General features: G+C 62.0%; 58 protein-coding genes and 1 tRNA gene (2 of these 59 only partly in view). 24 read left to right on the plus strand and 35 right to left on the minus strand.

Annotation, left to right across the window (positions count from 1 at the left end; genetic code table 11):
• The 7 genes in view from SJY10_RS08325 to cysE are tightly spaced (at most 12 nt apart) and all read left to right on the plus strand, a layout consistent with a single transcriptional unit that may run on beyond the window.
• Positions 1-518, plus strand: the 3' portion of a protein-coding gene (locus tag SJY10_RS08325; RefSeq protein WP_386681428.1) for a phage tail tape measure protein. Its footprint begins 142 nt before the window's first position; only the last 518 of its 660 coding nucleotides appear in the window; the start codon falls outside the window, past its left edge; its stop codon occupies positions 516-518.
• 12 nt (positions 519-530) lie between these two features.
• Entirely contained in the window at positions 531-1,163 is a 633-nt protein-coding gene (locus SJY10_RS08330) for a TIGR02217 family protein (protein ID WP_386681430.1), read from the plus strand.
• The gene (locus SJY10_RS08335; RefSeq protein WP_386681431.1) at positions 1,160-2,041 is read left to right on the plus strand and encodes a DUF2163 domain-containing protein; all 882 of its coding nucleotides are present in this window, start codon (positions 1,160-1,162) and stop codon (positions 2,039-2,041) included. The genes SJY10_RS08330 and SJY10_RS08335 overlap by 4 nt, the downstream gene beginning before the upstream one ends.
• Positions 2,038-2,466: an NlpC/P60 family protein gene (locus tag SJY10_RS08340; RefSeq protein WP_386681434.1), complete on the plus strand. Its 429-nt coding sequence runs from the start codon at positions 2,038-2,040 to the stop codon at positions 2,464-2,466. The genes SJY10_RS08335 and SJY10_RS08340 overlap by 4 nt, the downstream gene beginning before the upstream one ends.
• Before the next feature lie 3 nt (positions 2,467-2,469).
• Positions 2,470-6,381, plus strand: coding sequence for a glycoside hydrolase/phage tail family protein (locus SJY10_RS08345; protein ID WP_386681437.1), 3,912 nt, complete (start codon positions 2,470-2,472; stop codon positions 6,379-6,381).
• Positions 6,381-6,752 carry a hypothetical protein gene (locus SJY10_RS08350; protein WP_386681440.1) on the plus strand — a complete coding sequence of 124 codons (372 nt, stop codon included), beginning with the start codon at positions 6,381-6,383 and terminating at the stop codon, positions 6,750-6,752. The genes SJY10_RS08345 and SJY10_RS08350 overlap by 1 nt, the downstream gene beginning before the upstream one ends.
• On the plus strand, positions 6,724-7,545 hold the full coding sequence (gene cysE, locus SJY10_RS08355) for a serine O-acetyltransferase (protein WP_386681443.1): 822 nt from the start codon (positions 6,724-6,726) through the stop codon (positions 7,543-7,545). Before SJY10_RS08350 ends, cysE begins: the two co-directional genes overlap by 29 nt.
• On the opposite strand, the gene SJY10_RS08360 is transcribed toward cysE, so the two are convergent.
• From SJY10_RS08360 to SJY10_RS08390, 7 genes are all read right to left on the minus strand, one after another.
• Positions 7,530-7,865 (minus strand): carboxymuconolactone decarboxylase family protein, encoded by a 336-nt coding sequence (locus SJY10_RS08360; protein ID WP_386681446.1) that lies wholly within the window; start codon positions 7,863-7,865, stop codon positions 7,530-7,532. The genes cysE and SJY10_RS08360 overlap by 16 nt on opposite strands.
• A 96-nt stretch (positions 7,866-7,961) precedes the next feature.
• Complete coding sequence (locus SJY10_RS08365; RefSeq protein ID WP_386681448.1) at positions 7,962-9,317, minus strand: pyruvate dehydrogenase complex dihydrolipoamide acetyltransferase; 1,356 nt, start codon at positions 9,315-9,317, stop codon at positions 7,962-7,964.
• A gap of 12 nt (positions 9,318-9,329) precedes the next feature.
• Positions 9,330-10,709 (minus strand): pyruvate dehydrogenase complex E1 component subunit beta, encoded by a 1,380-nt coding sequence (locus SJY10_RS08370; RefSeq protein WP_386681451.1) that lies wholly within the window; start codon positions 10,707-10,709, stop codon positions 9,330-9,332.
• A gap of 3 nt (positions 10,710-10,712) precedes the next feature.
• Entirely contained in the window at positions 10,713-11,738 is a 1,026-nt protein-coding gene (gene pdhA / locus SJY10_RS08375) for a pyruvate dehydrogenase (acetyl-transferring) E1 component subunit alpha (RefSeq protein ID WP_386681453.1), read from the minus strand.
• Positions 11,739-11,867: 129 nt separating this feature from the next.
• Complete coding sequence (locus SJY10_RS08380) at positions 11,868-12,167, minus strand: septum formation initiator family protein (RefSeq protein WP_386681456.1); 300 nt, start codon at positions 12,165-12,167, stop codon at positions 11,868-11,870.
• Positions 12,168-12,285: 118 nt separating this feature from the next.
• On the minus strand, positions 12,286-13,164 hold the full coding sequence (locus SJY10_RS08385; RefSeq protein WP_386684586.1) for a fructose bisphosphate aldolase: 879 nt from the start codon (positions 13,162-13,164) through the stop codon (positions 12,286-12,288).
• A 134-nt stretch (positions 13,165-13,298) separates the two neighbouring features.
• Entirely contained in the window at positions 13,299-14,477 is a 1,179-nt protein-coding gene (locus SJY10_RS08390; RefSeq protein WP_386681459.1) for a phosphoglycerate kinase, read from the minus strand.
• A gap of 128 nt (positions 14,478-14,605) precedes the next feature.
• Between SJY10_RS08390 and SJY10_RS08395 the strand changes: the two genes are divergently transcribed.
• Together SJY10_RS08395 and SJY10_RS08400 are read left to right on the plus strand one after the other, a co-directional pair.
• The gene (locus SJY10_RS08395; RefSeq protein WP_386681462.1) at positions 14,606-15,112 is read left to right on the plus strand and encodes a peptidylprolyl isomerase; all 507 of its coding nucleotides are present in this window, start codon (positions 14,606-14,608) and stop codon (positions 15,110-15,112) included.
• On the plus strand, positions 15,105-15,653 hold the full coding sequence (locus SJY10_RS08400) for a peptidylprolyl isomerase (RefSeq protein ID WP_386681465.1): 549 nt from the start codon (positions 15,105-15,107) through the stop codon (positions 15,651-15,653). Before SJY10_RS08395 ends, SJY10_RS08400 begins: the two co-directional genes overlap by 8 nt.
• 139 nt (positions 15,654-15,792) lie before the next feature.
• Here SJY10_RS08400 and SJY10_RS08405 read toward each other — a convergent pair whose 3' ends face one another.
• Genes SJY10_RS08405 through SJY10_RS08415 form a run of 3 tightly spaced genes read right to left on the minus strand, consistent with a single transcriptional unit; the run spans position 15,793 to position 18,586 of the window.
• A complete protein-coding gene (locus tag SJY10_RS08405) occupies positions 15,793-17,205 on the minus strand; it encodes a YdiU family protein (RefSeq protein ID WP_386681467.1) in 1,413 nt (470 codons plus the stop codon).
• Entirely contained in the window at positions 17,202-17,654 is a 453-nt protein-coding gene (locus SJY10_RS08410; RefSeq protein WP_386681470.1) for a GNAT family N-acetyltransferase, read from the minus strand. The genes SJY10_RS08405 and SJY10_RS08410 overlap by 4 nt, the downstream gene beginning before the upstream one ends.
• Positions 17,651-18,586, minus strand: coding sequence for a nucleoside hydrolase (locus tag SJY10_RS08415; protein WP_386681473.1), 936 nt, complete (start codon positions 18,584-18,586; stop codon positions 17,651-17,653). The genes SJY10_RS08410 and SJY10_RS08415 overlap by 4 nt, the downstream gene beginning before the upstream one ends.
• Before the next feature lie 164 nt (positions 18,587-18,750).
• Between SJY10_RS08415 and SJY10_RS08420 the strand changes: the two genes are divergently transcribed.
• A complete protein-coding gene (locus SJY10_RS08420) occupies positions 18,751-19,035 on the plus strand; it encodes an EF-hand domain-containing protein (protein WP_386681476.1) in 285 nt (94 codons plus the stop codon).
• Between the two features lie 47 nt (positions 19,036-19,082).
• Here SJY10_RS08420 and ilvN read toward each other — a convergent pair whose 3' ends face one another.
• From ilvN to yghU, 4 genes are all read right to left on the minus strand, one after another.
• Complete coding sequence (gene ilvN / locus SJY10_RS08425; RefSeq protein ID WP_386681478.1) at positions 19,083-19,655, minus strand: acetolactate synthase small subunit; 573 nt, start codon at positions 19,653-19,655, stop codon at positions 19,083-19,085.
• An 86-nt stretch (positions 19,656-19,741) separates the two neighbouring features.
• Positions 19,742-21,493: an acetolactate synthase 3 large subunit gene (locus SJY10_RS08430; protein WP_386681481.1), complete on the minus strand. Its 1,752-nt coding sequence runs from the start codon at positions 21,491-21,493 to the stop codon at positions 19,742-19,744.
• A gap of 262 nt (positions 21,494-21,755) precedes the next feature.
• Positions 21,756-22,838, minus strand: coding sequence for a YihY/virulence factor BrkB family protein (locus SJY10_RS08435; protein WP_386681484.1), 1,083 nt, complete (start codon positions 22,836-22,838; stop codon positions 21,756-21,758).
• Positions 22,839-22,892: 54 nt separating this feature from the next.
• Positions 22,893-23,756: a glutathione-dependent disulfide-bond oxidoreductase gene (yghU, locus tag SJY10_RS08440; protein ID WP_386681487.1), complete on the minus strand. Its 864-nt coding sequence runs from the start codon at positions 23,754-23,756 to the stop codon at positions 22,893-22,895.
• 145 nt (positions 23,757-23,901) lie between these two features.
• Between yghU and SJY10_RS08445 the strand changes: the two genes are divergently transcribed.
• The gene (locus tag SJY10_RS08445) at positions 23,902-24,579 is read left to right on the plus strand and encodes a Type 1 glutamine amidotransferase-like domain-containing protein (RefSeq protein WP_386681490.1); all 678 of its coding nucleotides are present in this window, start codon (positions 23,902-23,904) and stop codon (positions 24,577-24,579) included.
• Here the strand turns inward: SJY10_RS08445 and SJY10_RS08450 are convergent.
• The 4 genes from SJY10_RS08450 to SJY10_RS08465 all read right to left on the minus strand — a co-directional run bounded on the left by SJY10_RS08450 (position 24,576) and on the right by SJY10_RS08465 (position 26,762).
• Positions 24,576-25,421 (minus strand): arginyltransferase, encoded by an 846-nt coding sequence (locus SJY10_RS08450; RefSeq protein WP_386681492.1) that lies wholly within the window; start codon positions 25,419-25,421, stop codon positions 24,576-24,578. The genes SJY10_RS08445 and SJY10_RS08450 overlap by 4 nt on opposite strands.
• Before the next feature lie 134 nt (positions 25,422-25,555).
• A complete protein-coding gene (locus tag SJY10_RS08455) occupies positions 25,556-26,008 on the minus strand; it encodes an RDD family protein (protein ID WP_386681494.1) in 453 nt (150 codons plus the stop codon).
• 66 nt (positions 26,009-26,074) lie between these two features.
• Complete coding sequence (locus SJY10_RS08460) at positions 26,075-26,515, minus strand: DUF2852 domain-containing protein (RefSeq protein WP_386681496.1); 441 nt, start codon at positions 26,513-26,515, stop codon at positions 26,075-26,077.
• Between the two features lie 94 nt (positions 26,516-26,609).
• Positions 26,610-26,762, minus strand: a complete 153-nt coding sequence (locus SJY10_RS08465; protein ID WP_386681498.1) for a hypothetical protein — start codon at positions 26,760-26,762, stop codon at positions 26,610-26,612.
• 74 nt (positions 26,763-26,836) lie between these two features.
• Here SJY10_RS08465 and SJY10_RS08470 point away from each other — a divergent pair, with 74 nt between their 5' ends.
• Entirely contained in the window at positions 26,837-29,608 is a 2,772-nt protein-coding gene (locus SJY10_RS08470; protein WP_386681501.1) for a glutamine-synthetase adenylyltransferase, read from the plus strand.
• On the plus strand, positions 29,605-29,877 hold the full coding sequence (locus tag SJY10_RS08475) for a hypothetical protein (protein ID WP_386681504.1): 273 nt from the start codon (positions 29,605-29,607) through the stop codon (positions 29,875-29,877). Before SJY10_RS08470 ends, SJY10_RS08475 begins: the two co-directional genes overlap by 4 nt.
• Before the next feature lie 88 nt (positions 29,878-29,965).
• On the opposite strand, the gene eda is transcribed toward SJY10_RS08475, so the two are convergent.
• Entirely contained in the window at positions 29,966-30,607 is a 642-nt protein-coding gene (gene eda, locus SJY10_RS08480; RefSeq protein ID WP_386681507.1) for a bifunctional 4-hydroxy-2-oxoglutarate aldolase/2-dehydro-3-deoxy-phosphogluconate aldolase, read from the minus strand.
• A 75-nt stretch (positions 30,608-30,682) separates the two neighbouring features.
• Positions 30,683-32,488: a phosphogluconate dehydratase gene (gene edd, locus SJY10_RS08485; protein WP_386681509.1), complete on the minus strand. Its 1,806-nt coding sequence runs from the start codon at positions 32,486-32,488 to the stop codon at positions 30,683-30,685.
• Between the two features lie 152 nt (positions 32,489-32,640).
• Between edd and SJY10_RS08490 the strand changes: the two genes are divergently transcribed.
• Positions 32,641-33,837 (plus strand): RSP_2647 family RNA methyltransferase, encoded by a 1,197-nt coding sequence (locus SJY10_RS08490; protein WP_386681512.1) that lies wholly within the window; start codon positions 32,641-32,643, stop codon positions 33,835-33,837.
• Between the two features lie 10 nt (positions 33,838-33,847).
• The gene (locus SJY10_RS08495; RefSeq protein ID WP_386681515.1) at positions 33,848-34,387 is read left to right on the plus strand and encodes an RSP_2648 family PIN domain-containing protein; all 540 of its coding nucleotides are present in this window, start codon (positions 33,848-33,850) and stop codon (positions 34,385-34,387) included.
• Positions 34,388-34,415: 28 nt separating this feature from the next.
• Here SJY10_RS08495 and SJY10_RS08500 read toward each other — a convergent pair whose 3' ends face one another.
• The 7 genes from SJY10_RS08500 to SJY10_RS08530 all read right to left on the minus strand — a co-directional run bounded on the left by SJY10_RS08500 (position 34,416) and on the right by SJY10_RS08530 (position 40,091).
• The gene (locus SJY10_RS08500; protein WP_386681517.1) at positions 34,416-35,099 is read right to left on the minus strand and encodes a M48 family metallopeptidase; all 684 of its coding nucleotides are present in this window, start codon (positions 35,097-35,099) and stop codon (positions 34,416-34,418) included.
• A 55-nt stretch (positions 35,100-35,154) separates the two neighbouring features.
• A complete protein-coding gene (locus tag SJY10_RS08505; RefSeq protein WP_386681520.1) occupies positions 35,155-35,760 on the minus strand; it encodes a DedA family protein in 606 nt (201 codons plus the stop codon).
• Positions 35,757-36,113, minus strand: coding sequence for a hypothetical protein (locus tag SJY10_RS08510; RefSeq protein ID WP_386681522.1), 357 nt, complete (start codon positions 36,111-36,113; stop codon positions 35,757-35,759). Before SJY10_RS08510 ends, SJY10_RS08505 begins: the two co-directional genes overlap by 4 nt.
• Before the next feature lie 70 nt (positions 36,114-36,183).
• A complete protein-coding gene (locus SJY10_RS08515; RefSeq protein ID WP_386681524.1) occupies positions 36,184-37,368 on the minus strand; it encodes a VWA domain-containing protein in 1,185 nt (394 codons plus the stop codon).
• Positions 37,369-37,542 (minus strand): hypothetical protein, encoded by a 174-nt coding sequence (locus SJY10_RS08520; RefSeq protein WP_386681526.1) that lies wholly within the window; start codon positions 37,540-37,542, stop codon positions 37,369-37,371.
• Between the two features lie 16 nt (positions 37,543-37,558).
• Positions 37,559-38,899, minus strand: coding sequence for a DUF2927 domain-containing protein (locus SJY10_RS08525; protein WP_386681527.1), 1,341 nt, complete (start codon positions 38,897-38,899; stop codon positions 37,559-37,561).
• Positions 38,900-39,245: 346 nt separating this feature from the next.
• Positions 39,246-40,091, minus strand: coding sequence for an AAA family ATPase (locus tag SJY10_RS08530; protein WP_386681529.1), 846 nt, complete (start codon positions 40,089-40,091; stop codon positions 39,246-39,248).
• A 225-nt stretch (positions 40,092-40,316) separates the two neighbouring features.
• On the opposite strand from SJY10_RS08530, the gene dksA reads away from it, so the two are divergent.
• A complete protein-coding gene (gene dksA, locus SJY10_RS08535) occupies positions 40,317-40,739 on the plus strand; it encodes an RNA polymerase-binding protein DksA (RefSeq protein WP_386681532.1) in 423 nt (140 codons plus the stop codon).
• A 4-nt stretch (positions 40,740-40,743) separates the two neighbouring features.
• Positions 40,744-41,844, plus strand: a complete 1,101-nt coding sequence (locus SJY10_RS08540; RefSeq protein WP_386681533.1) for an FAD-dependent oxidoreductase — start codon at positions 40,744-40,746, stop codon at positions 41,842-41,844.
• Here the strand turns inward: SJY10_RS08540 and SJY10_RS08545 are convergent.
• The 3 genes from SJY10_RS08545 to SJY10_RS08555 form a co-directional block, all read right to left on the minus strand.
• On the minus strand, positions 41,841-42,152 hold the full coding sequence (locus SJY10_RS08545; RefSeq protein ID WP_386681534.1) for a hypothetical protein: 312 nt from the start codon (positions 42,150-42,152) through the stop codon (positions 41,841-41,843). The genes SJY10_RS08540 and SJY10_RS08545 overlap by 4 nt on opposite strands.
• Positions 42,153-42,160: 8 nt before the next feature.
• On the minus strand, positions 42,161-42,940 hold the full coding sequence (gene xth / locus SJY10_RS08550; RefSeq protein ID WP_386681537.1) for an exodeoxyribonuclease III: 780 nt from the start codon (positions 42,938-42,940) through the stop codon (positions 42,161-42,163).
• Positions 42,941-43,178: 238 nt separating this feature from the next.
• Entirely contained in the window at positions 43,179-43,505 is a 327-nt protein-coding gene (locus tag SJY10_RS08555; protein ID WP_386681540.1) for a HesB/IscA family protein, read from the minus strand.
• A gap of 70 nt (positions 43,506-43,575) precedes the next feature.
• On the opposite strand from SJY10_RS08555, the gene SJY10_RS08560 reads away from it, so the two are divergent.
• The 7 genes from SJY10_RS08560 (at position 43,576) to scpB (ending at position 51,965) form a co-directional block, all read left to right on the plus strand.
• Positions 43,576-44,748, plus strand: coding sequence for a deoxyguanosinetriphosphate triphosphohydrolase (locus SJY10_RS08560; RefSeq protein ID WP_386681543.1), 1,173 nt, complete (start codon positions 43,576-43,578; stop codon positions 44,746-44,748).
• A complete protein-coding gene (locus SJY10_RS08565) occupies positions 44,738-46,585 on the plus strand; it encodes a cation:proton antiporter (protein WP_386681545.1) in 1,848 nt (615 codons plus the stop codon). Before SJY10_RS08560 ends, SJY10_RS08565 begins: the two co-directional genes overlap by 11 nt.
• Positions 46,586-46,655: 70 nt before the next feature.
• A complete protein-coding gene (gene argS, locus SJY10_RS08570) occupies positions 46,656-48,398 on the plus strand; it encodes an arginine--tRNA ligase (protein WP_386681548.1) in 1,743 nt (580 codons plus the stop codon).
• A 58-nt stretch (positions 48,399-48,456) separates the two neighbouring features.
• Positions 48,457-49,566, plus strand: coding sequence for an SPOR domain-containing protein (locus SJY10_RS08575; protein ID WP_386681551.1), 1,110 nt, complete (start codon positions 48,457-48,459; stop codon positions 49,564-49,566).
• Positions 49,556-50,545: a glycoside hydrolase family 3 N-terminal domain-containing protein gene (locus SJY10_RS08580; RefSeq protein ID WP_386681554.1), complete on the plus strand. Its 990-nt coding sequence runs from the start codon at positions 49,556-49,558 to the stop codon at positions 50,543-50,545. The genes SJY10_RS08575 and SJY10_RS08580 overlap by 11 nt, the downstream gene beginning before the upstream one ends.
• A 12-nt stretch (positions 50,546-50,557) precedes the next feature.
• Positions 50,558-51,352, plus strand: coding sequence for a segregation and condensation protein A (locus SJY10_RS08585; RefSeq protein WP_386681557.1), 795 nt, complete (start codon positions 50,558-50,560; stop codon positions 51,350-51,352).
• Positions 51,345-51,965 carry an SMC-Scp complex subunit ScpB gene (scpB, locus tag SJY10_RS08590; RefSeq protein ID WP_386681560.1) on the plus strand — a complete coding sequence of 207 codons (621 nt, stop codon included), beginning with the start codon at positions 51,345-51,347 and terminating at the stop codon, positions 51,963-51,965. The genes SJY10_RS08585 and scpB overlap by 8 nt, the downstream gene beginning before the upstream one ends.
• 83 nt (positions 51,966-52,048) lie before the next feature.
• Here the strand turns inward: scpB and SJY10_RS08595 are convergent, their stop codons facing one another.
• The 5 genes from SJY10_RS08595 to SJY10_RS08615 form a co-directional block, all read right to left on the minus strand.
• Entirely contained in the window at positions 52,049-53,146 is a 1,098-nt protein-coding gene (locus SJY10_RS08595) for a 2'-deoxycytidine 5'-triphosphate deaminase (protein ID WP_386681563.1), read from the minus strand.
• 64 nt (positions 53,147-53,210) lie between these two features.
• Positions 53,211-53,287: transfer RNA gene (locus SJY10_RS08600), tRNA-Pro, on the minus strand.
• 68 nt (positions 53,288-53,355) lie between these two features.
• Positions 53,356-54,072, minus strand: coding sequence for a MerR family transcriptional regulator (locus tag SJY10_RS08605; RefSeq protein ID WP_386681566.1), 717 nt, complete (start codon positions 54,070-54,072; stop codon positions 53,356-53,358).
• Positions 54,073-54,083: 11 nt separating this feature from the next.
• On the minus strand, positions 54,084-54,386 hold the full coding sequence (ihfA, locus tag SJY10_RS08610) for an integration host factor subunit alpha (RefSeq protein WP_386681569.1): 303 nt from the start codon (positions 54,384-54,386) through the stop codon (positions 54,084-54,086).
• Positions 54,387-54,479: 93 nt separating this feature from the next.
• A protein-coding gene (locus SJY10_RS08615) for a beta-ketoacyl-ACP synthase III (RefSeq protein WP_386681571.1) crosses the window boundary here: on the minus strand, positions 54,480-54,927 show its end. It continues 521 nt past the right edge of the window; the window shows 448 of its 969 coding nt (coding positions 522-969); its start codon lies off the right edge, out of view — the gene reads right to left on this strand; it ends in the stop codon at positions 54,480-54,482.

A 54,927-nucleotide genomic window follows, 5' to 3' on the forward strand; every position in this document is an offset into this window, starting at 1 on the left:
ATCTGGGCAATCTGGAACGCGGTTTTGCAGGCGGGCTCCGGCGGGCGTTTGACGGTTTGATCTTTGACGGCAAGTCCTTGTCGGACACGCTGAGCGGTGTAGCGAAATCCATGATCGACACGGCCTATGCGGCTGCGATCAATCCGGTGATGAAGCAGGCCGGCAGTTTGCTGTCAGACGGGATCAATGCCGCTGTGTCGGGTGTGATGCCTTTTGCCGCTGGCGCGCCCTTTGCCCAAGGGCGGGTGATGCCCTTTGCCAAGGGGGGCGTGGTCAGTAGCCCCGTGACATTCGGGATGCGCGGCGGCACCGGGCTGATGGGCGAAGCGGGGCCAGAGGCGATCATGCCGCTGGCGCGCGGCGCGGATGGCCGGCTTGGGGTGCGCGGCGGGGGCGGTTCCAGTGTGAACGTTACCATGCATGTCACCACACCGGATGCGCAAAGTTTTCAACGCAGCCAAGCCCAGATCGCCGCCCAGATGGGGCGTGTGCTGGGGCGCGGGCAGCGGAACCGGTAGGGGAACAGGATAATGGCATTTCACGACATACGCTTTCCGGCGAACCTGAGCTTTGGCGCGACCGGCGGGCCAGAGCGGCGCACCGAAATTGTGACGCTGGCCAACGGCTACGAGGAGCGCAACACGCCCTGGGCTCATTCGCGCCGCCGCTTTGATGCGGGGGTGGGGCTGCGGTCTCTGGACGATATCGCCCAGATGACCGCGTTCTTTGAGGCGCGCGAGGGGCAGTTGCACGGCTTTCGCTGGAAGGACTGGGGCGACTACAAATCCTGCGCCCCGTCTAGGTCGCCTGCCTTTGGTGATCAGCTGATTGCGGTGGGGGACGATGTCACACGCGTGATCCAGCTGGTAAAGCATTACGTAAGCGGAGAGCAGACCTATGCCCGCCCGATTGCCAAACCTGTCGCCGGTACGGTGCGGATCGCGGTCGGTGGGGACGAGGTGCAAGAGGGCATCGACTTTACCGTGGATACCGCAACGGGGCTGGTGACCTTTGCCGATGCGCCGGATGCGGGCGCAGAGGTGACGGCGGGCTTTGAGTTCGATGTGCCGGTGCGGTTCGACACCGACCGGATCGAAACATCTGTGTCCAGCTTTCAGGCGGGGCAAGCGCCTAGCGTGCCGGTGGTCGAGGTGCGGGTATGAGCGCGGCAGGGCTGTTTTCCCATTTGGGCACCGGCGCGACCCACGTTTGCCAGTGCTGGTCGATCACCCGCAATGACGGCGTGACCTTTGGCTTTACTGATCATGACCGGCCTTTGGCCTTTGACGGGATCACCTTTCTGGCGGACAGCGGGCTTAGCGCGCGGGCACTCGCGGCAAGCTCTGGCCTTGCGGTGGACAATTCCGAGGCGGTGGGGTTGCTGCAGGCGGACGTCATTACGGCAGAAGACATTCGCGCAGGCCGCTATGACGGGGCCGAGGTGCGCAACTGGCTGGTGCGCTGGGATGACGTGAACGCACGGCAATTGCGGTTTCGCGGGCAGGTGGGCGAGATTACCCATCACGCAGGGCAGTTTCAGGTGGAATTGCGCGGGCTGACCGATCTGCTGAACCAGCCCACGGGGCGCACATATTTGCGCACTTGCGACGTAGTGTTGGGGGATGCGGCTTGCGGGGTGAATACGCAGGACGCCGCCTTTGCCGTGACGCTGGGGGTGCAGTCGCTGACCGATCAGCGCAGCTTTGTGTTCGCAAGCGCAGGATATACCGACCGTTGGTTCGAGCAGGGGCATTTCGAGGTGCTGACCGGGGCTGCCAAGGGACTGAAGGCCGGCATCAAGGTGGACCGGATCAAGGGGAGCCAGCGCGAGATCGTCTTGTGGCAGGCGCTGCGGGCGGATGTCGCTGTGGGCGATACAGTGCGGCTGGTCGCCGGGTGTGACCGCCGGGCGGACACCTGCCGCGCAAAATTCGAAAATCTTGTGAACTTTCGCGGCTTTCCGGACATGCCGACCGACGACTGGCTGATGAGCGTGCCGCGTAGCGATGATACCGGCGACGGCGGGAGCCTTTGGCGATGAGCGCCGTTGTGGCCGAGGCCCGGCGCTGGATCGGCACGCCCTATGTGCACCAAGCCTCTAGCTTTCAGGCGGGGTGCGATTGTCTGGGGCTGATCCGCGGTGTCTGGCGGCACCTGTATGGGGCAGAGCCAGAGCGGCTGCCGCACTACACGCTGGATTGGGCAGAGCCGCAGGGCGAGGAAGTGCTGCTGCACGCCGCCCGGCGGCATTTGCGGCCCGCACAGGCCGATAAGCTGGCTCCGGGGCAGGTGCTGCTGTTTCGCATGCGGCAAGGCGCTGTGGCCAAGCATCTGGGCATCGTGTCCTCTGCGGGGGCCGCGCCTGCCTTTATCCACGCATACACCCGCCACGGCGTGGTGGAGAGCCCGCTGCCGGCCCCTTGGGTGCGGCGGATCGTGGCACGTTTCGAATTTCAGGAAGGATAACACATGGCAACGCTGGTTCTTTCGGCTGCAGGCATGGCGCTGGGCGGATCGCTTGGGGGCTCTGTCATGGGGCTGTCAATGGCGACGGTGGGTCGCGCGGCGGGGGCGGTGCTGGGCCGGGTGATCGACCAGCGGATCCTTGGTGCAGGCAGCGAAGCGGTCGAGGTCGGCCGCGTGGATCGCTTTCGTTTAACTGGCACCGGCGAGGGCGGCGCGATTGCGCGTCTGCACGGGCGGATGCGGCTGGGCGGCCATGTGATCTGGGCCAGCCGTTTTGCCGAAAGCGCCGAGACCACAGGGGGCGGCAAAGGCGCGGGGGCGCAGCCTGCGACGACGACCTATAGCTACACAGTCAGCCTTGCAGTGGCATTGTGCGAGGGAGAGATCGCGCGCGTCGGCCGTATCTGGGCGGATGGAGAGGAGGTGTCGCCGCTCGCGCTCAATATGCGGGTCTATACCGGGGCGCAGGACCAAGCGCCTGATCCCAAGATCGCGGCGGTCGAGGGGGCCGCCTATGCCCCCGCTTATCGCGGCACGGCCTATGTCGTGTTCGAAGACCTTGCGCTGGGCCAGTTCGGCAACCGCGTGCCGCAGTTCACCTTCGAAGTCATGCGTCCGGCAGAAGGCTCCGCGCCGCAGGATCAAGACGATATCGCCCGCGCCGTACGCGGCGTGGCATTGATCCCGGGGACTGGAGAGTATGCGCTTGCCACCACGCAAGTGAACCTGTCGGCAGCCTACGGCGAGCAGGTCGCGATCAACGTGAACTCGCCCAGCGGAGAGACGGATTTCGCCACGTCGATCACTGCGCTGTCAGAAGAGCTGCCGCGCTGCGGTTCTGTCAGTCTGGTTGTGTCGTGGTTTGGCAATGACCTGCGCTGCGCCGATTGCGACGTCAGGCCGCTGGTGGAGCAGCAAGAGGTGGACGGCGACACGATGCCGTGGTGCGTGGCGGATACATCGCGCGGGCAGGCGGGGCTGGTGCCGCGTCAGGGGGATCGGCCCGTTTATGGTGGTACGCCGTCGGATGCGTCGGTGATCGAGAGTATTCGCGCGCTGAAAGACAAAGGCTTCGCGCCGATGTTCTATCCGTTCATTTTGATGGAGCAGATGGCAGGTAATACACTGCCGAACCCCTGGACGGGGGATACTGGCCAGCCGGCGCTACCGTGGCGAGGCAGGGTGACGCTGTCGCTGGCACCGGGGCAGGCCGGATCGCCTGATCGCAGCGCAGCGGCGCAGGCGCAGGTCGATGCCTTTATGGGGACCGCGCAGCCCGGTGATTTCAGCATTGTAGACGGCGCGGTGCGCTATAGCGGCCCGCCCGAATGGCGCTATCGCCGTTTCATCCTGCACTACGCCAACCTGTGTAAGGCGGCGGGCGGTGTAGGGGCGTTCTGTATCGGGTCAGAGATGGTGGCCCTGACGCAAATCCGCGGGGCGGGCGACAGCTTTCCTGCGGTGACAGCGCTGCGGCAGTTGGCAGGCGAGGTGCGTGCCATTCTGGGGCCGGATTGCCAGATCAGCTATGCTGCGGATTGGTCGGAATATCACGGCTATCAGCCTAGCGGGACCGCGGATAAGTATTTTCATCTTGATCCGCTCTGGGCGGACGAAAATATCGATTTCATCGGCATTGATAATTACATGCCACTTTCCGACTGGCGCGATGGCACGGATCATGCCGATGCAGGCTTTGGCGCGATCTATAACCTTGATTATCTGAAGGGGAACGTGGCCGGGGGCGAAGGCTATGACTGGTTCTATCATTCGCCAGAGGCCCGCGATGCCCAAATCCGCACGCCGATTACGGACGGCGACGGTGAGCCGTGGGTCTGGCGTTACAAGGACTTGACGGGATGGTGGCAGAATGATCACCATAACCGCATCGGCGGCCAGCGCCTGGCGGCGAAAACCGCATGGGTGCCGGAAAGCAAGCCGTTCTGGTTCACCGAATTCGGCTGCGCCGCCATCGACAAGGGCACCAACCAGCCGAACAAGTTTCTGGACCCCAAGTCCTCGGAGAGTCTGCTGCCGTTCTATTCCAACGGCAGCCGGGATGACTTTATGCAGATGCAGTATCTGCGGGCGATCTATCGCCACTTTGCCGCGCCGGGGGCGAACCCGCGATCCCGCTCTGCCACCTATGACGGGCCGATGCTGGATATGGCGCGGGCGCATGTCTGGTGCTGGGACGCGCGGCCTTATCCGTTCTTTCCAGGCAATGCGGCGCTGTGGTCGGATGGCGACAATTACATGCGCGGGCATTGGCTGAACGGGCGGGCGGTCTCGCGCACCCTTGCCGGTGTCGTAGCCGAGATTTGCGCAAACGCCGGGGTGACGGCGGTTGATGTGTCGCGCCTATACGGCGTGGTGCGCGGTTATGTCGTCGACAACATCAGCACTGCCCGGGCGCAGTTGCAGCCTTTACTGCTGGCCTATGGCATTGAGGTCGCGGAACGCGGCGGCGCGCTGGTCTTTACCAATCGCGACGGTCTGCCCCTGCGCAGGCTAACGCGGGACGATCTGGCGCAGGACCCTGAACACGCCTCTGACGTGGTGATCACGCGCCAGCCGCAGGCCGAAGTCGAAGGCCGCGTGCAGATCGGTTATGTCGACCCAGAGGGCGACTACGAGGTCGCCGTGGCCGAGGCGATCCATCCAAACCATGCCACCAGCGGCGTGACCCGCAGCGAATTCGCGCTGGGCCTGACCCGGGGCGAGGGGGCGCGGATCGCGACCCGCTGGATCAACGAAGCCGCCGTCGCCCGCGATGGCCTGACGCTGGCGCTGCCACCGTCGCAGGGCGACCTTGGGGCGGGGGATGTGATCGATCTGGACGACGGCGCGGCCTCTGGCCTCTACCGGATTGACCGGATCGAGGAGGCAGGCTTGCGGCTGGTCGATGCCACGCGCGTTGATCCCGAGATCTACGCCCCTCAACAGCGGCTGGAGGAGGGCGCGCGTCTGTCGTCCTATACCGCGCCGACGCCGGTGGCGGGATTGTTTATGGACCTGCCCTTGATCCGCGGCGATGAAAGCGAGCACGCGCCTTATTTTGCGGCGACATCGAACCCTTGGGCGGGGGGAGTCACACTTTACGCGGCGGCGCAGGACAGTGATTACATTTTGCAGGACGTTTTGCGAAATCGCAGTGTGATCGGCACGCTGCAAGCGCCGCTGCCACGCGGGCGCACGGGGCTGTGGGATCGCCAGGTGCTGACCGTCAAACTGGTCAGCGGCGCGCTAAAGGCAGTCGATCCAGAGGCGGTTCTGGCGGGGGCAAACGTGCTGGCCATCGGGGACGGCGGCGCGGACAACTGGGAAATCGTGCAATTTGCGCAGGCCCAGCTGACGGGCAACCTGACCTATCAGCTGACGGAATTGCTGCGCGGCCAGCGCGGGACCAGCGCGATGATGCCCGACGTCTGGCCGGCAGGGTCGCGCGTCGTCATTCTGGATGGCCGCCCCGCACAGATTACGATTCCCACCGCTGCACGAGGGCGGGAGCGTCACTTTCGCTATGGCCCGCTAAAACGGCCTGTCACGGATCGCAGTTATCGCCACGTCGTCGAGACGATCAAAGGCAATGGCCTGCGCCCCTATCCGGTTGTGCATCTGCGCGCAGCGCGCAGCGGCGCAGATCTGCGCTTTATCTGGATCAGACAAACCCGGATCGACGGCGATGTGTGGGGGCGCGGCGACGTTCCATTGGGTGAAGAAACACAGACCTATATCCTACAGGTGCGTCAGGGCGATGCGGTCCGCCGAGAGGTCAGCGTCGACGTGCCCGTCTGGACCTATACCGATGCGATGCAGGCCGCGGACGGTGTGTCCGGCGGCTATGTCGTGGCGGTGGCGCAACTGTCCGTGCGCTATGGCACCGGCCCATTTACCAAGGTCACGGTCGCCTGATGCGCCCTGTGCATCTGACCGATCTGGATATCGCGGCCCGCGCCATACTGGCGCGGCCAGCTGCCGAATGGCCGGAACGGGCAGCCAGCCTTGTGAGCGGGGCGCGGCTGGCGGACCGGTATCGCAAGCGTCTGGCGCGGCGGCATCCGGTCTGGGGCGACGGCACCTTGGCCGCGGCCGCCCTTGGGGTGGCGGGACGCGACATTGCGTCCCCGCAGCGCTGTGACGCGGCCTATGTCAAAGCCTTGCAATGCATATTGACGGCATTGTCAGAAAACGGCCCCTTTGATTTCTGTCGCCCCGCGCTATATCCTACCCAACGAATGGCGAGGAAACAGCGTAATGGCCTATACCCAGGCGAAACTTCATAGCATTGATCCGGTCTGGGAAAAGATCGCGGAAGAGGCGCGCAGCGCCGTGGCCGCATCGCCCAGCATGGGATCAATGTTGCATGCCGGTTTGCTGCAACATGCAGGTTTTGCCGATGCGCTGGCCTATCGCATTGCCATGAAACTCGAATCCTCCGAAATGTCGGCCCAGAACATCCGCGATATCGCTGATGACGCCTTTGTTCAGACGCCCGCCCTGGTGCAGGATGCCCGCGCTGATCTGGTCGCAACACTGGACCGTGATCCTGCCTGCCACCGGCTGATGCAGCCACTGCTGTTTTTCAAAGGATATCAGGCGCTTCAGGCGTTCCGGCTTAGCAATTGGTTGTGGAAAGACGGTCAGTTCGATCTGGCCTATTTCGTGCAGATGCGCGTATCCGAAGTGTTCGGGGTCGATATCCACCCCGCCGCGACCATTGGCAAAGGCATCATGATCGACCACGCCCATTCCATCGTTGTCGGTGAAACTGCCGTCATTGGTGACAATGTTTCCATGCTGCATTCCGTCACACTGGGCGGCACCGGCAAAGGCGAAGAAAAGCGTCACCCCACCATCGGCAACGGCGTCCTGATCGGCGCGGGGGCCAAAGTGCTGGGCAATATCACGATCGGCCATTGCAGCCGGATCGCGGCAGGTTCTGTCGTGCTGCATGATGTGCCGCCGATGAAAACCGTCGCCGGTGTCCCGGCCAAGATCGTGGGCGAGGCAGGCTGCGCACAGCCCGCCCTGTCGATGAACCATATCCTGGCCGAGGAAGGTCAGACGCTCATCTGATCGAATGCCTCCAGCGCGCGGGCTCCGTACATAAACGACGGCCCGCCGCCCATATACATGGCCACTGAAATCGTCTCTGCAATCTCTTCGCGCGTCACGCCTGCGGCAATGGCTGCTTTGACGTGAAAACCGATGCAATCGTCGCATTGCTTTGCGATGCCGATCGCGATGCACATCAGTTCTTTGTGGCGCAGATCGACATGCCCCGGCGCAAGCGCGGCTTGTGACAGCGCACCAAACCCTTTTGCGGTTTCAGGGGAGGTCTTGCGGAATTTGCTTAGGTTGGCCGATGCCCCGGCCAGATGATCTTTCCAGTTCATATACAAAAACGGGCTCCTGTATCGCTACACAAGCCCGTTTCGCATGATGTGACGCACAGGGCGTTGATCCAAATCAACGCCCGGCAAACGCAGGCTTTAGGCTAGCATCGTCATCGGGTTTTCAAGGTTATCCTTGATCGCATTCAGCAAGTTCGCCCCCAGAGCACCGTCAATGACGCGGTGGTCAACGGACAGGGTGACGGACATCACGGTTCCGACGGCCAATTCACCATCCTTGCCGACAATCGGCTTTTTGACGCCAGCGCCAACTGCAAGAATTGCAGAGTGCGGCGGGTTGATGATGGCGTCAAAGTTGTCGATGCCGAACATGCCAAGGTTGGAAATCGCAAAGCTGCCACCCTGATATTCATGCGGCGCAAGCTTGCGGTCGCGGGCACGGGTGGCCAGGTCCTTCATCTCGGACGACAGGGCTGAAAGCGACTTCATCTCGGCGTCTTTCAGCACCGGGGTGAACAGCCCGCCCTCGATGGCGACAGCCACCGCGACATCGGATTTGGTGAACTTCAGTGTGCGATCACCGGCCCAGACGGCATTTGCCTCTGGCACCTGTTGCAGGGCCAGCGCGCAGGCCTTGATGATGAAATCGTTAACCGACAGCTTGACGCCGCGGCCTTCCAGCTGCGTGTTTAGCTGGGCGCGGAATTTCATCAGATCGTCCAGCACAATGTCGCGGCGCAGATAGAAGTGCGGCACGGATTGCTTGGCCTCGGTCAGGCGGGCTGCAATCGTTTTGCGCATCCCGTCCAGCTTGACCTCTTCATAGGGGCGGCCGTCATACATCTTGATGACTTGCTCGGTCGACGGGCCAGAGGCCATCGCCGCACCCTTGGCTGCCGCAGGCGCATCGGCCTTGGCCGCCGGTGCTGCAGAGGCTGCCGCCTTGGGCTGGGCTGTCGCGTTTTCGACGTCAGCCTTCACGATCCGGCCCTTGGGGCCGGAGCCTTGGATGCCGGACAGATCAAGCCCCTTGTCCGCCGCAATGCGCCGCGCCAAAGGCGACGCAAACACGCGCTCGCCGTCCTTGCGGGCGGGGGCCTTATCAGCCTGACCCTTTTCACCCTGGGCGGCATCGCCGTCGCGGCCATAGCCCTTGGCAGGCTCTTCCGCTTTTGGCGCGTCGGCGGGGGCGGCGTTGGACGACGCTTCTGCCTTTGGCGCTGACGGCGCACCGATGTCGTCAGCGCTTTCGCCGTCCATCAGCAGAACGGCGATCACGTCGTTGACCTTCACGCCTTCGGTGCCTTCGGCGACCATGATCTTGCCGATCACGCCTTCGTCCACAGCCTCGAATTCCATCGTGGCCTTGTCGGTTTCAATCTCGGCCAGCAGGTCGCCAGACGACACGGTGTCGCCCTCTTTGACCAGCCACTTTGCCAGCGTGCCTTCCTCCATGGTGGGGGACAGGGCGGGCATCAGAATTTCTGTCGGCATCGCTCTGGCTCCTTACCGGTAGGTGACTTTTTTGACCGCTTCGACCACTTCGTCCGTGGTCAGCAGCGCATGCTTTTCAAGATTGGCCGCATAGGGCATCGGCACATCCTTGCCGGTGCAGGTGATGACCGGCGCGTCCAGATAGTCGAACGCTTCTTGCATGATGACGCCGCTGATGTAGCCACCGACGCTGCCCTGCGGCCAGCCTTCTTCGACGGTCACGCAGCGGTTGGTCTTTTTCACCGAGGCAAGGATCGTTTCCGTGTCCATCGGGCGCAGCGTGCGCAGGTTGATGACTTCGGCGTTGATGCCTTCTTCTGCCAGCTTTTCCGCAGCTTGCAGCGCGTAGGTCATGCCGATGCCAAAGGATACGATGGTCACGTCATCGCCGGCGCGTTCAATCTTGGCCTTGCCGAATGGAATCGTGAAATCATCCATGACAGGCACATCAAAGCTGCGACCATACAGGATTTCATTTTCAAGGAAGATGACAGGGTTCGGGTCGCGGATCGCAGACTTCATCAGACCCTTCGCGTCCGCTGCCGAATAAGGCATGCAAACCTTCAGGCCGGGGATCTGCATGAACCAGGCTGCATAATCCTGGCTGTGCTGCGCACCCACGCGGGCCGCCGCACCGTTGGGGCCACGGAACACCATGGGCGCACCCATCTGGCCGCCGGACATATACAGCGTCTTGGCGGCAGAGTTGATGATCTGGTCCATCGCCTGCATGGCGAAGTTGAAGGTCATGAATTCCACGATGGGACGCAGACCGCCAAAGGATGCACCGACCGCGATACCGGCAAAGCCGTGTTCGGTGATCGGAGTGTCGATGACGCGCTTGGCACCGAATTCGTCCAGCAGACCCTGGCTAATCTTGTAGGCACCTTGGTATTCGCCGACTTCCTCGCCCATCAGGAACACGGTGTCGTCGCGGCGCATTTCCTCGGCCATGGCGTCGCGCAGGGCTTCGCGTACGGTCGTGGATTTCACTTCCGTGCCTTCGGGCCAGTCGGGGCTGGCATCGGGCTGCTTGGGGGCCGGGTGGGACATGGCGGCCGCAGGTGCGGTTTCCGACGACTGTTCCTTGTCGGCAGGGGCAGGGGCCGCAGCCTTGGGGGCATCGGTTTTTGCATCGTCCATCGACTCGCCGTCTTCCAGCAGCACAGCGATCACATCGTTGACCTTCACACCTTCGGTGCCTTCGGTCACGACAATCTTGCCGATCACGCCTTCGTCGACAGCCTCGAATTCCATCGTGGCCTTGTCGGTTTCGATTTCGGCCAAAATGTCACCAGAGGAGACCTTGTCACCCTCCTTGACCAGCCATTTCGCCAGCGTGCCTTCCTCCATCGTGGGGGACAGGGCGGGCATCAGAATTTCAGTTGCCATGGCTCAGGCCTCCTGCGGGACTTCGGTTGCGTAGATGTCGGTCCAAAGCTCTTCCAGCGCCGGCTCCGGGCTCTCTTTCGAGAATTCGGCAGCCTCGTTGACGATGGCTTTGATGTCCTTGTCGATGGCCTTCAGGTCATCTTCGGTGGCGTGCTTGCCGGTCAGCAGCAGATCGCGAACCTGTTCGATCGGGTCACGCTCGTCGCGCATCTTTTGCACTTCTTCGCGGGTCCGGTATTTTGCAGGGTCGGACATGGAATGGCCGCGGTAGCGGTATGTCTTGACCTCTAGGATATACGGACCCTTGCCAGCGCGGCAGTGCGCAACAGCCTTTTCGCCCGCAGCCTTGACCGCCAGAACGTCCATGCCGTCGACTTCTTCGCCGGGGATGCCGTAGGCCGCGCCGCGTTCCCACAGGGACGGCGACTTGGTGGACCGCTGGACAGAGGTGCCCATCGCATACTGGTTGTTTTCGATCACAAAGATCACCGGCAGATCCCAAAGCTCTGCCATGTTGTAGGTCTCATAGACCTGGCCTTGGTTCGCCGCACCGTCGCCGAAATAGGCAAAGGTCACGCGGTCGTTGCCAAGGTATTTGTCGGCGAATGCCAGACCGGCGCCCAGCGGCACCTGCGCTGCCACGATACCGTGGCCGCCATAGAAATGCTTTTCCTTCGAGAACATGTGCATGCTCCCGCCCTTACCCTTTGAAAAGCCGCCCTCGCGGCCCGTCAGTTCGGCCATGATCCCCTTGGGGTCCATGCCGCAGGCCAGCATGTGGCCGTGGTCGCGGTAGGATGTGACGCGCTTGTCGCCTTCCGAGGCTGCAGCCTCCAGGCCGACGACGACCGCTTCTTGTCCGATGTAAAGGTGGCAGAAACCGCCGATCAGGCCCATGCCATAAAGCTGGCCCGCCTTTTCTTCAAACCGGCGGATCATCAGCATTTCGCGGTAGTGGCCCAGCAACTCCTCGGCCGAGACATTGGCCCCGTGATCGGTCGTGCTGGTGTCCTGTTTCTTCGGCGGCATGGTCGCTCCCTCTGCGCTAGAACAGATAGTTTAGTGTTAAACTAATCGGGATGATAAAGCCTGAAGTGACGTAACGCAATCCGATCACGCGGATTAATGCAAGCGGCCTGTCGCAAGGCAAGGTTGCGCTTACTGGATGACCATTTCGTCGGTGCGGACCATGCCAAGCACATCGCGGGCCTGTTCATCCAGCAGATCCAGATCAAGGAAATCGTCCGACAAACGCTTGGTCAGGTTTTCCATACCGTCAAGCTCCACCTGCAAGGCCGCCAGTTCGATGCGCAGGGCCTGCGCCTCTGCGTCGACTTCTGCGCGCTTAAACAGACCGTAATCGCCCTGAATCGCAGCAAAGGTGAAATACAGCCCCAGCATCAGGGTTAGAAGAAAGTAAATCAGTGTGCCCAAACCGGGGCGGCTGCTCTCGTTCATAGGTGCCTCGCTCGCGCCTCTGGCGGGCGCATTGGCGATAATCTGGCACACCTTAAGGTGCGGTAAAACAGCGATTTCGTCACGGTTGCAAAAGAATTGCAACCGTGACCCGCAAGACTCAGCCTGCGATGGATGCGGCGTGAATGACGTCGATGGTTTTGGCGATTGCCGCGTTGAATTCATCGTCCGTCTGCTGCGCCGACAGATCCTGCGTCAGCGCGCGGCTGAAACTGGCGATGATGCCGGGGTTGATCGCCAGGCGGCGGGTCGCCTCGGTAAGATCATAGCCGCCAGACAGGGCAACGACGCGCATGACTTTGGGGTGGTCAACCAGCGGCTGATAGGTGCCAGCGACTTCCGGCAGGGTCAGCTTGATCATGATCTCTGTGCCATCGGGCAAGGTGTCCAGATGGCGCAGCACACTCTCCAGCAGCATCTGTTCCGCCTCGGCCTTGTCGGTAATGCTGATCGTCACTTCCGGTTCAAGGATCGGCATCATGTCGTGCGCCAGCACCTGATTGCCGACCTCGAATTGCTGCGCGACGATGGCATCAATACCAGCGGCATTGGCGGCATGAATGACCGACCGTTCCTTTGTGCCGAACACACCAAGCGCATGGGCGCGGTCCAGCAGCGCATCCAGACCCGGCATTGGCTTCATCATCTGAACGCCATTCGCTTCGTCTTCTAAGCCTTTGTCGATCTTCAGAAAAGGCACGACGCGCTGCACGTTCCACAGATGCTCTGCCGCAGGCTGGCCCGCGAACTGGCGGTCCATCGTATCCTCGAACAGGATTGCGCCCACGACCTGATCGCCATTGAACGCCGGTGCCGCAACAATCCGGGCGCGCATGGCGTGGATCATGTCGAACATTTCCGCGTCAGAGCTGAAGTCATCCGCGCTTACGCCATAAGCGGCCAGCGCCTTGGGGGTAGAGCCGCCGCTTTGGTCCAGTGCCGCGATAAATCCGTTACCCGCGCGGACCTGCGCTGCCATGTCCTTGTTCACACTATCACTCCCGTTAAAATTGCTTTGGGCAAAACGCCCCCGGCCTTTGCATAGGCAGGGGGCACGGGAGTGACAATTATGGTTGCGCTAACGTTAATCGGTGATAGCGCTAACGCTAAAGTTTAGTGCGAAAGCGCGGCAACACCCGGCAGGGTCTTGCCTTCCATCCATTCCAGAAACGCGCCGCCCGCGGTGCTGACGTAGCTGAAATCATCCGCCGCACCCGCCGCATTCAAGGCTGCGACCGTGTCGCCGCCGCCCGCCACGGAAATCAGCTTGCCGTCCCGCGTCAGATCAGCTGCCGCTTTGGCAGCGGCATTGGTTGCAGCGTTAAAGGGTTCAATTTCAAAGGCACCCAGCGGGCCGTTCCAAACCAGCGTTTTCGCCCGTTCCAGCGCCTGCACGATATGGGCGACAGAATCAGGGCCGGCATCCAGAATCATCGCGTCTGCCGGGCAATCCTCGGTCTTGACGGTTTCATTCGCGGCACCTGCCTTGAATTCGCGCGCCACGACCACGTCGCGGGGCAATAGAATCGCGCAGCCCTTTTCCGCGGCTTTGGCCGCGATATCGCGGGCGGTCTGCGCCAGATCGTGCTCGCACAGCGATTTGCCCACGTCGATGCCGCTGGCCGCAAGGAAGGTGTTCGCCATGCCGCCGCCGATCACCAGCACATCGACCTTTTCAACCAGATTGGACAAAAGATCGAGCTTGGTCGATACCTTCGCGCCGCCAACAACTGCCACAACAGGGCGGTCCGGATTGCCAAGCGCCTTGTCCAGCGCCGACAATTCTTCTGCCATCAGGCGTCCGGCGCAGGCGGGCAGCAGATGGGCCAGGGCTTCGGTGCTGGCGTGGGCGCGGTGGGCGGCGGAAAAGGCATCGTTGACATAGATGTCGCCAAGGGTCGCCAACCGCTTGGCAAAGCCGTCGTCATTGGCCTCTTCACCGGGGTTGAAACGCAGGTTTTCAAGCAGGGCCACATCGCCGGCTGCCAGTTTGCCCACCGCCTCGCCGTAGTTGCCATCGATAAATGTGACGTCCTGCCCGAGGGCCGCCGACAAGGCCGGCACGATCTGGCCCAGCGACATTTCAGGCACGACCTTACCCTTGGGCCGGTCGAAATGCGCCAGCAGGATCGGCGTGCCGCCTGCGGCCAGAATATCCTTTACCGTCGGCACGATACGGTCGATCCGTGTGGTATCCGTGACCTTGCCATCCGCGACAGGCACGTTGATATCCACCCGCACCAGCACGCGCTTGCCGTTCAGGTCCATGTCATCAAGGGTCTTCCAAGCCATATTGGCCTCCATCCGCTGTTTGACGGTATTCCTGTGGCAAGGTTGCGCCCGCGTCAACCGGGCGTGACTTGGCATCGGGGCGCATCCGCCATATGTCTGCCTCAAGTTTTCAACAAAGAGGTGCCCTCATGGCCGATATCAAAGACCCGGAAAACACGATCATCATGACCCTGAAGGACGGCGATGTCGTCATTCAGCTGCTGCCCGACGTGGCCCCCCAGCATGTTGCCCGCATGAAGGAACTGGCCCGCGCCGGCGCTTATGACAACGTGGCTTTCCACCGCGTGATCGACGGCTTCATGGCGCAGACCGGCGACGTGCAGCATGCGAACATGGAAAAAGACTACAACCCCGGCCGTGCTGGCACCGGGGGTTCCGACATGCCCGATCTGCCTGCGGAATTTTCCAAAGTGCCCCACGCCCGCGGCTCGCTTGGTGCGGCGCGTTCGGCCAACCCGAATTCGGCCAACAGCCAGTTCTTTATCAACTTCAAGGACAACGATTTCCTGAACGGTCAATACACCGTTTACGGTCAGGTCATCGAAGGCATGGCCCATGTCGACGCCATCGCCAAGGGCGAGCCGCCCCGTAACCCCGACCGCATGATTTCGGTCAAGGTGGCTGCAGATGTTTAAACTTGCAGCCGCACTGACCATTCTGGCCGCGCCTGTTATGGCGGATGGTCTGGATATTACCGTCGCAGGTCAGGCCAATGGCACGATCCACATCGATCTGTTCGAAGACACCGCACCGCTGCATGTGGCCCAGATCAAGACGATCGCGGCGGACGGCGGCTATGACGGCGTCGTTTTCCACCGCGTGATCGAAGGCTTCATGGCCCAAACCGGTGATGTGGAATTCGGCAAGGCCGATGGCGACACCGCCCGCGCCGGTATGGGCGGGTCCGAATTGCCCGACATCAAGGCCGAGTTCAGCAACGAGCTGAGCTTTGATCGCGGCGTCGTCGGCATGGCCCGCAGCCAGAGCCCGGATTCGGCCAACAGCCAGTTCTTTATCATGTTCGAACCCGGCCCGTTCCTGGATGGCCAATACACCATCGTCGGTCAGGTGACCGAAGGCATGGATGTGGTCGACCAGATCAAGCTGGGCGACGGCCCGAACGGCTCTGTCACCGGAACGCCCGATGTGATGACCAAGGTTGTCGTCACCGAATAAGCACTAGGTTGTTTTTAGCGACCGAAGCGGGCCCTGCGGGGCCCGTTTTGCTGTGGTTTGGGCCCGTGTCGCGCGGACTTTTGTGCCGGAGGCGAGAATTGAAGCTTCCGGCGGGAATATTTTTGAAACAGAGAGCCGCTTAGGTCCCGCAGAACGTAGCGGTGACAATCTGCTGCGCAGTGGGCGGTTTGGCAAAAGGCGCGCGGGTGCCTACTGGCGGGTCGTAGGGCCGTGTGACAACGGCCAACAGCGCGTGGAACGGGGCCATGTCGTCATTGGTTGCGGCGGCGATCACCGCCTCGATCTGATGGTTGCGCGGGATAATCTGCGGATTGGCGCGGGCCATAATCTCTGCGTGATCCGGCGCGCGGCGTTTTTGCCAGTCGGCAACCCAGGCGGCAAAGGCATCGCGGTCTGTAAACTGGTCCTGTGCCTGTGGCCCGGCCAAGTTGGCAAAGGTATTGGTGAAATCGGCACCGTCCTGCGCCATCAAGGTCAAAAGCTGCTGGATCAGCTCTGCATCGGCAATCTGCGGGTCCGCCAGCCCGATCTTGGCCCCGAAGACCTGCACCCAGGCCGCTTGATAGATATCGGAAAAGCGGTTGATTCGCGTTGTGAAATCCTCGATCGCGGCATCGGGATCGGGCATGAGCGGGATCAGCGCGGTGGCCAGCTGCGCAAGGTTCCACAGCGCGATCCCGGGCTGGTTGGCGTAAGAATACCGGCCGCCGCGGTCGATCGAGCTGAAGACCTGCGCCGGATTATAGGCATCCATGAAGGCGCAGGGGCCATAGTCGATCGTTTCGCCGCTGATGGCCATATTATCGGTATTCATCACGCCATGAATAAAGCCGAGGCCCATCCAGCGGGCAATCAGTTCGGCCTGCGCTGCAACAATGGCGCTAAGCAGGGCAGGAACACCGTCTGCGTCCGGATAGTGGCGGGCAATCACGTGATCTGTCAGCGCCTGAAGCGCGGGAATGTCCTGCCGCGATGCGTGCACCTGAAAGGTGCCGACGCGGATATGGCTGCGGGCCACGCGGGTCAGAATTGCGCCGGGCAGGGCGGTTTCGCGCAGCACGTCCTCTCCTGTTGCGACGGCCGCAAGCGCGCGGGTCGTGGGCACGCCCATGGCGGCCATCGCCTCTGACACCAGATATTCGCGCAGCACGGGCCCGAGCCATGCGCGGCCATCGCCGCCGCGGCTGTAGGGGGTGCGGCCAGAGCCTTTGAGCTGGATGTCGCGGCGGATGCCATCGGTGCAGATGACCTCGCCCAGTAGCACAGCGCGGCCATCGCCCAGCTGCGGGTTCCAGTTGCCAAACTGGTGGCCGGCGTAAAGCTGGGCTAGTGGGAACGCGCCTGCGGGTACGGCATTGCCCGACCAGACCTGCAGGGCGTCGTCACTGGCCAGCCAGTCCGTATCAATCCCCAGCTGCGCGGCCAGAGCAGTGTTCACCGCCAGCATCTGCGGCGCGCGTACCGGGATGGGGGCCTGCGGCGTAAACATCTGCGGCAGCAGGCGGGCAAAGCTGTTGTCGAAGGCGATCACAGCGGGTCCGTCATCATGCGCACATCGCGGAGGGGGCGAAAGCCGGCGCGGGCGCAGAACCGCGCGGCGGCGTCCGGGTCGGCAGCGGGCAGGATGGCGTGCATCGCCTGCATCCCCGCGCGGCCCAGATTGACGGCGACAGCGTGCAGGACTTCGGTGCCGATGCCGCGTCCGCGCACCGAGGGGCGGATGTAGCATTCCTCCAGCCAGCCAACCATGCCGCCATGGGCCATCGACCAGCCGAATGTCACCATGACATAGCCCAGCGGACTGCTTTTGGGGCCGATAAGCCAGACCGCGCCAAGGGGCGATCCGTCCAGCAACGGACGGGTGACCTGCGCGCGGTGCGTGTCATCATGGGGCAGACCGGCATCGGCATGATAGCGGGCCATCAGGTCCATGACCTTGTCCGCGTCGCCGGGGCCAGCAAGGGCGATGGCCGTGCTCATAGCCGGGCCAGACGGTCGGTCAGCAGGGTAAAGAAACCGTCGGTGTCCAGATCGCCCATGAACATCGCGTTGGGCGCGCGGTCCGTGACGCGCCACCAGTCGGCAACGGTCATGCCAAGCGTCAGGTCCGATCCGGTTTCCACCATCACATTGATATGGCGGCCTTTGAATAGATCCGGTTGCAGCAGATAGGCGATGACGCAGGGGTCATGCAGGGGCGCGCCTTCTGATCCGTATTTTTCCTTGTCGAAGCGTTCGAAAAAGTTGGTCCAGGCGGCAACCATGTCACCCACGCGGGTGCCCATCGCGCTGAACGCGTCAACGCGGGCCTGTGTTGTCAGCGCCTTATGCGTCACATCAAGTGGCATGACAACCAGCGGCACACCAGCGGCAAAGACTTCGGCGGCCGCCTCTGGATCGACATAGATGTTGAATTCGGCGGCAGGCGTGATGTTGCCGACTTCGAAATAGGCGCCGCCCATCAGAACGATTTCCTGAACCCGTGCGATGATATCGGGCGCTTTGCGAAAAGCCTGCGCGATATTGGTCAACGGTCCCAGCGGGCATAGCGTGATGGTGCCGCTTGGCGCGCTACGCAGGGTGTCGATGATGTAATCGACGCCATGCTGCGTCTGCAGCGGCATGACAGGATCGGTCATCTGCGGGCCGTCGAGCCCGGTTTTACCGTGGACATGCTCTGCCGTGACCAGTTTGCGCAGCAATGGCGCGTCGCAGCCGGCATAAACGGTGATATCGCTGCGCCCAGCCAGTTCGCACACGATACGGGCGTTCTTTTGTGTCAGGGCCAGGGGCACATTGCCGGCGACAGCAGTGATGCCCAGCACCTCCAGCTCTGGCGAGGCGAGGGCGAGCAGGATGGCGACGGCGTCGTCCTGTCCGGGGTCGGTGTCGATAATGATCTTGCGGGCCATGCGGTTTCCTTGCGATTTGCCGCAGTGTGGCGGTGCAATCGGGCAGGGGCAAGGGGGCCGTATGGTCACGGGCAATACCTTGCACCGCATTTCGCGGCCTAAGGGAACGAAACGGCGGCAGGCGGCGTTTGCAAGATATCAATTTTCAACAAAAGGTGACTAGCATGCCAAATCTGACAACTGCCTTGCCCGTTCTTGCCGCCCTTGCCCTAACCTCTGCTTGCGCCGGCACGGGTGCTGTCGGCGACGGGACCGGCCTGTCAAAAACGCTAGAGGAGATGCAGCTGCAGTATCCCGGCATGACGCCAGAGGTCTTTGCCCAGTTCGACGCCGACAGCAACGGTGTGTTGGACAGCGGCGAACAGCAGGCTGTCTTTCAAGAAGCGTCAAGCCCGGACGGCATTGGCGGCACAGCAGGCGAGCTGGACGAGGACGCGGTCCCGTCCTGATCGGCATCTGCGTCTGATCCGGCGCAGGCCGGATCAGACCGTTTTGATCAGACGTGGCTTTCCTTGCCCCGTGCAAGGGCGGCCACACCCGTGCGTGCGACCTCTTGCAGGCCAAGCGGCCGCATCAGGTCTGCAAAGGCGTCGATCTTTTCCGGGGTGCCGGTGATTTCGAACACGAAGGATTGCAGTGTGCTGTCCACGACGCTGGCACGGAAGATATCCGCAAGGCGCAGTGCCTCGACCCGCGAATCCCCCTGACCGGCAACCTTAAGCAAGGCAAGCTCGCGCTCGACCGAGGGGCCGTCGACGGTCAGGTCGTGCACTTCGTGAACGGGGACGATCCGGCCCAGCTGCGCCTTGATCTGCACGATGACCTGCGGCGTGCCGGTGGTCACAATGGTGATGCGCGACAAATGCCCGGTGTGGTCGATTTCCGCTACGGTCAGGCTTTCGATGTTATAACCGCGTCCGGCAAACAGGCCGATAACGCGGGCCAGAACGCCCGGTTCGTTTTCCACGATCACCGCCAGTGTATGACGTTCGACCGTATCCCCGAAGGTAGAGCGAAGGTCATAGGCGGAGTGGCTGCTAGCGCCTTTTTTGATGTTCAGAGCCGACATGTTCGTATCCTTGTGTCTTGCGATGGGGGCAAAGACCTTTTGATGACAAGGTCTTCAAATGGCATAAGTCTTTGCGGCAGAAGCCGTCAGACCAGCACCGCCCCTGTCGCTGTGATCGATCCTTGCACCTGCGCGTTGGCCAGCAGCATTTCGTTATGCGCCTTGCCCGACGGGATCATCGGAAAGCAGTTTTCGTGCTTTTCCACCAGACAGTCGAAAATGACCGGTCCGTCATAGGCGATCATTTCCTTGATCGCTTCATCCAGATCGTCGGGATTGTCGCAGCGAATACCTTTGGCACCAAAGGCTTCGGCCAGTTTCACGAAATCGGGCAGGGCTTCGGACCATGATTGGGAATACCGCTCGCCGTGCAGCAGCTGCTGCCACTGGCGGACCATGCCAAGGCGTTCGTTGTTCAAGATGAATTGCTTGACCGGCAGGCGGTATTGCATCGCCGTGCCCATTTCCTGCATGTTCATCAGCCAGGATGCTTCGCCCGCGATGTTAATGACAAGGCTGTCACGGTGCGCCATCTGCACGCCGATCGACGCAGGCGTGCCATAGCCCATGGTGCCAAGGCCGCCCGATGTCATCCAGCGGTTCGGATCCTCAAAACCAAGGTATTGCGCGGCCCACATCTGGTGCTGGCCGACTTCGGTCGTGATGTAACGGTCATGACCCTTGGTTAGCGCCTCGAGCCGGGACAGGGCGTATTGCGGGCGGATGATCGGGCCGTCCTGCGTAAAACCAAGGCAATCCTTGGCGCGCCATTCGTTGATCTGCTTCCACCATTTGGCGACGGCGTCCTTGTCGGTCTTGCGGCCCTGGGCCTTCCAGACTTTCAGCAAATCTTCTAGCACGTGGGCCACGTCGCCAAGGATCGGCATATCCACCTGAATGACCTTGTTGATCGACGATGCATCAATGTCGATATGGGCCTTTGTCGATTTGGGGCTAAAGGCATCAATGCGGCCGGTAATCCGGTCGTCAAAACGCGCGCCGATGTTGATCATCAGATCGCAACCGTGCATCGCAAGGTTGGCCTCGTAGGTGCCATGCATGCCCAGCATGCCCAGCCACGCAGGACCGGACGCCGGATAGCAGCCCAGACCCATCAGAGTGGACGTGATGGGAAAGCCTGTCGCCTCGACCAGTTCGCGCAGCAACTGGCTGGCTGCGGGGCCGGAGTTGATGACGCCCCCGCCGGTGTAGAAGACCGGGCGCTTGGCCTTGGCCATCGCTTCTGCCAGCTCGGTGATCATGGCGATGTCACCTTTCAGCTGCGGCGCGTAATGCGACTTGCGCTTGGCTTTCTCGCTATAGCTGCCGCTGGCGAACTGCACATCCTTGGGGATGTCGATCAGCACAGGACCGGGCCGGCCAGAGGTGGCGACGTGAAACGCCTCGTGAATGGTGTTGGCTAGCTTGTCCGTCTCCTTGACCAGCCAGTTATGCTTGGTGCAGGGGCGGGTGATGCCGACGGTGTCGGCTTCCTGAAAGCCGTCGGTGCCGATCATGAAGGTCGGGACCTGACCGGTCAGCACGACAAGCGGGATGCTGTCCAGCAGTGCGTCGGTTAGGCCGGTGACGGCATTGGTTGCGCCCGGACCGGATGTGACCAAAGCCACGCCGGGCTTGCCCGTGGACCGGGCATAACCTTCGGCGGCGTGAACGGCGCCCTGTTCGTGACGGACCAGCACGTGCTGAATTTTGTTTTGCTGAAAGATCTCGTCATAGATCGGCAGAACGGCACCGCCGGGATAGCCAAAGACCACCTCGACCCCTTGGTCGATCAGGGCCTGCACCACCATTTTCGCGCCAGTCATCGTCTTTGTCATCGTCTTGTCCTTGTCAGCGGCACATCGCCTTTGGCCGTATCGCACAAAAAAGCCCCCGTGTTTGGCGGGGGCGCATGGGGAACCTGAATGGTCAAACCGTCACCGGCCCATGCGCGTCTTTCCTAGAATGAGTACGACCGTTTTCATGCGGATTTCCTTTGCATGGATGTGTTCTAGGCGGGCATTGCGGCAGGGTCAACCGCCGCAATGGAGAAAATGTCGTCGATCACATAGTTTTCGCAACATTCGTAAAAGCGCAGGACTATTTTTCGCGTTTTGCGAAAAGCGCGGCTCCGGCCAGCAGAAATATTCCGCCAACCGACAGCTTTGACCCTTTGCGCACAACGGGATCGGGGCGCGCCAAGGCGGTCGCGGGGTGCGCTTTTGCGCCGACATCATTCTTTTGTGCCGGCCCGCCTTGGGCCTGACCGCTCTCCAAAAGGTCGGCATCGGCGGTGCCGGGATCGGCGCGGGCCGGTTTGGGATCCTGCTTGGCCTGCGCCTCGATCTCTGAATCGATTTCAGCGCCCAGCAGCACGATGTAGGCGGACAGCCACAGCCACATCAGCAAGATGATGACCCCGCCCAGCGCGCCAAAGGTTTCGTTGTAGCTGCCAAAGTTGCTGGCATAAAAGCCAAAGGCCAAAGAGCCGACAAGCCACAGGATGCAGGCCGCCGCCGCGCCGGGCGTGACCCAGCGCCACCGGCGGTCGGTGCGGGCCGGGCCATAGCGATACAGCACCGCAAGCCCGCCCGCCACGACCAGCAGCACAAGCGGCCAGCGCACCAGCATGACAAACCATTCCGTATCCGCCGGCAGGCGCAGCAGCCCCAGGATGACCGGAATGGCAACCAGCAGGATCACGATCCCGAAAAAGCCGGCAATCAGGCCCAGCGTCAGCGTGCCCTTTACCATTAGGGTGCGCAGAAAACTGCGCGGTTCCTTAACGTCAAAGGCGACGTTGAGCCCTTCGATCAGGGCAGCCATGCCTGCGGTGGCGGAATAAAAGGCTGTCAGCAAACCGATTACGGCGGCCAGACCAAGGCCGCCGCTGTCGCTGCCGGCCACGGATTTGGCCTGATCAATCACGATCTGCGCCGCTTCGGCCGGCACGAAGCGGGTCAGGGTTTCCAACTGCGTCACGATCGTATTGGGATCGGTAAACAGACCCGCAATCGCCATCGCCGCCACAAGGCCGGGAAAGATCGCAAGCAGGCCGTAAAACGCACAGCCCGCCGCGATCAGTCCAACATGATCGTCACTTAGCTCGGAAAAAACCCGCTTGAGCAGCGCAAGCCACCCTTTTGATGAAATATCGGCGGGGTGGGCGGTGGCACTGGACATAACACTTCCTTGATCTTTGCGTGATCAATGCCCAAGGCCCCCGCAAGGTTCCGCCTATGTTGCGTCTTTGCCAATCTTGTCTTGGGTTTGCGTGTCAAAGTCGCTGGCGGCATGACGCTCATGCAGCTGCTCTGATGGCTCGCCAAAGGCGCGGTTGACCATGCGGCCGCGCTGATAGGCCGGGCGGTTCATCACCGTATCAGCCCAGCGCTGCACGTTGGTATAAGTCTCTGCCTGCAGGTATTCGGCCGCGCCATAGACCTGGTTTTTCACCAGTGATCCATACCAGGGGGCCGTGGCCATATCGGCGATGGTATAATCCGCGCCGCTTAGAAATTCGCGGTCGGCCAGGTTGCGATCCAGCACGTCAAGCTGGCGCTTCACTTCCATGGTGAACCGGTTGATCGGATATTCGAACTTTTCCGGGGCGTAGTTATAAAAGTGGCCAAAGCCGCCGCCCAGATAAGGCGCAGAGCCTTGCAGCCAGAACAGCCAGTTCATCGCCTCGGTCCGGGTCTTGCGGTCCTTGGGCAGGAAGGCATCGAATTCTTCGGCCAGATAGATCAGGATCGACGCGCTTTCAAAGACGCGGGTGTCGGTTTCGGTGTCCAGCAAGGCAGGGATCTTGGAATTCGGGTTGATATCGACAAAGCCCGATCCGAACTGGTCGCCGTCGCCGATGCGGATCAACCAAGCGTCGTATTCCGCGCCGCTGTAACCGGCTTCCAGCAGTTCTTCGAACATGACCGTGACCTTGACACCGTTCGGGGTCGCCAGCGAATGCAGTTGAAAGCGATGATCACCGCGCGGCAGCGCCTTGTCATGGGTCGGACCGGCAATCGGGCGGTTCGTTTTGGCAAATTCGCCGCCGTTTTCGGCATCCCAGGTCCAGACCTTGGGCGGGGTATAGTCGGTCATCGCAAACTCTCCTGTCATGGTGTCTGCGCATAGATAGGGCACGGCGCGCGGAACGCAAAGTGCGCGGCTGCGGCGGTGGTTGTGCGCGAAGGGGGGAACACCGCGCTGACATTCTCTCTTGTCAGTAAGGGGTTAAGATGCAGGAATGGTCCATCTTTTTAGTGTGGTCCATTTTATGCGTCTGTTTTTATCATCCCATCGTTTCGGTCATCATGCAGACGCCCTTGTCCGGCTTGCCGGCCAGCGGCGCAACACCTTGGTGATCGGCAATGCGCTTGATTACATTCCTGCCGCAGCCCGGGCCATCTATACCGCGACTACCTATGATCCGGTTGCAGAACTGAACGCCATTGGCCTGCCGGCCAGCTGGCTGGATCTGCGCGATTATATCGGCGCGCCCATCCGGCTGCATGACGCGCTGCGCACCTGCGGGCTGGTGTGGGTGCTGGGGGGCAATGCCTTTGTGCTGCGCCGCGCGATGCGTGCCAGCGGCTTTGACGGGGTCATCCACAGCCTTTTGTCGCAGGACGCGCTGGCCTACGGCGGCTTCAGCGCCGGCGCGATTGTCACAGCGCCCAGCCTGCGCGGACTTGACCTGATGGATGATCCGAATGTCGGCACATTCGGGGACGAGGTGATTTCATACGAAGGGCTGAACCTGTTTCCCAAATCCATCGTGCCGCATGTGGGATCAGGGCACCGTGACAGTCCGGGCGCGGACCGTGCGGCGCGGTGGCTGTCGGATAACGCCATGCCCTATGTCGCGCTGCAGGACGGGCAGGTCATGCTTGTCGATCATGATGACGGCACATTGCTGCCCTAGGGCGCATCATCCGCGGTGCGGACGATTCCCGCACCATGCGGCAGCTTGATCTGCGCCACCTGTTCGGCAATCGGATCGGTTGACAGCGGGTGCAGGGCGGAATCGTATCCTTCAGGATCGCCGATATCCGACCAGACGCCGCCGCGAAACACCTCCAGCGCGTCATACTTTGCCTTGTAGCCCATCTTGGGGCTGCCCGGGACCCAATAGCCCAGGTAGACGTAAGGCAGATTCAGTTCCCGCGCGATGGCGATGTGATCAAGGATCAGGAAGCTGCCGGGGCTGCGCGGCTCCAGCTCTGGCGCAAAGAAGGAATAGACCATCGACAGGCCGTCATCCAGAATGTCGGTCAGGCAGGCGGCGACCGGATCGGGATCGCCAGTGACCGTGTCGGTATATTCGATCAGGCGGGACCGCACGGGCGTTTCCTCGACCATGGCGGCGAATTCGAACATATCCATATCCGCCATCCCGCCCGTCGCATGGCGCGCGTCCAGATAGCGGCGGAACAGATCGTATTGCTCTTCTGTCGCCCAAGGCGAGGTCGCCCGCCGCTTGAGCGCGGCATTGCGTTTCAGCACACGGCGCTGGCTGCGGCTGGGTTTGAAATCTGCCACGCGGATGCGGGCCGACATGCAGGCCGAACATTCGGCGCAGCTGGGGCGATACAGCACATTTTGCGAACGCCGAAACCCTTGCTTGGACAGCGTATCGTTCAGGGCTGTCGCGGATTCGCCTTGCAGGGCCGTGAACAATTTCCGTTCCATCCGCCCCTCTAGATAGGGGCAGGGCTGCGGGGCCGTCACGTAAAACTGCGGCGTAGAGGGAAGCATATGGCGCATGGCGTAAGAGTGTAGTCTGCCGCTGCCTCTGACAAGCCCCTGATGCCCGGGATTTACGCAATCGGCGAAATTCGCCAAGGGGTCCGCAGGTTTACGTCAGGCCCGTGTGTTAGGCCCGTGTATCGCCAGCCCATTTACCCTGGCCGGTTGATCATCGCGGTTCCCATCAGCGTATCGGTCAGGCCGCGCCCGCAGGGGGTCAGCGCCATCATGCCCATGCTGATGAATTGCAGTGGCATCGCCGTAACCGACACAGCGTAGCCCAGCGTATGCAACAGCGCGCGCGTGCCATCAAGCCGCGCGCCGGTGTGATCGCGCAGCTCGATCCCCATCAGGCGCATTCCCCAGGTGGCAGAGCGTCCGGCAATCGTGAACCAGCGGTAGGCAAAACCAACCATTAGGATCAGAAATGGAAAGTAAAACAAAGCGGTAAAGGCCGTAAAGGGCACGATGATAACGGACGCCACCAGCACCAGTGACGCATCCACAACCCAGGCCAGGGCGCGTTTAAACGGCACGCGGGCATAGAATTCAGCACCGTCATCGGGGTCGGGCAGGGCAGTCAGCGTGTCGGCAAAATCGGTCATGGTCGGGGTCCATCGTGTTCAGGCAGGCGCGGCGGCCTAGCGCATCGGGGCCGCCGGATTGGCAGGTTACTTGTCGCGCTGCGGCTCTTTCACCGCTGTATCATCCGACCGGTCTGCCATAAACTGGTCAAACTCGGCTTTGTCCTTGGCGTCCCGCAGGCGGGCCAGAAAAGCCTCGAAATTGTCCTGCTCTTCCTGCAGGCGGCGCAACGTGTCTTCTTTGTAGGCATCAAAGGCACGGTTGCCCGAGGATTGCATCATATGACGGCCAAAGGGGCGTGCGACCGGGCGGATATCACGGCTTCGGGAAAACATGCGTTTGCTCCATATCATATAGGCAAGAAGGGCAAGGCCCACCGGCCAGACCAGCACGAAACCTGCGATCATTGCGGCAATCCATGCGCCGCGACCGCGGGCATCAAGCCAGGCCTCGGCCCGGCGGGCATAGCTGATCAAACCGGCAGATTGTTGGCCAGTGGATGAAGGGTATGTCGGTGTCGAATACATCGGGAAAGCTCCTGTCGGGCTAAATGTAAATGTCTTTCACATTACCGATATGTGGATGCACTGCCGCCGCCGCAAGGGGCGATGTAAATGTTTTTTACATTGCAAGACCCGCGCCGCGCCGAACCAGTCCGGCGGCTGCACCGACAATGCAGCTGAACTGGGTCCACAAACCGCAAACCGCCAAGGCGCTTGTCGCGGGCCGTGTCATCGCATCATCTGCGAAAGACGGGCGCAAAGCCTTGCTCATCGTGCATCCTTTTGCGACCTTTGGCGCACGCCCAATGCGGCCAATCCGTTGCCGACAAACTGAAAGCCGAACCGATGACCCTTGCCGACCGCATGATCCGCCATCCGCGCCCCTTTGATCCGGACCGCGCAGATGATGCGATGGCGGCGACGCCATGGGCTACGGGCCCGCTGCGCGACCTGATCGGCGGTGCGGCAGGGTGCAGCCCCTATCTGGCCGGCCTGATCAAACAACAATCGGACTGGCTGCAAGGCGCGGCCCAAGATCCGGACGCCGCGCTGGCACAAACGCTTGCCGATATCCCGCGCATCCTCTTTGCCGACCTTGCCCCGGGCCTGCGCCAGGCCAAGGCCCGCGTTGCCTTGCTAACGGCGCTTTGTGATCTGGGCGGCGTGTGGCCGCTGCATATCGTCACGCAGGCCCTGACCGATCTGGCTGCCGCGGCGGTCAACGCTTGTATCCTGCCCCTTGTTGCGGCGGAAATCACCCGTGGCAAACTGCCCGGCATGACCGCCGATGACGCCGCCACCGCCGCGGGCATGACCGTCCTTGCCATGGGTAAACAAGGCGCAGGAGAGTTAAACTATTCCTCTGACATCGATCTGATCTGCCTGTTCGATGACGACCGCTTCGCGCCAGAGGAGACCGCCACCGCCCGCGCCGCCTTTGTCCGCGTGACCCGCCGGATGTGTGCGCTGCTGTCCGACAACACCGAAGACGGCTATGTCTTTCGCACCGACCTGCGCCTGCGCCCCGATGCCAGCGTGATGCCGGTCTGCCTGTCCATGACCGCGGCAGAGCGGTACTACGAAAGCGTGGGCCGCACCTGGGAACGCGCCGCCTATATCAAGGCCGCCCCCTGCGCCGGTGATCTGGCCGCGGGGCAGCGGTTTCTGGACACGCTGACCCCGTTTGTCTGGCGCAAACACCTTGACTTTGCCGCGATCCAGGACGCCCACGACATGCGCCTGCGCATCCGCGATCACAAAGGGCTGGGCGGGACATTGACCCTTGAAGGTCACAATATGAAACTGGGCCGCGGCGGGATCAGAGAGATCGAGTTCTTTACCCAAACCCGCCAGTTGATCGCCGGTGGGCGGGATCAAAGCCTGCGGGTGCGCGGCACTTTGCAAGGGCTGGACCGGCTGGCCGCCGCAGGTTGGATAGCCCGCGACGTGCAGCAGCAGCTGACCGACCATTACATCGCCCACCGCACGGTCGAACATCGCCTGCAGATGATCAACGACGCCCAGACCCACAGCCTGCCCAGCGATAACGCGGGCTTTGACCGCCTCGCGGCGCTGATGGACATGGATACCGCTGATCTGCGCCGGGACACGGCGCAGCGGCTGGAACAGGTCCATACCCTGACCGAAGGCTTCTTTGCCCCCGGCAGCACTGCAACTGCGGCCCCCGCCGATTGGGGGCAGGACATTACCGCACGCTGGCCGGACTATCCCGCGTTGCGGTCGGACCGCGCCGTCCAGATTTTTCGCCGCCTGCGCCCCGGCATTCTGGCCATGCTGGCAGAGGCGGCAAAACCGGACGAGGCGCTGATCAACTTCGACGCCTTCCTGTCGGGGCTGCCCGCCGGCGTGCAACTGTTTTCCCTGTTCGAGGCAAGCCCGGCCCTGACCCAGCTCATCGTTGACATCTGCGCCACCGCGCCCGCACTGGCGCAATATCTTTCGCGTAATGCAGGTGTGCTTGATGCGGTCATCGGCGGTGACTTCTTTGCGCCCTGGCCGGGTGCCGGTGCGCTGACCACAGCGCTCTCTGACGCGATGTCCGTGACTGGCGACTTCGAAACCGCGCTGAATACAGCCCGCCGCTGGGCACGCGAATGGCATTTCCGCATCGGTGTGCACCATCTGCGCGGGTTGATCGACGCTGGCACCGCCGGGCAACACTACGCCGATCTGGCACAGGCTGTCATCGCCGCGATCTGGCCTGTTGTCTGCGCCGATTTCGCCCGCCGCCATGGTCCGCTGCCGGGACAAGGGGCCGTGGTGCTGGGTATGGGATCGCTTGGGGCAGGGCGGCTGAACGCCCAGTCCGACGTCGATCTGATCGTGATCTACGATGCGGACGTTTGGGGCAATTCAGCTGGCCCGCGCCCGCTACCGGTGCGCAGTTATTACGCCCGCCTGACGCAGGCGCTGGTGACGGCGCTGCAAGCGCCCATGGCTGACGGCAAGCTCTATGAAGTGGATATGCGCCTGCGCCCTTCGGGCAAACAAGGCCCCGTGGCGACGTCCTGGTCAGCCTTTCGGGATTACCAGCAGGACGAAGCCTGGACCTGGGAACACCTTGCCCTGACCCGCGCGCGCCCCATCGCCGGCGCACCCGTGCTAATCGCCGGCGTCGAGGCGTTTCGCCGTACCCTGATCAGCGCAAAGGGCAAGGGCTCCGAAGTGCAAGCCGATGTTGCCGACATGCGCGCACGGCTGGCGGCTGCAAAACCGCCGCAAGGCAGCTGGGACGCCAAAATGGGCCCCGGCCGCCTGATGGATGTGGAACTTGCCGCGCAAACCGCAGCCCTTGTCACTGGTAGTAATCTGCGCGATGTGCCGGGTCAGATCGCAGCGGGGGTTGCCGGCGGCTGGCTCAGCACTGCACAGGGCGATGCCCTGACACAGGCAGCGCAGCTTTTCTGGCAGTTGCAGGCTGCGGGACGGCTGCTAACCGGCGGCGTGCTTGACCCGAATGCCCTTGGCGAAGGCGGCCGCCGCATGGTGCTACCAGAAACTGGATTTGACACGATGGACGCGCTGGAACAGGCTATGACACAGATTTCTGCCGCCGCTGATGCCGCAATTTCGGACCGGCTCGGGGCGAAACCATGAAGGGCGACGCTCTTGATCCCGCAGGGCTGATCCGAGAGGCCTACCGCATCGACGGCATCACTGCGCAGGACTGCCGCATGATCTTTCTGGATTGGGCCATCAAATCGAATGCGCCCGATAACCTGCGCGGCGCGATCCAGAAACTTCTGACCCTATATGCCGACCAGCCCGCCCATCACCCGATGACCCAAACGCTGCGCGCGGGACTGGACGCGAGCCCGGTGCCCAAACGCCGCGGCGGACGGGCACGGCGACACCCTGCGGGCTGACGGTCCTTTTCTTCTGGTCAAAAATATCCCGGGGGTGCGGGGGCTGGCCCCCGCACCAGGTCTGGCAAATTTGAGGAACCCTTGCGGATTACCGCGTCAGGGCAGCCGCCTCACGGGCAAGGGATTCAATCCCGGCCCAGTCGCCGGCGGCCATCAAATCCTTGGGTGCAACCCAGCTGCCGCCGACGCAAAGCGTATTGGACAAGGCCAGATAATCGGGCGCGTTTTTCAGCGTGACACCGCCGGTCGGGCAGAACTTGACCTGCGGAATCGGTGCGCCGATGGCTTTCAAAGCAGCCGCGCCGCCGTTGGCTTCGGCGGGAAAGAACTTTTGCACGGTATAGCCGCGTTCCAGCAGGCGCATCGCCTCTGACGCGGTGGCAACGCCCGGCAGAAGCGGCAGATCGTTTGCCTCGCAGGCATCAAGGATCAGGTCCGTCGCCCCGGGAGAGACGCCGAACTTGGCACCCGCCGCTTTGGCATTTTCCACGTCCTTTGGGGTCAGCAGGGTGCCTGCGCCCACAACGCCGCCGGGAATGGCTGCCATTTCGCGAATCGCATCCAATGCGGCGGGGGTGCGCAAGGTGACTTCAAGCGCGGGCAGGCCGCCGGCCACCAGGGCGCGGGCCAGGTCAGCGGCAAGCCCTGCATCGTCCAGCACCAGCACGGGAACGACGGGAGCCAGCAGGCAAAGATCGCGGTTCAGGTCAGAGGCTTGTTCGGGGGTCATTTTCTTTATCTTTCGTCTCAATGCTGGGCCGGGGGCAGATGCCTCCGGCGGGAGTATTTCTGGCCAGATGATGGATCAAACGGCGACGCCGGCCCCTTCGGTGACCTGAGCAACATTTCGGCGGAATACCTCGAACAATTCGCGGCCCACGCCGGTGCCGTTGCCGGACAAGTCTGCCACTGCATCGGTGCGGCTTGCAAGGTCAACGTTCAGCACGTCGATGGTTCCGTTGACCGCATCAAGGCGGATGATATCCCCGTCATTGATTTTGGCGATCGGGCCGCCATTGGCCGCCTCTGGCGCAAGGTGGATGGCGGATGGCACCTTGCCCGACGCGCCGGACATGCGCCCGTCAGTGACAAGGGCCACTTTCAGACCGCGGTCCTGCAGAACGGCCAGCGTCGGTGTCAGGCCGTGCAGTTCAGGCATGCCGTTGGATTTTGGGCCTTGAAAGCGGACCACGATAATAGTGTCGGATGTAAATTCACCGGCTTTAAAGGCCGCCTTGACACTGTCCTGATCGTGGAAAACGCGGGCCGGTGCTTCGACGATATGCCGTTCTTCAGCAACGGCAGAGGTTTTCATCACGCCGCGGCCAAGGTTGCCTTTGAGCTGGGTCAGGCCACCATTTTTCTGGAACGGATCAGCGACAGGGCGCAGGATTTTCGTATTCAGACTTTCGCCTGCCCCTTTGGCATAGGTCACGCGGCCTGCGTCAAGTTTCGGCTCTTGTGTGTAAAGGTTCAGTCCATCGCCCGCGACGGTTTTGACGTCGTCATGCAGCAGGCCGGCGTTGAGCAATTCGCCGATCATATAGCCAAGGCCGCCAGCCGCGTGGAAATGGTTCACGTCAGCCAGACCGTTGGGATAGACCTTGGCCATCAGCGGTGTCACGGCGGACAGATCGCTGAAGTCCTGCAGGTCAAGGATGATGCCGGCAGCGCGCGCCATGGCGGGCAGGTGGATCACCAGGTTTGTCGATCCGCCCGTGGCCATCAGGCCGACAAGCCCGTTCACAAAGGCTTTTTCGTCAAGGATATCGCTGACCGGGGTATAGGCGTTGCCAAGGGCGGTAATCTGCGCCGCACGTTCGGTTCCGGCCACCGTCAGGGCATCGCGCAGCGGTGTGTTGGGGTTCACAAAGGATGCGCCGGGTAGGTGCAGGCCCATGAATTCCATCAGCATCTGGTTGCTGTTGGCCGTGCCGTAAAAGGTGCAGGTGCCCGGACCGTGATAGGACGCCATTTCAGCGGCCATCAGTTCGGCGCGGCCGACTTCGCCGGTGGCGAACAGCTGGCGGACGCGGGATTTTTCGTCATTGGGCAGGCCGCTGACCATGGGGCCGGCGGGCAGAAAGACCGAAGGAATATAGCCGAAGGTTGCGGCGGCCATCACAAGGCCGGGGACAATCTTGTCACAGACGCCAAGATAGATCGCGGCGTCAAAGGTGTTGTGGGACAAGCCGACGGCTGCGGACAGCGCGATCACATCGCGCGAAAACAGCGACAGCTCCATCCCGGTCTGGCCTTGGGTCACGCCGTCGCACATTGCAGGCACGCCGCCTGCGACCTGCGCCGTGGCACCGGCGGCGATGGCGGCCTGTTTGATCAGCGCAGGATAGGTTTCAAAGGGTTGATGCGCCGACAGCATATCGTTGTAGGCGGTGATGATTCCGATGTTGGGGGCATTGTCTGCGACCAGCGCGTCCTTTTGATCTCCCATCGCCGCATAGGCGTGGGCCTGGTTGCCGCAGGTCAGGTGCGACCGGCGGGGGCCGACGGCGGCGGCGCGGGCCATTGTGTCCAGATACTGGCGGCGCGGCCCTTCGGAACGGGCGCGAATCCGGTCGGTGACTTCGGCGATTTTGGGGTGCAGGGCCATGGGTCTTCCCGTGTGTATGTTGGATTGCACCCTACTTAGCATGAACGGTTAGCGCTAACAACGCTTGTCAGCTTGCTTATTGTTGCTTTCAGAGGATGGCGGGCGAAACTGGCCACTGGCGCAGGCGGCATCCGCAAGATAAAGCGTTGATCATGAATATGCCCTCTTATCCCACCGTCCGCCTGACCCCCAAAGGGGATGCCCGCGCAATCCGCCACGGCTTCCCTTGGGTCTATGCCAATGAACTGGTCACAGACCGCCGCACACGCGGGCTGACCGCCGGTGCGCTTGCCGTGCTGGAGGATGCAAACCGCGTCCCGCTGGGCCTTGTCACCGTGAACCCGGCGTCCAAGATTATCTGCCGGATGATCGACCGCGACTCGGAGGCGGTGATCGATACCGCATGGTTCGCCGCCAAGCTGACGCGCGCGCTGATCCACCGCGAGCGGATCTATGATGCGCCGTTCTACCGGCTTGTGCATGCAGAGGCCGACGGTCTGCCCGGTGTCGTCATCGACCGCTTTGGCGATACGGCGGTGATCCAGCCGAACGCTGCCTGGGCCGATGCCCTGATCGAGCCGCTGTGCGATGCGCTGGTGCAGGTGACGGGTGTGACCACGGTTGTGATGAACGCCTCTGGCCGCGCGCGCAGCCTTGAAGGGCTGGACGATTCCATGGGCATTCTGCGCGGCGACGCACCTACCGCCCCGATCCCGGTGCCCATGAACGGCGCGACCTATATGGCCGACCTAATGGGCGGCCAAAAGACCGGCCTGTTCTTTGACCAGCGCCCGAACCACGCCTTTGCCGCCAGCCTGTCGCGCGGCGCGCGGGTGCTGGATGTATTTAGCCACGTCGGCGGCTTTGGCCTTGCGGCCTTGGCCGGCGGTGCAGGTTCTGTGCTGGCCGTGGACGGGTCAGAGCCGGCGCTGGCGCTGGCGGATCAGGGCGCGGCGGCGATGGGCGTGTCGGACAGGTTCACCACCCGCAAGGGCGACGCCTTTGATACGCTGGCGGCACTGGCCGAAGAAGGCGCGCAGTTCGATCTGGTCGTCTGCGATCCACCTGCTTTTGCGCCGAACAAATCCTCGCTCGAGGCCGGTTTACGCGCCTACGAGCGGATTGCCCGTCTGGCCGCCGTGCTGGTCGCTGATGGCGGCTATCTGATGGTCTGTTCGTGCAGCCACGCCGCTGACCTGACACGGTTTCGCAACGCCTCTGCCCGCGGGATTGGCCGTGCCGGTCGGCGCAGCCAGGTGATCCAGACCGGTTTTGCCGGACCGGACCACCCGCTGCTGCCGCATCTGGCCGAAAGCGGCTATCTGAAGGCGGTGACCTTCCGGTTGTGAGGATCGACGCGTGAAAGTCCTTCTTGACGCCTGCGTTCTATATCCCACCGTCATGCGCGAAGTGCTGATCGGTTGTGCATCGGTAGGGCTGTTCCAGCCCTGCTGGTCGCCGCGTATCCTGGAAGAATGGGCGCGGGCGACTGTCAAGCTGGGACCGGAGGCCGAAGTTTTTGCCCGCGGCGAAATCGCGACGCTGACGGCACAATTTCCCCGCGCTTCTGTCACGCCGGACGACGGTATGTTGCGGCGGCTGTGGCTGCCGGATGAAAACGACGTGCATGTATTGGCTGCCGCTGTTGCGGGGCATTGCGATGCGATCCTGACGATGAATGCCAAGGATTTTCCCGGCAACCTGCTGGCCGAAGAAAACCTGTTCCGCGCCGATCCGGACGGGTTTTTGCTGCGCCTGCATGACGAAGCGCCGGGGATCGTCAGCGATATCGCGCATCAGGTTCTCGCCGAGGCGAACCGGCTTTCGCCGGAACCCTGGACCATCCGCGCCCTGATGAAAAAAGCCCGCCTGCCGCGTTTTGGCAAAAGGCTGATGTAGCCGAATTTTCGTCGAAAAATTGGCAGCGTTACGCGTTCCAGCGCGCCTCGTTCTGCTTGATTGCGGCAATGCGCAGTTCGGTTTTGGGGTGGCTCAGCATCCACGCAGGCGTCCCTTTGCCTGCGGTACCGGTCAGATGTTCCAGCTTGTGAAACAGTGATTGCTGCGGCGCGGTGCCAATGCCCGATTTGACGAGCAGGGCAGAGGCATAGGCATCCGCCTCAAACTCGTCCGCGCGCGACAGCCGTGCTGCAAGCAGCGCCATCAGCCCGTTGCCGATCCAGCCGCCGATGCCGGGCAGGAATCGGTTCAGCACCATCGCGATCGCCGTGCGCATCGCGTTTTGCGCGGCGAAATCGGTCATGCGCCGGCGTGAATGGCCCAGGGCCACATGGCCCAGCTCGTGCGCGATGACGCTGGCCAATTCCTCTGCGGTGACCTCGCCGGCGCGGTAGCGGTCAAAGAACCCGCGGGTGATAAAAATACGCCCGTCCGGTGCAGCCAGACCGTTGACCATCGCCACCTCGTAGATGTGCACCTTGATCCGCTTGATATCCAGCGCCTGCGCCATCCGGTCAGTCAAGGCGCGCAGCTTTGGGTCGGCAAGCTCGGTCGATGCGCTGTCCAGTTCCTTGCGTGTGCGCCACGCAGAGAAGTGGTACAGCGCAAGGCCGTAGATGATCGCAAGCAGAAGGGGGGTAAACTTGAGCATGACACCTATATGGGGGCACAGCAGCACGATTGCCAAGCCGTCATGAGGCCTTGCGTCAATCCGTAGCCATCACCGACTTGTGCCGTGCGCGCAGCAGCCACAGCCCCAGCCCGATGACGGCCGCCACCGCAAGGATCAGGCCAGAGACGTTGCTCATCAAGGATGCAAGTTCCGCCACCCGGTCGGCAAAGCTATAGCCCAGCCCGACATAAAGGCTGACCCAGACGATTTCACCCGCGATGCCCCAAAGCGCGAAGCGCAGCCATGAAAACTGCGTCAATCCGCTGACATAGTTGATATACGGCCCCAGCGGTGCGACCAGCCAGCAAGAGAAAAACACGCTCGACCCGCCCCAGCGGTCCATGAAGGCTTGTCCCTTGTGGTGCATGGCGGCGCGTTTGGGCCGGGCGGCCAGCCAGTTGGTCAGCCGGGTCCCCATGCCGCGTGCCAGCCAGTAGCCGCTGTTGTCCCCTAGCACAGCGCCGCAAAAAGCGGCGATCATGACGGCCATCAGCGATAAATCCCCGGTTTGGGCAAACCCGCCAGAGGCCAGCATCAGCAGCGACGACGGCACAGGCAGCGCCAGGCAGGACAGAAAGGTTACGCAAAACAGGATCGGCACGCCGTAGTTGGCGATCAGGGACAGGGCAAGATCGCTCATTCCGCGCGCTTTGCCGCTGTGCTGCGCCACTGTGCGACCGCCGCGTCGATCCGCTGTTGCAGGTCGTCCAGTGTCACGCCGTTTTCGGCTGCTATCGTATCCAGCGATATACGGCGCGGCTTTTGAGCAGGATCAAGGAACAGCGCCGGAAGGAACACCTTTGGCGGGATATCATAGGACTGCGCAACGTAGCGGGGTGTCATCCACCCGGCCAGCGCCTGATCGCGGTGCGCCGGATCGTTCCAATAGATGGCCTGCGACAGGGTCTGGAAGCCGAAATACAGCACCGCCACCACGGCAATGGTAAAGGCGATCAGGGCCGCCCGGTTATGCTGCCACAGGTGGCGGACCATTCGATCACTTTCTTTGCGCTGTGCTAGACTACGGGCGTAAAACGCAACAACAGGTTAAACCCGCCGCAAGTCAGGTCAATAATTTCATCGCAGCCCCGATGCCGCCCAAGGTCATTGGCTGCATCCGGTCCGGGCCGAAAATCTGCTGGATCATCTGGATCGACTGGGTATAGCCCCAATGACGCTCTGGCAGGGGATTGATCCAGACATGGGCCGGCCATTGCTGGCGCGCGCGGTCCAGCCAGACCGCGCCTGCCTCGGCGTTCCAATGTTCGTTCGCGCCGCCAGGGCTGGCGATTTCATAAGGCGACATACTGGCATCGCCTACAAAAATGCATTTGTAATCAGAGCCGTACTTGCGCAGCACATCCCAGGTCGGGGTCTGCGCGTTCCAGCGGCGGCGGTTGTCGGTCCACAGACCTTCGTACAGGCAGTTGTGGAAATAGAAGTGCTGCATGTGCTTGAATTCGGCGCGGGCGGCGCTGAACAGCTCTTCAACCACCTTGATATGCGGGTCCATACTGCCGCCGACGTCCAAAAACAGCAGCACCTTGACCGCGTTGCGCCGCTCTGGCCGGGTTTGCACGTCCAGATAGCCGTGTTCGGCGGTCTTCTGGATCGTGCCATCCAAATCAAGCTCATCTTCCGCGCCGTCCCGCGCCCATTTGCGCAGGCGCTTTAACGCGACCTTGATGTTGCGGGTCCCAAGATCGACAGTATCGTCCAGATCGCGAAATTCGCGTTTGTCCCAAACCTTCACGGCGCGCTGATGCCGGCTTTCCTTTTGCCCGATCCGCACGCCTTCGGGGTTGTAGCCATAAGCGCCAAAGGGGGATGTGCCGGCTGTTCCGACCCATTTACTGCCACCCTGATGCCGCTCTTTTTGCTCGGCCAGACGCTGTTTCAGCCGCTCCATCAACGCCTCGAACCCGCCAGAGGCTTCGATTTCGGCTTTTTCTTCGGGGCTCAGGTGTTTTTCCGCCAGTTTTTCCAGCCAGTCCGCTGGAATATCAACAGCCTCCAGCACCTCGCTGTCGCTGATTGCCTCCAGTCCGGCAAAGCTGGCGGCAAAGGCGCGGTCGTAGCGGTCGATGTGGCGTTCATCCTTAACCATGATCGTGCGGCCAAGGTGATAGAACGCTTCCACATCATAGGTCGCAAGACCCGCCTTCATGCCTTCAAGAAAGGCCAGAAATTCGCGGATCGACACCGGCACACCGTGATTGCGCAGATTGTCAAAGAACCGCAGAAACATCTAGGCGACGGCGGCGCGCTGCATGAAAACCAGCACGAACAGCCCGATAATCCCCAGCATCACGGCAAAGGCGGTGCCCCATTGCAGCATGTCCATTATGGTGCCGCCGCGCTTCTTCGCGCGAAATGCGCCGATCAGGGCACCAAGAACGATACCGCCAAGGGGAAAGATCATCGGATTGCGCCTTTGTTCAGGGGCGCAGCCCGCGGACTTCTGCCAGACGGGCGCGCACGTTTGCATCACTGCCAAAGCCGTATCGCGCCCACCCCAGACTGTCCACCCGCACCGCCTCTGCTGCGGCACTGTTGCCTTGCATGTCCAGCGCCTCGGCCTTGAACATCATCAGCACCGCCAGAAGGGCGGCATTGTGATGGCGCTGCGCGACGGGGATGGCGCTGTCGGTCAAGGCAATTGTGCCAGCCGCATCGCCGGACGACAGGGTAAAGGCTGCCTTTTGCACGGCGATATGGGCACGGTGGATTTGCAGCGACGCGGACGTGCTGTAGATCTGGTCAGCCCGGTTGAACGCCGCCAGCGCGGCACCGGCATTTACACCGACCTGCAAGCGGCCCATGGCGTAATAGGAAAACCCTTCGCGTGTGCCGCCCCACTGAAACTGCCGCGCCATATTGACGGCGCGTTCCGCTGACTGCCGCCGCGTTCCGGCTGATGCATTGGTCAGCGCCGTTTCAATCGCGGAAATCCATTCGCGCGAGGTATCGGGAAAAACGCCGCTGCCGCCGCGCTGGCCCGCCGGATTCAGCCGCGCCAGCACTGGTTCGATCGCAGCAGAGGCTTGCTGCCGGCTCATGCCGCTGTGCAGTTCAGGCGCATAGGTCGCCCGCAGCATCAGCATGTCAAAACCGGTCAGGACGGCGTGGATGTTGTCGTCGTTAAAAACCGAATCCGGCAGACGGTAAAGGTCATTCAGCGGCCCCAGCGCCTGCGCCAGTTCTTCGTGCAGGCAGTCGCGAATTTCCTGCGGCGCAGCTTCGGCGGGGATGAAAATGGCAGCCTTGGTGCGGGTCTGCAGGGCGGTCCAGTCCACAGCACCCGTGCGGCGCAGGCCCATGTATTCGTCCCAGTTGCGCACATTAGGCACAACGAAACAGGCCGCATTCGGCACCGCACGCTGCAATGCGTTCAGCGGCACGGTCTGCACGACGATATTAGCATCGGCCTGATCGGTCCGGTTGATCGGGATCGCGGCCTCGCGGCGCAGGCGGCCAAGCAGACCTTCCAGATCGTTGACCAGCGTGGCAGGGGCCCTTGGCGCAACGCGGACACTGATCGGGCCTTCAAAACGCGACATGGCCGCGATAGCGCGGCCGCTTTCCAGACGAAATGTCAGGTCAAGAAAATCCTGCCCCATTTCAGCGTTGCTGCGTGTGACGGGCACGACATAGTTGTCGGTAAAGCCCCGCATCGCCGGCAGCGTGCTGTTTGTCGCGGCGCGCGTTGGCGGCGCTTCTGGCGTGGAGGAGCAAGACGCCAGCAATGCTGCGAAAATCAATGTGGACGCGCGGTTCATGACGCGGCCGCCATGACGGGGTCAGTTGCGGAAAGCAAATGGAAGCGCCGCGCAGATGCAGGTTCCGTCTTTACCGAACAACAGCGCATTGCGAGCAGCAAATGTGCCTTGGTCAAAATCGCTCTCCTCTTTACTAACAGATCCTGTGTGCAGCAGGACTGCGGTCTATTCGCGCCTAGATTGCGGCAATGCCGTGGAATTCAGGCCTTCGGCAGCCCATCGCCGCCTGATAGAGCGGCGAAAATCAGGCCCACGGCACCGATTCTTGCCTCTTTTATAACAAGGATTCCGGCGGCGCGTGGCGATTAATGACCCAGACTTCGCGTCGCAGGCGCCGCAAGCCGTGTCAGCGGGCGTTGCGGGCCATGAATGCAAGGCGTTCGAACAGGTGAACATCCTGTTCGTTTTTCAGCAGCGCGCCATGCAGGCGGGGCAGGGCGTTTTTAGAATCGCGGCGCAGATCCTCGGGCGACAGATCCTCTGCCAGCAGCAGTTTCAGCCAGTCCAGCACCTCTGATGTGGAAGGCTTTTTCTTCAACCCTGCCGTGTCGCGCAATTCATAAAACTGCGTCAGGGCGGTGGTCAGCAGGGCATCCTTGATACCGGGGTGATGCACGGCCACGATCTTGCGCATCGTGTCGATATCGGGAAAGCGGATATAGTGGAAAAAGCAGCGCCGCAGAAAGGCGTCCGGCAATTCCTTTTCGTTGTTTGATGTGATGATCACGATGGGCCGCACGACGGCGCGCACGGTCTCGCCTGTCTCGTAAACGTGGAATTCCATCCGGTCGAGCTCTTGCAGCAGATCGTTTGGGAATTCGATATCGGCCTTGTCAATCTCGTCGATCAGCAGCACGGACCGCTGTTCGGCGGTAAAGGCCTGCCACAGCTTGCCGCGTTTGATATAGTTGGCGACATCGTTGACCCGTTCGTCCCCAAGCTGGCTGTCACGCAGACGGCTGACGGCGTCGTATTCATAAAGCCCCTGCTGCGCCCGCGTTGTGGATTTGATGTGCCATTCGATCATCGGCATATTCAGGGCGGCGCTGACCTGCCGCGCCAGCTCTGTCTTGCCGGTGCCCGGCTCGCCTTTCACCAGCAGGGGGCGCTGCAGGGTAATGGCCGCGTTGACGGCCATCGTCAGATCGTCCGTCGCAACATAAGCATCGGTGCCGGTAAAAGCGTGGGTCATTCGCATCTCCTGTATTTGGCGCAGGGTGTGGCCTGATCTGGCGCAGGGCAAGTGTTATTCCTGCCTGACCAAGGGTTAATTTGTGATCGAATTGGTAGCTATAACTGGCGTTTAAGGGGGTGACAGACTCGCCCGATGGGGGTAAACGGGCGCCAATCTAGGGGAGTTTGCCAGATGTCCGGAGTTACCGCCGTTAATAGATCTGGCGCAAGTGGGGACACGACGATGAAAGCAGAGACCTTCCTGCCGGACAATTACACGCCGGCCGAAGATGAGCCCTTCATGAACGAGCGTCAGGTTGAATACTTCCGCCGCAAGCTGCTGGACTGGAAAGCCGACCTGATGGAAGACACCCGCGACACCGTCGCCGGTATGAAGGACCAGACCCGCAACATTCCCGACGTGGCCGATCGCGCCTCCGAGGAAACGGACCGGTCGATCGAATTGCGCACCCGTGACCGGCAGCGCAAGCTGGTGTCCAAGATCGACGCCGCCTTGCGCCGCATCGAAGAAGGCGAATTCGGCTACTGCTCCATCACCGGAGAGCCGATCAGCCTGAAGCGGCTGGACGCACGTCCCATCGCCACGATGTCGCTGGAGGCGCAAGAGCGGCACGAGCGCCGCGAAAAAGTGCACCGCGACGACTGACCGGATGATTGCCCATTCCCATGTCGCCGTGATTGGCGGCGGCATCGGCGGATTGTCCACGGCGCTGGCCCTTGCGATGCAAGGGGCCAGCGTTGTTGTTTACGAACAGGCCCCCGCAATCGCAGAGGTCGGCGCAGGTCTGCAGATCACCCCCAATGGCGCGCGTGTCCTGAATTGGCTTGGACTTGGTGACGCGCTAGACTCTGCCGGACTGACGGCGCAGGCCGTGGTGCCGATGGACGGGATAAAGGGGCGCAGCGTCACGCGATTTGATCTGTCCGCGCAGAACCCGGCCTACCGCTTTGTCGCCCGGTCCGACCTGATCGACATGCTGGCCACAGCCTGCCACCGCCGCGGTGTGCAGATCGTGTTGAACCACCGCAGCGACGACCTACCCGAAGCCGATCTGGTCATCGGGGCGGACGGGATCCGGTCAATGACGCGAGGCCTGCTGAACGGCTCTGCTGCGGCCAAGTTTACCGGACAGGTTGCCTGGCGTGCCGTAATCAAGGCGGATGCCGCGCCGCAAGCCCGCATCTGGATGCTGCCGCGCCGCCATGTCGTGACCTATCCGCTGCCCGGCGGGCGGCTGAATATCGTGGCCGTGCAAGAACGCAGCGACTGGGCCGACGAAGGCTGGCACCACCCGGACGCGCCCGCAAATCTGCGAGAGGCCTTTTCTGACGCCTGCGGGGCGTTGCAGTCTATCATGATGCAGGTCGAAAACCCGAACCTTTGGGGCCTGTTTCAGCATCCCGTTGCACCCACATGGGTGACAGACCGCGTGGCGCTTGTCGGGGACGCCGCCCATCCGACACTGCCATTTCTGGCGCAGGGGGCAAATCTGGCGCTGGAGGATGCTGCCGTTTTGGCCCGCCAGTTGGCGCTGCATGGCTTGGCTGCCGGCTTGCCGCGTTATCAGGCGCTGCGCCAACCCCGCGTGCGCCGCGCCATTGCGGCCGCCAGTGCGAATGCCAAAAACTATCACCTGCGCGGCCCGAAGCGGCGTATCGCCCATCTGGGATTAAAGGGGCTGGGTGTTGTGGCACCGGGGGCGTTTATCAACCGAATGGATTGGCTTTACGCTTTTGATGCAACGGCTTAGGGCCAGTTACGGCCTGCCTCTGCCGTTGCGCGTTCCAGCACGGTCATAGTGACATAATCCACGCGGTAAACGTCCCGTTCAATCCGGAAATAGACCCATCCATCCTGCGCTGGCGGCAAGCCATACCAGCGGGCATCCATGACCATGGAATATTTGCCTTTTGAAATGACTTCTCCGATCGCGACGGGGGGCGGTGTGCGCTGCGGTGCTACCGTTACGCAGGACCCCGCGGCTGCCATACGACATTGCGCCTGCGCTGCCGCTGCTGAGGTCGTAAGATATAGCAGAAACAAAATCTTACGAACCAAAGCTAATCCTATGCGTTAAGATCGACCCATACAGGCACGTGATCGCTTGGCTTTTCGCGGCCGCGCAGGTCTTTTTCTATATAGCAATCGCGCATGAGATCGGCACATTGCGGTGTCATCAGTATGTGATCAATGCGGATGCCGTCGTTTTTGTTCCATGCCCCCGCCTGATAATCCCAGAACGAATAATGTCCCGGCCCGCTGGTGCGCGCGCGGAATCCTTCGGTGAAGCCAAGGTTCAAGATCCGGCGAAACGCGGCGCGGCTGTCAGGGCGAAACAGCGCATCCTCGCGCCAGGCATCGGGGCGGGCTGCGTCTTCGGCTTGGGGGATGATATTGTAGTCGCCCGCCATAAGCGCGGGCATTTCCTGCGCCATAAGGTCCTTGGCGCGGGTATAAAGCCGGTCCATCCAAGCCAGCTTGTAGTCGAACTTTGGCCCGGGCGCGGGATTGCCGTTTGGCAGATAAAGCCCGCAGAGCCGTACCGCGACATCGCCGACCACAGTCGCCTCGATCCAGCGGGCCTGTTCGTCATCCTCATCGCCGGGCAGGCCGCGCGTGACGTCTTCAAGCGGTAGCTTGGACAGAATGGCAACGCCGTTGAATCCCTTTTGCCCATGGGTTTCAACATTATAGCCAAGGTCTTCGATGATGTCGCGGGGGAAGCCGTCGTCGACGGATTTGATTTCCTGCAGCAGCGCCACGTCAGGGGCGCTGTCCTGCAGCCAGGTCGTCAGCGCGTCGATGCGCGCCTTGACGCCGTTGATGTTGAATGTCGCAATTTTCATAAGCCGCCCTAATTTTTCGCCACGCTAACGGCGGGGCGGGCGCGGCACAAGATCAGCAGTCGTCGCGGACACGCACCGGAATACGCACAGGCTGCTCTGCAACCTGGCCGGCGGCCACGGCTGCAATGCCCGCAAGGATGGTGATGGCGATGATGGCAGTCATGGCGGTCTCCGTCTGGTCAGGAATTACTGTAACAACATTGTATCAAGAAAGATAGTTCCACAATGTCGCATCACGTCACATGGAAAATGACGTGCCGCACCCGCAGGACGACGTCGCATTGGGGTTTTCGATCACGAACCTTGCACCAATCAGCTCTTCGGTAAAGTCGATGACCGCCGAGGCAAGAAACGGCAGCGAGACAGAATCGATCACGACACATTCGCCGCCTGCTTCCAGCTTCAGATCATCCTCGCCCGGTTCATCCAGCGCGATTTCGTATTGAAAACCGGAACATCCGCCGCCTTCTACGGCGATGCGCAAGGCCTTGCCTTGTGCGGATGCACCGATTTCGGCAAGCCGTTCAAAGGCGCGCGGCGTTACGGTCGGGGGCAGGGTCAGCATGTTGCACCTATCGGTCTGCGGTTGCTTTCAATATAGGAAGGGCAAGTTCAGGTCACAAGCAGGCAACAACATGGCAGCCCCATATGCGACAGATCCCGCCAGTGCACGCGGACGGCTATACCCGGAAGAGGAAAGTCATTTCCGTTCGCCCTTTCAACGGGATCGGGACCGGATCATCCACGCAAGCGCCTTTCGCAGGCTTAAACACAAGACTCAGGTATTCATCGAACACGAAGGCGATTATTTCCGCACGCGCCTGACCCATTCGATCGAGGTGGCGCAGGTCGCCCGCACCGTGGCTGCGGCGCTGGACCTGAACGTAGAACTGACAGAGGCTGTCGCGCTGGCCCATGACCTTGGCCATACCCCCTTTGGCCACACCGGAGAAGAGGCGCTTGACCGCCTCATGCAGCCTTACGGCGGCTTTGATCACAACGCGCAGGCCTTGCGGATCGTGACCGATCTGGAACGACACTACGCCGAATGGGACGGTCTGAACCTGACGTGGGAAACGCTGGAAGGCATCGCCAAGCACAACGGCCCCGTGCCCAAACCCTATCCTTGGGCGCTGACCGCCTACAACCAGCGTCATGATCTGGAACTGGACACCCACGCCAGTGCAGAGGCGCAGGTCGCGGCCCTGTCCGATGATATTGCGTATAATAACCATGACTTACACGACGGTCTTCGTGCAGAACTGTTTAGCACCGACGAGCTGGCTGAGATGCCAATCCTCAAGGACTGTTTTGCCCGCGTCGATGCGCTTTATCCCGGCTTGAACTATTACCGCCGCCGCCACGAGGCGCTGCGCCGGTTCTTTGGGGTGCTGGTCGAAGATGTCATCGATGTCAGCCGCAAGAATTTGGCCGATTTCAATCCGTCGACGGTGGCTGATATCCGCAATGCCGGTCGCATGATGGTGCAGTTCTCTCCTGCGCTTTGGAAAGATTTAAAAGTGATCCGTAAGTTCTTGTTCGAACGCATGTATCGCGCCCCCGCCGTGGTCGAGATGCGCCATGCCGTCACCCATATGATCGACGAATTGTTTCCGTTTTATCAAAGCAATCCGGGTGAGTTACCAAAGCAGTGGCGCAAGGAAGTCAGCGAGGCGCAAAGCGATGAGGCCTTGGCGCGGATCGTTGCGGACTACATCGCTGGCATGACAGACCGTTTCGCAATCCAAGAACATGCCCGCCTGATCGGCGGCACAGACGTCCCACCAGGAGTTACCGATGGCCATTGAAACCGTACCCGGCGCGTTAAGCCCCGTTATAGCAATCGCGCTTGTCGGCGGACTTGGCGTGGGATCGCAATGGCTTGCATGGCGTTTGCGTATGCCCGCCATCGTTCTGATGCTGGTCGCGGGCATCGTGATCGGCCCCGTGCTGGGGATTTTCGATCCGGCCCGGGACATCGGCCCGCTGATGGGGCCTGTCATCGCGATTGCTGTTGCGATCATCCTGTTCGAAGGCGGCCTGACCCTAAACTTTCACCAGCTGCGCGATGCGGCAGTCGGCGTGCGGCGGCTGGTCTTTGTCGGGGCCCCGCTGGGCTGGGTTTTGTCAATGTTGACATTGCATTACGGGGCTGGACTGTCGTGGTCGTCGTCCTGGGTGTTCGGCGGTATTCTGATCGTCACCGGTCCCACCGTCATCGCACCCTTGCTGCGCACAGCACGCCTGTCGCGCCGTCCGTCGCAGCTGCTGCAGTGGGAAGCGATCGTCAATGACCCCATCGGTGCTATGGCTGCCGTCCTGGCGTTTGAGGTTGTCCTTGTCCTGAACACTGTGGAAACCGTGGGCGGGGCCTTGTGGGAACTCGGGGCCGGAATCGGCTTTGCGCTTGTGATCGGTCTGGCCGCCGGTTACGGCCTTGCCGCTGCGTTCCGGCGTGGCTGGGTGCCGGAATACATGAAGGTGTCGATCCTGTTTGCCTTGTTGCTGGGGATCTTTGGCATTTCCGATGCGGTCCTGCATGAAAGCGGGCTGCTGGCCGTGACCGTCATGGGCATCGTGATCGCCAACGCGAATTTGCCATCCTACGAGGAACTGCGCCGGTTCAAGGAACACGCCACGATCCTGCTTGTGTCGGGTGTATTCATCCTTCTGGCGGCCAACCTTGATTTCGCGGCGCTGGAATTGCTGACGTGGCGATCCTTGTTCTTTGTTGTCGGCATCGTGTTGGTGGCGCGGCCCGTGACGGTCTTTGCGTCCTTGTGGGGGTCGGGCATTCCGTGGCGCGAACAGGTGCTGATCGCCTTTACCGGCCCGCGCGGTGTGGTGCTGGTGGCTGTCGCCGGGCTGTTTGCCGAACGCCTGCTGGCGCTGGGGTTCGAAGATGCGGCGCTGATTGGGCCGCTGGCCTTTGTGCTGGTTGCGGTCACCGTGGTGCTGCACGGCTTTACGCTGAAACCTTTTGCACAATTCCTTGGGCTGACGGGGGCCGGCAATCCCGGCGTGGTCATCATCGGCGGTTCCACCTGGACCACCGCCCTGGCAGAGGCGTTGACGAAGGCAGAGGTGCCGGTGCTGATGACCGATCCCAACTTTGGCCATCTGCGCGCCGCGCGGGCGGCCGGTATTGCCACGTTTTCCGGCGATATCCTGTCCGAAGGGGCAGAGCAGCGGCTGGAACTGGTCAGCTATGCGACCTTGCTGGCGGCGACGGATAACGACGCCTATAACACGCTGGTGGCCACGGACCTTGCACCGGAATTTGGCCGCGAAAGTGTGTTCCAGGTCTCTCGCGCCAAGACGGATTCGCTGCGGCATGCCCTGCCGGCGACGCTGGGCGGGCGCACCTTTGCCCACGGCGCGACCTTTGACGAGATGAACCGCCTTGTCGCCGAAGGCTGGACTTTCCGCGTCACGCGCCTGACCGAAGAGTTCACCTTGCAGCACTGGATCGACAAGCGGCCCGCGTCCCATCTGGTTGCCCGTATCCTGCCAAACGGAGAGTTCAAGATGCTGTCCGATCCGGCGGATATGCGCGGCGTGCCCGGCACCCGGATCATCGCCCTGCGCCCGCCAGAAGCCGCAGAGGACGGCACGCCCGCGCCCCAGCCGCCGGCAAACCCCTAAGGCCAGCCTGCGTTGACCTTTGCCGTGGCGGTGGTATGACCGCCACGATCACTGAACGAAAGCGAATGCCATGAATATCTTTGCCGATCTGCGCGCCCTTGTCATCGACACGCTGGCCGGGATGGAGCGAGACGGAATCCTGCCCGCGGGCCTGACCACCGATGCTGTATCGGTGGAGCCGCCGCGCGATGCAGGGCATGGCGATATGGCGACCAATGCCGCGATGGTGCTGGCAAAACCTGCCTGCATGAAGCCGCGCGATATTGCCGATGCGCTTGCGGCGCGGCTGACCGATGATCCGCGCGTGGCCAGCGCCGATGTGGCAGGTCCCGGCTTTCTGAACCTGCGGCTGGCCGATACGGTCTGGCAGGGGCTGGTCATCAACGCATTGACCGATCCGGGGTTTGGCCGCAGCACGATGGGCGGGCAGGAAAAGGTGCTGGTGGAATATGTCTCTGCCAACCCGACCGGTCCGCTGCATGTCGGCCATACGCGGGGTGCTGTCTTTGGTGACGCGCTGGCCAGCTTGCTGGACTATGCAGGCTATGACGTGACCCGCGAATATTACATCAACGATGGCGGCGCGCAGGTCGATGTCCTGGCGCGGTCGGTCTATCTGCGCTATCAAGAGGCGCACGATCTGTCCGTCGATTGGCCGGAGGGAACCTATCCCGGCGATTACCTGATCGAGGTCGGCGAGGCGCTTAAGGCGAAGGTCGGCGATATCTGGCTTGATGCGCCAGAGGATGTCTGGCTGCAAGAGGTGCGCCTGTTCGCCACCGACGCCATGATGGACCTGATCCGGTCCGATCTGGCCAAGCTGAACATCACGATGGACAACTTCTATTCGGAAAAGTCGCTTTACGGCACAGGCAAGATTGAAAAGGCGATTGCACGGCTCGACGCTGCTGGTCTGATCTATCGCGGCACGCTGGAACCACCCAAGGGCAAAATGCCCGATGATTGGGAGCCGCGGGAACAGACGCTGTTCAAATCGACCGAACACGGCGATGACGTCGACCGGCCCGTGCAGAAATCCGACGGGGCCTGGACCTATTTCGCCCCCGATATCGCCTATCACTTTGACAAGATCGAACGCGGCTATGACGCGCTGATCGACGTCTTTGGCGCGGATCACGGCGGCTATGTCAAACGGATGAAGGCAGCTGTTTCGGCGCTGTCGAATGGCCGCGTGCCGCTGGATGTGAAGCTGACGCAGCTGGTCAAACTGTTCAAAAACGGCGAGCCGTTCAAGATGTCCAAGCGGGCAGGGACGTTCATTACCTTGTCCGATGTCGTGGACGAAGTCGGCCCCGACGTGACCCGTTTCCACATGCTGACGCGCAAGAACGATGCGCCGCTGGATTTCGACTTTGCCAAGGTGACAGAGCAGTCCAAGGACAATCCGGTCTTTTATGTGCAATATGCCCATGCTCGCGTGAATTCCGTCCTTCGCAAGGCGCGCGAGGCGGGGATCGCGGTTGATGATGCGGCTTTGGCCGGCGCTGATCTGACCAAGCTGAACCACGCGGCAGAGCTGGCCGTTGCGCGTAAAGTCGCCGAATGGCCGCGCATGGTGGAAATCGCAGCCAAGGGCCACGAGCCGCACAAGATCGCGTTTTACCTGTATGATCTGGCCTCTGACCTGCATGGTTTGTGGAATCTGGGCAATGCGGAAACAGATCTGCGGTTCATTCAGGATGGCGACAATGCAACATCGCAGGCCAAGATTGCCCTGATCCGAGCCGTTCAGGTTGTGATCGCAGGCGGTTTGGGTATCCTTAGCGTCACACCGGCCGAAGAGATGCGCTAAGCATCCAGCGCGGTCAGAGGCAAGCGGGTCGCAAGAACCCGCCAGAAACGAGGCAGTAATGGCAGTATATGACGAGGCGCAAGCCCGCGGCAGTCTGACGGATTTGGCCGGTCGCTACACCCAATATGCCGGCGCGGCTGTAAGCCTGACGCTGATGATCGGCGTCGCCGTTTGGGGCACCAAGACCATCCTGCGCGATGTCAGCGGTGTGCCCGTCGTCCGCGCCATGCAGGGCGACATGCGTGTCGCACCGGAAAACCCCGGCGGCGATGTCGCGGATCATCGCGGCCTGGCCGTGAACGCCGTGGCCGGCTCGGGCGAGGCTGCGGCCCCCGAAGATACCGTCACCCTGGCCCCGCGCATGCTAGAGCTTGCGGCAGAGGATCTGGAGACCGCGCCGCTGACGGATACCATCGTGGATGCGGCGGACGCGGCGGCTGCCCCGGCTAGCGTGCCGGCTGCGGATCAGGTGCAGGACACGGCGATGGCCGTGCCCACCGGGCCGATGAATGCGGATGATATTCTGGCCATGGCAGATCAGATCTCTGCGGGGATCACGCCGATGGCCCCCTTGGATAACCTGGACGAGGCAAACGACAGCCCTGTCATGACACTTGATGGTGAACCGGCCGCGGGCAAAGAGGACGATATCACCGAAATCGCGAATATGGATGCGCAGGACCCCATCGCGCTTGCCCTGGCAGAGGCGATGGCATCGGATGTTGCCGCACCGGATGCAGCGCCCGTCGCTGCCGCCGGGGCCGTGCGTTCTGTGCTGCGCCCGACCGTGCGCCCCTTGCGTGCAGCGCCTGCGGTCGCCACCGCCACCGATCTGGCCGCAGCGCCGGTCACCGTTTCCGCCGCTGCGGCGCAGGACACGTTGCCGTCGGTTGCCGTGCTGACCGACGATCTGCCCGTAGGCACCAAACTGGTGCAGCTTGGCGCTTTCCCGACGGCAGAGGATGCGTCGAAGGAGTGGATCAGTCTGCAAGGCAAATTCGGCGAGATGCTGGCTGGAAAGACCCAGATCATTCAAGAAGCATCATCGGGCGGTGCGACCTTCTACCGGTTGCGGGCCAGCGGGTTCGACGATCTGCCCGCAGCGCGCCAGTTCTGCGAAACCTTGGACGCAAGCCGCGCAGCTTGCACGCCTGTCGTTGTCCGCTAACGCGTCGATCTTTGGCCTGTCGGGGCTGCGGCTGACACCGGCAGAGGCTGCGTTTTTCAAGGACGCGGACCCTTGGGGCTTTATCCTGTTCGCCCGCAATGTGGACAATCCGGACCAGTTGCGCGCCCTGACGGCCGATCTGCGTGATTGCCTGGGCCGCGCCGCCCCGATCCTGATCGATCAGGAAGGCGGGCGCGTGCAGCGGATGCGCAGCCCGCATTGGCGCGAATACCTGCCGGCGCTGGACCAGATGGAACGCAGCCGCGATCCGATCCGCGCCCAATGGCTGCGCAACCGCCTGATCGCCGCCGAACTGCATGACGTCGGCATCGACGTGAACTGTGCGCCCCTTGCCGATCTGGTCGAGGCGCAGACCCACCCCGTGCTGCGCAACCGTTTATACGGTGAAACCTCGGTTATCGTGGTCGAGGCCGCGCGCGTTTGCGCCAATGCCTTTGTCGCGGGCGGCGTGCTGCCGGTGTTGAAACACATCCCCGGCTATGGCCGCGCCAGCGTGGACAGCCACAAAAGCCTGCCGCGTGTGGATGCGCCCCGCGCCGATCTGATGGCGCGGGATTTCGCGCCGTTCAAAGCTCTGAATGACATTCGCATGGGGATGACCGCGCATATCGTTTTCGGCGATATCGACCCTGATGCGCCCGCGACGACCTCTGCCACCATGATGCAGGTGATCCGGGATGATATCGGCTTTGGCGGCCTGATTATGACCGACGATATCGGGATGGAGGCGCTGTCGGGCACGCCTGCGGAACGCGCAGTGGCCTCGATTGCAGCGGGCTGCGATATCGTGCTGCATTGCAACGGCGATCTGGCGGAAATGCCTGCCGTCGCCGCTGCCGCTGGCCCCATGACCGCTGCCGCGCAGGCCCGCGGGCTGCATGCGCTGAACCAGCGCGCCGCGCCTCAGCCGATTGACATTACCGCCGCGGTCCGCGAACTAGAGGCCCTACTGTCGTAGGGGACGCAGGCCATGGCACAGGAACCCTTTGACCTTGGCGAAGCCAGTGTCGCCGAACGCGTTGCCGCAGAGGCGCTGATTGTCGATGTCGGTTCATTCGAAGGTCCGCTCGATCTGCTGCTGACGCTGTCGCGCACCCAAAAAGTGGACCTGCGGCAGGTGTCGATCCTTGCGCTGGCGCGGCAATATCTGGCCTTTGTGCAGCAGGCCAAGGCGCTGCGGCTGGAACTGGCGGCGGATTATCTGGTGATGGCCGCCTGGCTCGCCTTTTTGAAATCCCGCCTGTTGCTGCCCCCCGATCCCACCGACGACGGCCCCTCTGGCGAGGAACTGGCCGCGCATCTGGCGTTCCAGTTGGAACGGCTGGAGGCGATGCGCACCGTTGCCGCCCGTCTGATGGGGCGCGACCAGCTGCGGCGCGATTTCTTTCCCCGCGGCATCACAGAGGACGTCGCCCGCGTGCGCCGCGTCACCTATACCGCCAGCCTGCTGGACCTGATGCAGGGCTACGCCCGCATCCGCACCCGCGACGATTTCCGGCCCTTCGTGATGGACCGCGAAAACCTGATGACCATGGAAGAGGCGCTGGACCGCCTGCGCGAGATGATCGGCTTTGCCGGCGACTGGACCGATATCGCCAGCTATCTGCCCATGGACTGGCAAGAGGACCCCGTCCGCCGCCGCACCGCCACCGCCGCGACCTTTGCCGCCAGCCTGGAACTGGCGAAAGAGGGCCGTATCGACATCCGGCAGGGCGATACCTTTGCCCCGATCCACATTCGCAAAAGGACGCCGCGCGATGGCTGAGCCGCTTGATAGCCTGTTCGAGGCCCCGCCGATGGCGGAACAGGAACGCATGATCGAAGCGATCCTGTTCGCCACTGCCGATCCCATGACCCTGCCGCAACTGGCGGGCCGTATGCCGCATGGCTGCGATCCGGCAACCGCGCTGGCCCATGTGCGCAAACGCTACGAAGGGCGCGGAGTCGTCCTAATGAAAATCGGCGATGCCTGGGCCTTTCGCACGGCGGCGGACCTTGGCTATCTGATGCAGCACGAGGTCGTCGAGACGCGCAAACTGTCCCGCGCCGCCATTGAAACGCTAGCGATTGTTGCCTATCATCAGCCAGCCACCCGGGCCGAGATCGAAGAAATTCGCGGCGTATCTGTCAGCCGCGGCACGCTGGATCAGCTGATCGAACTGGACTGGATCCGGCTGGGGCGGCGGCGCATGTCACCAGGGCGGCCGGTGACATTTATTGTGACCTCTCATTTTCTGGATCACTTCGGGTTGGAAACCGCTCGCGATCTGCCGGGGCTGAAAGAGCTGCGGGCAGCGGGTCTGCTGGAAAACCGTCCGCCGCCAGGGACAGAAGATCCGGACGCGGACGACAGTCAGGACGATCTGTTCGAAGAATAAGGCGACCGTCACGGTCCGGATGCGTCCGGCTCACATGCAAACTGCCTGTGATCGCGCAGCAAAGGGCAGGGACCATGCGGGGCCTAGCCCGGAATGCCTGCCGCGAAATGCTTGGACAGTTTAAGCCCCTGTCCTTGATAGTTCGATTTGATCCCGGCACCATAAAGCGCCTCGGGATGGGACGACATATGTTCGTAAACCAGCCGTCCCACGGTTTGCCCGTGCTCCAGCACAAAGGGCGCCTCGTGGCAGCGCACCTCTAGCACGCCGCGCGATCCGGTGCCGCCAGCAGCGGCCCAGCCGAAACCGGGATCAAAGAAGCCGGCGTAATGCACCCGAAATTCCCCCACCATTGCCAGATAGGGGGCCATTTCGGCGGCCTGCATCGGCGGGATTGCAATCGATTCGCGGCTGACCAGAATATAGAACGCGCCGGGATCAAGGATGATCCAGCCGGTGTCTGTATGGACCTCTTCCCAGTAATCCGCGGGGGCGTAGTGGTTCAGCTTGGACAGATCCACGACACCCGTATGCGGTTTGGCCCGGTAGCCGATCAGCGTGCCCTGCGCGGGGCGCAGGTCAACGGAAAAGCCAAGGCCGTCGGATATCTGCGGCGTCGAATTCACGATAGGGGTCTGCGCATGCAGCGCCAGCAATTCCGGATCGCTCATCAAGGTCTGGCCTTGGCGAAAGATGATCTGGTTCAGCATCTGCCCCGGCTGGGCGACCACGGAAAAACTGCGCGGACAAATCTCGACGTAAAGGGGGCCGGTGTAGCCTTCGGGCACACGGTCAAAGGCTTCGCCCCGGTCGGTGATGATGCGTGTCAGCAGATCAAGCCGCCCGATGGACGATTTGGCGCTGGCGGCGGCGGTCATGCCTGCAGGCAGATCCAATCGTTCACGCAGCGGCACGACATAGACGCAGCCTTTTTCCAGGACCGCACCGCCTGCCAGCGGCACCGCATGCATGGTGAAATCCTGCAGGCGTTCGGTCACAGTCCGGTTGCGCCCGGTCAAAAAGGACGCGCGCACACGGTAGGCAACATCGCCAAGGCGCAGGTCAAGGGATGCGGGCTGGATCTGGCCGTCATCAAAGGGAACATCGGCGGCAATCGCACCGCTTGCGATCAACTGGGCGATCTGGTGATCGGCCAAGACGCCTTTTGCAAATGTAGTCATGCGCGATCCCCCAAGCATCAGATAGCAAAACGCCCGCGGCACAGGTGCCAGCGGGCGGTTTGTTTGGTCGGGCTAGCAGGACTCGAACCTGCGACCTTCCGTCCCCCAGACGGACGCGCTACCAGGCTGCGCTATAGCCCGACTGAGGGCTGTTTACCCGATACGGTGCAGAGGGCAAGAGGCGAATTGCGCCAAAGCCCCGGTTATTTTCACCCCGCCGTCATCCGGCTGTGCAGTTGTGCCAAACGGGCCAGCACGGGGGCAATTTTTGTCGCGGATCGCGCCAGTGCCGCGCGATCGGCGCAGGCGAGGTCCTGCAGGACACGCGACGCCGCCGCCGGGCGCGGGGCGGGAACGGGTGGCAGGTCCGGCAGTGGGCGGGATGCGGCGGCCGGCATGGTATGGGGGGGAATCGCCGTCTGAAGCGACACGATGTTCGGCTGCGCGATGCTTTCAAGCGCGACATCCTGCTGCGCGGGGGCGTCATGATCGGGCTCATCGGTGGCAGGCGGTGTCGCGATCGGTTGCGGCTCTGGCAGGGACTGCGACCGAGGTTCGATTTCGGGCACCGTTTCATCTGCCGGCACGCTGTTGGCGACCAGATCGATTATATCACCGCCATCTGCCAGATCGCTGGACGAATCGAACGTCTGATCTGTGTCGGCCATGCTCATCACAGCCTTTAGCCCGCTGTCGCGCAGCACCTTTTGCGCGCCTTTGATCGTCAGGCCCTGATCGTGCAGCAGCACTTTGATCCCACCCAGCAAGGCGACATCATCCGGTCGGTAATACCGCCGGCCGCCAGCGCGTTTGACGGGTTTGACTTGGGTGAATTTGCTTTCCCAGAACCGAAGCACATGGGCCGGGGTGTCCAGACTTTCTGCAACTTCGGAAATCGTGCGAAAGGCATCAGGAGCCTTGGCCAATGGGACGTCCCTTATGGTTTGTTGCCCGCTGCAACCTTGTCTTTCATCAGGTGGCTGGGACGGAATGTCAGCACCCGGCGCGGATGGATCGGCACTTCTTCGCCCGTCTTGGGGTTACGGCCAATCCGCGCTGCCTTATCTCGGATCGAGAATGTGCCGAAAGACGAAATCTTGACCGATTCGCCGGCAACCAGTGCATTGGACACTTCTTGCAAAACACTTTCGACCAGCTCTGCGCTTTCATTGCGCGACAGGCCAACCTGCGTGTGGACTGCATCAGCCAAGTCCATGCGCGTCAATGTTTTATCAGTCATGTCATCCCCCAAGATTTGAAGAACCTTACGGTCGCGGCAAATTAAATGTCAATAAAAAGCCAGCGCAGGTCGATCTGCTTTCGGTTGAAAAACCTACCAGCGCAGGACCACAGCGCCCCAGGCCAGACCGCCGCCGATGGCTTCGGTCACCAGCAGATCGCCGCGCTTGATCTGGCCGCGGGCAACGCCGACGGACAGCGCCAGCGGAATCGACGCAGCAGACGTGTTGCCGTGATCCTGCACCGTGACCACAACGCGGTCCATGCCAACGCCCAGCTTTTTCGCGGTGGATTGAATGATGCGGATGTTGGCCTGATGCGGCACGACCCAGTCGACATCATCCGCGCCCAGACCCGCCTTTTGCAAGGCCGCATCGGCGGTCAAAGCCAGCTTTTCGACGGCGTGGCGAAAAACTTCCTTGCCTTCCATACGCAATTTGCCCGTGTTCTGTGTGGCGACGCCGCCATCGACATACAGCAGATCGCGGTAGCGGCCGTCGCTGTTCAGGTCGGTGGACAGAACGCCGCGATCCGTCGCAGTG

Origin of the sequence: Loktanella sp. R86503, from assembly GCF_042466455.1 — a bacterium.
In the GTDB taxonomy this organism is placed as follows: domain Bacteria; phylum Pseudomonadota; class Alphaproteobacteria; order Rhodobacterales; family Rhodobacteraceae; genus Loktanella.

What these genes read in the sequence shown, in the direction of transcription:
- SJY10_RS08330 (WP_386681430.1), top strand. Translation starts at nt 531, where the DNA reads ATGGCATTTCACGACATACGCTTTCCGGCGAACCTGAGCTTTGGCGCG.
- SJY10_RS08335 (WP_386681431.1), top strand. Translation starts at nt 1,160, where the DNA reads ATGAGCGCGGCAGGGCTGTTTTCCCATTTGGGCACCGGCGCGACCCAC.
- SJY10_RS08340 (WP_386681434.1), top strand. Translation starts at nt 2,038, where the DNA reads ATGAGCGCCGTTGTGGCCGAGGCCCGGCGCTGGATCGGCACGCCCTAT.
- SJY10_RS08345 (WP_386681437.1), top strand. Translation starts at nt 2,470, where the DNA reads ATGGCAACGCTGGTTCTTTCGGCTGCAGGCATGGCGCTGGGCGGATCG.
- SJY10_RS08350 (WP_386681440.1), top strand. Translation starts at nt 6,381, where the DNA reads ATGCGCCCTGTGCATCTGACCGATCTGGATATCGCGGCCCGCGCCATA.
- cysE (WP_386681443.1), top strand. Translation starts at nt 6,724, where the DNA reads ATGGCCTATACCCAGGCGAAACTTCATAGCATTGATCCGGTCTGGGAA.
- SJY10_RS08360 (WP_386681446.1), bottom strand. Translation starts at nt 7,865, where the DNA reads ATGAACTGGAAAGATCATCTGGCCGGGGCATCGGCCAACCTAAGCAAA.
- SJY10_RS08365 (WP_386681448.1), bottom strand. Translation starts at nt 9,317, where the DNA reads ATGCCGACAGAAATTCTGATGCCCGCCCTGTCCCCCACCATGGAGGAA.
- SJY10_RS08370 (WP_386681451.1), bottom strand. Translation starts at nt 10,709, where the DNA reads ATGGCAACTGAAATTCTGATGCCCGCCCTGTCCCCCACGATGGAGGAA.
- pdhA (WP_386681453.1), bottom strand. Translation starts at nt 11,738, where the DNA reads ATGCCGCCGAAGAAACAGGACACCAGCACGACCGATCACGGGGCCAAT.
- SJY10_RS08380 (WP_386681456.1), bottom strand. Translation starts at nt 12,167, where the DNA reads ATGAACGAGAGCAGCCGCCCCGGTTTGGGCACACTGATTTACTTTCTT.
- SJY10_RS08385 (WP_386684586.1), bottom strand. Translation starts at nt 13,164, where the DNA reads ATGGCAGCGCAGGTCCGCGCGGGTAACGGATTTATCGCGGCACTGGAC.
- SJY10_RS08390 (WP_386681459.1), bottom strand. Translation starts at nt 14,477, where the DNA reads ATGGCTTGGAAGACCCTTGATGACATGGACCTGAACGGCAAGCGCGTG.
- SJY10_RS08395 (WP_386681462.1), top strand. Translation starts at nt 14,606, where the DNA reads ATGGCCGATATCAAAGACCCGGAAAACACGATCATCATGACCCTGAAG.
- SJY10_RS08400 (WP_386681465.1), top strand. Translation starts at nt 15,105, where the DNA reads ATGTTTAAACTTGCAGCCGCACTGACCATTCTGGCCGCGCCTGTTATG.
- SJY10_RS08410 (WP_386681470.1), bottom strand. Translation starts at nt 17,654, where the DNA reads ATGAGCACGGCCATCGCCCTTGCTGGCCCCGGCGACGCGGACAAGGTC.
- SJY10_RS08415 (WP_386681473.1), bottom strand. Translation starts at nt 18,586, where the DNA reads ATGGCCCGCAAGATCATTATCGACACCGACCCCGGACAGGACGACGCC.
- SJY10_RS08420 (WP_386681476.1), top strand. Translation starts at nt 18,751, where the DNA reads ATGCCAAATCTGACAACTGCCTTGCCCGTTCTTGCCGCCCTTGCCCTA.
- ilvN (WP_386681478.1), bottom strand. Translation starts at nt 19,655, where the DNA reads ATGTCGGCTCTGAACATCAAAAAAGGCGCTAGCAGCCACTCCGCCTAT.
- SJY10_RS08430 (WP_386681481.1), bottom strand. Translation starts at nt 21,493, where the DNA reads ATGACAAAGACGATGACTGGCGCGAAAATGGTGGTGCAGGCCCTGATC.
- SJY10_RS08435 (WP_386681484.1), bottom strand. Translation starts at nt 22,838, where the DNA reads ATGTCCAGTGCCACCGCCCACCCCGCCGATATTTCATCAAAAGGGTGG.
- yghU (WP_386681487.1), bottom strand. Translation starts at nt 23,756, where the DNA reads ATGACCGACTATACCCCGCCCAAGGTCTGGACCTGGGATGCCGAAAAC.
- SJY10_RS08445 (WP_386681490.1), top strand. Translation starts at nt 23,902, where the DNA reads ATGGTCCATCTTTTTAGTGTGGTCCATTTTATGCGTCTGTTTTTATCA.
- SJY10_RS08450 (WP_386681492.1), bottom strand. Translation starts at nt 25,421, where the DNA reads ATGCGCCATATGCTTCCCTCTACGCCGCAGTTTTACGTGACGGCCCCG.
- SJY10_RS08455 (WP_386681494.1), bottom strand. Translation starts at nt 26,008, where the DNA reads ATGACCGATTTTGCCGACACGCTGACTGCCCTGCCCGACCCCGATGAC.
- SJY10_RS08460 (WP_386681496.1), bottom strand. Translation starts at nt 26,515, where the DNA reads ATGTATTCGACACCGACATACCCTTCATCCACTGGCCAACAATCTGCC.
- SJY10_RS08465 (WP_386681498.1), bottom strand. Translation starts at nt 26,762, where the DNA reads ATGAGCAAGGCTTTGCGCCCGTCTTTCGCAGATGATGCGATGACACGG.
- SJY10_RS08470 (WP_386681501.1), top strand. Translation starts at nt 26,837, where the DNA reads ATGACCCTTGCCGACCGCATGATCCGCCATCCGCGCCCCTTTGATCCG.
- SJY10_RS08475 (WP_386681504.1), top strand. Translation starts at nt 29,605, where the DNA reads ATGAAGGGCGACGCTCTTGATCCCGCAGGGCTGATCCGAGAGGCCTAC.
- eda (WP_386681507.1), bottom strand. Translation starts at nt 30,607, where the DNA reads ATGACCCCCGAACAAGCCTCTGACCTGAACCGCGATCTTTGCCTGCTG.
- edd (WP_386681509.1), bottom strand. Translation starts at nt 32,488, where the DNA reads ATGGCCCTGCACCCCAAAATCGCCGAAGTCACCGACCGGATTCGCGCC.
- SJY10_RS08490 (WP_386681512.1), top strand. Translation starts at nt 32,641, where the DNA reads ATGAATATGCCCTCTTATCCCACCGTCCGCCTGACCCCCAAAGGGGAT.
- SJY10_RS08500 (WP_386681517.1), bottom strand. Translation starts at nt 35,099, where the DNA reads ATGCTCAAGTTTACCCCCCTTCTGCTTGCGATCATCTACGGCCTTGCG.
- SJY10_RS08505 (WP_386681520.1), bottom strand. Translation starts at nt 35,760, where the DNA reads ATGAGCGATCTTGCCCTGTCCCTGATCGCCAACTACGGCGTGCCGATC.
- SJY10_RS08510 (WP_386681522.1), bottom strand. Translation starts at nt 36,113, where the DNA reads ATGGTCCGCCACCTGTGGCAGCATAACCGGGCGGCCCTGATCGCCTTT.
- SJY10_RS08515 (WP_386681524.1), bottom strand. Translation starts at nt 37,368, where the DNA reads ATGTTTCTGCGGTTCTTTGACAATCTGCGCAATCACGGTGTGCCGGTG.
- SJY10_RS08520 (WP_386681526.1), bottom strand. Translation starts at nt 37,542, where the DNA reads ATGATCTTTCCCCTTGGCGGTATCGTTCTTGGTGCCCTGATCGGCGCA.
- SJY10_RS08525 (WP_386681527.1), bottom strand. Translation starts at nt 38,899, where the DNA reads ATGAACCGCGCGTCCACATTGATTTTCGCAGCATTGCTGGCGTCTTGC.
- SJY10_RS08530 (WP_386681529.1), bottom strand. Translation starts at nt 40,091, where the DNA reads ATGACCCACGCTTTTACCGGCACCGATGCTTATGTTGCGACGGACGAT.
- dksA (WP_386681532.1), top strand. Translation starts at nt 40,317, where the DNA reads ATGAAAGCAGAGACCTTCCTGCCGGACAATTACACGCCGGCCGAAGAT.
- SJY10_RS08540 (WP_386681533.1), top strand. Translation starts at nt 40,744, where the DNA reads ATGATTGCCCATTCCCATGTCGCCGTGATTGGCGGCGGCATCGGCGGA.
- xth (WP_386681537.1), bottom strand. Translation starts at nt 42,940, where the DNA reads ATGAAAATTGCGACATTCAACATCAACGGCGTCAAGGCGCGCATCGAC.
- SJY10_RS08555 (WP_386681540.1), bottom strand. Translation starts at nt 43,505, where the DNA reads ATGCTGACCCTGCCCCCGACCGTAACGCCGCGCGCCTTTGAACGGCTT.
- SJY10_RS08560 (WP_386681543.1), top strand. Translation starts at nt 43,576, where the DNA reads ATGGCAGCCCCATATGCGACAGATCCCGCCAGTGCACGCGGACGGCTA.
- SJY10_RS08565 (WP_386681545.1), top strand. Translation starts at nt 44,738, where the DNA reads ATGGCCATTGAAACCGTACCCGGCGCGTTAAGCCCCGTTATAGCAATC.
- argS (WP_386681548.1), top strand. Translation starts at nt 46,656, where the DNA reads ATGAATATCTTTGCCGATCTGCGCGCCCTTGTCATCGACACGCTGGCC.
- SJY10_RS08575 (WP_386681551.1), top strand. Translation starts at nt 48,457, where the DNA reads ATGGCAGTATATGACGAGGCGCAAGCCCGCGGCAGTCTGACGGATTTG.
- SJY10_RS08585 (WP_386681557.1), top strand. Translation starts at nt 50,558, where the DNA reads ATGGCACAGGAACCCTTTGACCTTGGCGAAGCCAGTGTCGCCGAACGC.
- scpB (WP_386681560.1), top strand. Translation starts at nt 51,345, where the DNA reads ATGGCTGAGCCGCTTGATAGCCTGTTCGAGGCCCCGCCGATGGCGGAA.
- SJY10_RS08595 (WP_386681563.1), bottom strand. Translation starts at nt 53,146, where the DNA reads ATGACTACATTTGCAAAAGGCGTCTTGGCCGATCACCAGATCGCCCAG.
- ihfA (WP_386681569.1), bottom strand. Translation starts at nt 54,386, where the DNA reads ATGACTGATAAAACATTGACGCGCATGGACTTGGCTGATGCAGTCCAC.